This is a genomic window from Lapidilactobacillus concavus DSM 17758 (assembly GCF_001435835.1).
GTDB classification, from domain to species: Bacteria; Bacillota; Bacilli; order Lactobacillales; family Lactobacillaceae; genus Lapidilactobacillus; species Lapidilactobacillus concavus.
Genome location: NZ_AZFX01000010.1, coordinates 1 through 57632 on the forward strand (window position 1 = coordinate 1; position 57632 = coordinate 57632).

52 protein-coding genes, 1 tRNA gene and 1 riboswitch are annotated in these 57632 nt (G+C 43.6%); of the genes, 3 read left to right on the plus strand and 50 right to left on the minus strand.

The features are described 5' to 3' along the window. Positions 1–91: 91 nt before the first annotated feature. The 32 genes from FC15_RS01740 to FC15_RS01890 all read right to left on the minus strand — a co-directional run bounded on the left by FC15_RS01740 (position 92) and on the right by FC15_RS01890 (position 30401). Entirely contained in the window at positions 92–547 is a 456-nt protein-coding gene (locus FC15_RS01740) for a Fur family transcriptional regulator (RefSeq protein ID WP_235803305.1), read from the minus strand. Positions 548–552: 5 nt separating this feature from the next. Next, positions 553–2730, minus strand: a complete 2178-nt coding sequence (locus FC15_RS01745; protein WP_057823340.1) for an LTA synthase family protein — start codon at positions 2728–2730, stop codon at positions 553–555. A gap of 118 nt (positions 2731–2848) precedes the next feature. Next, positions 2849–3871, minus strand: a complete 1023-nt coding sequence (locus FC15_RS01750) for a lysylphosphatidylglycerol synthase transmembrane domain-containing protein (RefSeq protein ID WP_057823342.1) — start codon at positions 3869–3871, stop codon at positions 2849–2851. 15 nt (positions 3872–3886) lie between these two features. Continuing rightward, positions 3887–4906, minus strand: a complete 1020-nt coding sequence (locus tag FC15_RS01755) for a glycosyltransferase family 4 protein (protein ID WP_057823344.1) — start codon at positions 4904–4906, stop codon at positions 3887–3889. Continuing rightward, positions 4903–6108, minus strand: a complete 1206-nt coding sequence (locus FC15_RS01760; protein ID WP_057823346.1) for a glycosyltransferase family 4 protein — start codon at positions 6106–6108, stop codon at positions 4903–4905. Before FC15_RS01760 ends, FC15_RS01755 begins: the two co-directional genes overlap by 4 nt. Positions 6109–6681: 573 nt before the next feature. Beyond that, positions 6682–7173: an S-ribosylhomocysteine lyase gene (locus FC15_RS01765; protein WP_057823348.1), complete on the minus strand. Its 492-nt coding sequence runs from the start codon at positions 7171–7173 to the stop codon at positions 6682–6684. Positions 7174–7227: 54 nt separating this feature from the next. Continuing rightward, entirely contained in the window at positions 7228–8667 is a 1440-nt protein-coding gene (gene sufB / locus FC15_RS01770; protein ID WP_057823351.1) for a Fe-S cluster assembly protein SufB, read from the minus strand. Beyond that, entirely contained in the window at positions 8660–9106 is a 447-nt protein-coding gene (gene sufU, locus FC15_RS01775; RefSeq protein WP_057823353.1) for a Fe-S cluster assembly sulfur transfer protein SufU, read from the minus strand. Before sufU ends, sufB begins: the two co-directional genes overlap by 8 nt. Further along, positions 9103–10329: an aminotransferase class V-fold PLP-dependent enzyme gene (locus tag FC15_RS01780; protein ID WP_057823356.1), complete on the minus strand. Its 1227-nt coding sequence runs from the start codon at positions 10327–10329 to the stop codon at positions 9103–9105. The genes sufU and FC15_RS01780 overlap by 4 nt, the downstream gene beginning before the upstream one ends. After that, positions 10298–11608, minus strand: a complete 1311-nt coding sequence (gene sufD / locus FC15_RS01785) for a Fe-S cluster assembly protein SufD (RefSeq protein ID WP_057823465.1) — start codon at positions 11606–11608, stop codon at positions 10298–10300. Before sufD ends, FC15_RS01780 begins: the two co-directional genes overlap by 32 nt. An 11-nt stretch (positions 11609–11619) precedes the next feature. After that, positions 11620–12408, minus strand: a complete 789-nt coding sequence (sufC, locus tag FC15_RS01790; RefSeq protein WP_057823358.1) for a Fe-S cluster assembly ATPase SufC — start codon at positions 12406–12408, stop codon at positions 11620–11622. A gap of 158 nt (positions 12409–12566) precedes the next feature. After that, positions 12567–13772: an FtsW/RodA/SpoVE family cell cycle protein gene (locus FC15_RS01795; RefSeq protein WP_057823360.1), complete on the minus strand. Its 1206-nt coding sequence runs from the start codon at positions 13770–13772 to the stop codon at positions 12567–12569. A 70-nt stretch (positions 13773–13842) separates the two neighbouring features. After that, positions 13843–14061, minus strand: coding sequence for a DUF2969 family protein (locus FC15_RS01800; protein WP_057823362.1), 219 nt, complete (start codon positions 14059–14061; stop codon positions 13843–13845). A 3-nt stretch (positions 14062–14064) separates the two neighbouring features. Further along, positions 14065–14367: a membrane protein insertion efficiency factor YidD gene (yidD, locus tag FC15_RS01805; protein ID WP_057823365.1), complete on the minus strand. Its 303-nt coding sequence runs from the start codon at positions 14365–14367 to the stop codon at positions 14065–14067. Between the two features lie 9 nt (positions 14368–14376). Beyond that, positions 14377–14562, minus strand: coding sequence for a DNA-directed RNA polymerase subunit beta (locus FC15_RS08955; RefSeq protein ID WP_083479046.1), 186 nt, complete (start codon positions 14560–14562; stop codon positions 14377–14379). A 14-nt stretch (positions 14563–14576) separates the two neighbouring features. Further along, positions 14577–15566 carry a rod shape-determining protein gene (gene mreB / locus FC15_RS01810; protein WP_057823366.1) on the minus strand — a complete coding sequence of 330 codons (990 nt, stop codon included), beginning with the start codon at positions 15564–15566 and terminating at the stop codon, positions 14577–14579. A gap of 76 nt (positions 15567–15642) precedes the next feature. Further along, positions 15643–16950: a UDP-N-acetylglucosamine 1-carboxyvinyltransferase gene (gene murA / locus FC15_RS01815; protein WP_057823369.1), complete on the minus strand. Its 1308-nt coding sequence runs from the start codon at positions 16948–16950 to the stop codon at positions 15643–15645. A gap of 9 nt (positions 16951–16959) precedes the next feature. After that, on the minus strand, positions 16960–17190 hold the full coding sequence (locus FC15_RS01820; RefSeq protein ID WP_057823370.1) for a DUF1146 family protein: 231 nt from the start codon (positions 17188–17190) through the stop codon (positions 16960–16962). Between the two features lie 326 nt (positions 17191–17516). Further along, the gene (locus tag FC15_RS01825) at positions 17517–17954 is read right to left on the minus strand and encodes a F0F1 ATP synthase subunit epsilon (RefSeq protein ID WP_057823372.1); all 438 of its coding nucleotides are present in this window, start codon (positions 17952–17954) and stop codon (positions 17517–17519) included. A 13-nt stretch (positions 17955–17967) separates the two neighbouring features. Beyond that, complete coding sequence (atpD, locus tag FC15_RS01830) at positions 17968–19383, minus strand: F0F1 ATP synthase subunit beta (RefSeq protein ID WP_057823374.1); 1416 nt, start codon at positions 19381–19383, stop codon at positions 17968–17970. Positions 19384–19414: 31 nt separating this feature from the next. Beyond that, on the minus strand, positions 19415–20347 hold the full coding sequence (locus tag FC15_RS01835) for a F0F1 ATP synthase subunit gamma (RefSeq protein ID WP_057823376.1): 933 nt from the start codon (positions 20345–20347) through the stop codon (positions 19415–19417). Positions 20348–20405: 58 nt separating this feature from the next. Continuing rightward, a complete protein-coding gene (atpA, locus tag FC15_RS01840; protein WP_057823381.1) occupies positions 20406–21914 on the minus strand; it encodes a F0F1 ATP synthase subunit alpha in 1509 nt (502 codons plus the stop codon). A 17-nt stretch (positions 21915–21931) separates the two neighbouring features. Continuing rightward, a complete protein-coding gene (gene atpH, locus FC15_RS01845) occupies positions 21932–22486 on the minus strand; it encodes an ATP synthase F1 subunit delta (protein WP_057823383.1) in 555 nt (184 codons plus the stop codon). After that, the gene (gene atpF / locus FC15_RS01850; protein WP_371861350.1) at positions 22473–22994 is read right to left on the minus strand and encodes a F0F1 ATP synthase subunit B; all 522 of its coding nucleotides are present in this window, start codon (positions 22992–22994) and stop codon (positions 22473–22475) included. The genes atpH and atpF overlap by 14 nt, the downstream gene beginning before the upstream one ends. 50 nt (positions 22995–23044) lie before the next feature. Next, positions 23045–23260, minus strand: coding sequence for a F0F1 ATP synthase subunit C (atpE, locus tag FC15_RS01855; protein WP_057823387.1), 216 nt, complete (start codon positions 23258–23260; stop codon positions 23045–23047). Between the two features lie 22 nt (positions 23261–23282). After that, on the minus strand, positions 23283–23996 hold the full coding sequence (gene atpB / locus FC15_RS01860; protein WP_057823389.1) for a F0F1 ATP synthase subunit A: 714 nt from the start codon (positions 23994–23996) through the stop codon (positions 23283–23285). A gap of 411 nt (positions 23997–24407) precedes the next feature. Then, entirely contained in the window at positions 24408–25037 is a 630-nt protein-coding gene (upp, locus tag FC15_RS01865) for a uracil phosphoribosyltransferase (protein ID WP_057823391.1), read from the minus strand. Between the two features lie 68 nt (positions 25038–25105). Beyond that, positions 25106–26344 carry a serine hydroxymethyltransferase gene (gene glyA, locus FC15_RS01870; protein WP_057823393.1) on the minus strand — a complete coding sequence of 413 codons (1239 nt, stop codon included), beginning with the start codon at positions 26342–26344 and terminating at the stop codon, positions 25106–25108. A 426-nt stretch (positions 26345–26770) separates the two neighbouring features. Continuing rightward, positions 26771–27796 (minus strand): L-threonylcarbamoyladenylate synthase, encoded by a 1026-nt coding sequence (locus tag FC15_RS01875; RefSeq protein ID WP_057823470.1) that lies wholly within the window; start codon positions 27794–27796, stop codon positions 26771–26773. 58 nt (positions 27797–27854) lie between these two features. Next, positions 27855–28724, minus strand: coding sequence for a peptide chain release factor N(5)-glutamine methyltransferase (prmC, locus tag FC15_RS01880; protein ID WP_057823395.1), 870 nt, complete (start codon positions 28722–28724; stop codon positions 27855–27857). Then, positions 28705–29799, minus strand: coding sequence for a peptide chain release factor 1 (gene prfA / locus FC15_RS01885; protein WP_057823397.1), 1095 nt, complete (start codon positions 29797–29799; stop codon positions 28705–28707). The genes prmC and prfA overlap by 20 nt, the downstream gene beginning before the upstream one ends. Beyond that, entirely contained in the window at positions 29799–30401 is a 603-nt protein-coding gene (locus tag FC15_RS01890) for a thymidine kinase (protein ID WP_057823399.1), read from the minus strand. The genes prfA and FC15_RS01890 overlap by 1 nt, the downstream gene beginning before the upstream one ends. Before the next feature lie 279 nt (positions 30402–30680). Between FC15_RS01890 and FC15_RS01895 the strand changes: the two genes are divergently transcribed. Then, positions 30681–32033 carry a Mur ligase family protein gene (locus FC15_RS01895; protein WP_057823400.1) on the plus strand — a complete coding sequence of 451 codons (1353 nt, stop codon included), beginning with the start codon at positions 30681–30683 and terminating at the stop codon, positions 32031–32033. Between the two features lie 282 nt (positions 32034–32315). On the opposite strand, the gene FC15_RS01900 is transcribed toward FC15_RS01895, so the two are convergent. The 17 genes from FC15_RS01900 to liaX form a co-directional block, all read right to left on the minus strand. Continuing rightward, entirely contained in the window at positions 32316–33323 is a 1008-nt protein-coding gene (locus FC15_RS01900; RefSeq protein ID WP_057823401.1) for a serine hydrolase domain-containing protein, read from the minus strand. A 185-nt stretch (positions 33324–33508) separates the two neighbouring features. Then, positions 33509–34249, minus strand: a complete 741-nt coding sequence (locus tag FC15_RS01905) for a hypothetical protein (RefSeq protein WP_057823402.1) — start codon at positions 34247–34249, stop codon at positions 33509–33511. A 19-nt stretch (positions 34250–34268) separates the two neighbouring features. Then, the gene (locus FC15_RS01910) at positions 34269–36155 is read right to left on the minus strand and encodes an ABC transporter ATP-binding protein (protein ID WP_057823403.1); all 1887 of its coding nucleotides are present in this window, start codon (positions 36153–36155) and stop codon (positions 34269–34271) included. Then, complete coding sequence (locus FC15_RS01915) at positions 36148–37884, minus strand: ABC transporter ATP-binding protein (RefSeq protein WP_057823405.1); 1737 nt, start codon at positions 37882–37884, stop codon at positions 36148–36150. The genes FC15_RS01910 and FC15_RS01915 overlap by 8 nt, the downstream gene beginning before the upstream one ends. Then, positions 37877–38542 (minus strand): TetR/AcrR family transcriptional regulator, encoded by a 666-nt coding sequence (locus tag FC15_RS01920; RefSeq protein WP_057823406.1) that lies wholly within the window; start codon positions 38540–38542, stop codon positions 37877–37879. Before FC15_RS01920 ends, FC15_RS01915 begins: the two co-directional genes overlap by 8 nt. A gap of 189 nt (positions 38543–38731) precedes the next feature. Continuing rightward, positions 38732–41380, minus strand: coding sequence for a magnesium-translocating P-type ATPase (mgtA, locus tag FC15_RS01925; RefSeq protein WP_057823407.1), 2649 nt, complete (start codon positions 41378–41380; stop codon positions 38732–38734). Between the two features lie 372 nt (positions 41381–41752). After that, positions 41753–41924, minus strand: a riboswitch (M-box (ykoK) riboswitch). A gap of 338 nt (positions 41925–42262) precedes the next feature. After that, the gene (locus FC15_RS01930) at positions 42263–44548 is read right to left on the minus strand and encodes a glycoside hydrolase family 65 protein (RefSeq protein WP_057823415.1); all 2286 of its coding nucleotides are present in this window, start codon (positions 44546–44548) and stop codon (positions 42263–42265) included. A 177-nt stretch (positions 44549–44725) separates the two neighbouring features. After that, positions 44726–46507: a glycoside hydrolase family 13 protein gene (locus FC15_RS01935; protein ID WP_057823417.1), complete on the minus strand. Its 1782-nt coding sequence runs from the start codon at positions 46505–46507 to the stop codon at positions 44726–44728. A 166-nt stretch (positions 46508–46673) separates the two neighbouring features. Then, entirely contained in the window at positions 46674–47528 is an 855-nt protein-coding gene (locus FC15_RS01940; RefSeq protein WP_057823419.1) for a sugar ABC transporter permease, read from the minus strand. A 5-nt stretch (positions 47529–47533) separates the two neighbouring features. Further along, positions 47534–48883: a carbohydrate ABC transporter permease gene (locus FC15_RS01945; RefSeq protein WP_057823425.1), complete on the minus strand. Its 1350-nt coding sequence runs from the start codon at positions 48881–48883 to the stop codon at positions 47534–47536. Positions 48884–48964: 81 nt separating this feature from the next. Beyond that, a complete protein-coding gene (locus FC15_RS01950) occupies positions 48965–50185 on the minus strand; it encodes an extracellular solute-binding protein (RefSeq protein ID WP_057823436.1) in 1221 nt (406 codons plus the stop codon). 291 nt (positions 50186–50476) lie between these two features. Continuing rightward, positions 50477–52153 carry an alpha-glucosidase gene (locus tag FC15_RS01955; protein WP_057823443.1) on the minus strand — a complete coding sequence of 559 codons (1677 nt, stop codon included), beginning with the start codon at positions 52151–52153 and terminating at the stop codon, positions 50477–50479. Positions 52154–52493: 340 nt separating this feature from the next. Then, on the minus strand, positions 52494–53486 hold the full coding sequence (locus tag FC15_RS01960; protein WP_057823473.1) for a LacI family DNA-binding transcriptional regulator: 993 nt from the start codon (positions 53484–53486) through the stop codon (positions 52494–52496). Between the two features lie 213 nt (positions 53487–53699). After that, entirely contained in the window at positions 53700–54296 is a 597-nt protein-coding gene (locus FC15_RS01965) for a TVP38/TMEM64 family protein (RefSeq protein ID WP_057823446.1), read from the minus strand. Between the two features lie 79 nt (positions 54297–54375). Beyond that, complete coding sequence (locus FC15_RS01970; protein ID WP_057823449.1) at positions 54376–54693, minus strand: hypothetical protein; 318 nt, start codon at positions 54691–54693, stop codon at positions 54376–54378. A gap of 31 nt (positions 54694–54724) precedes the next feature. Beyond that, positions 54725–54982, minus strand: coding sequence for a PspC domain-containing protein (locus FC15_RS01975; RefSeq protein WP_083479047.1), 258 nt, complete (start codon positions 54980–54982; stop codon positions 54725–54727). A gap of 39 nt (positions 54983–55021) precedes the next feature. Beyond that, complete coding sequence (liaX, locus tag FC15_RS01980) at positions 55022–56557, minus strand: daptomycin-sensing surface protein LiaX (protein WP_057823458.1); 1536 nt, start codon at positions 56555–56557, stop codon at positions 55022–55024. Between the two features lie 228 nt (positions 56558–56785). Here liaX and FC15_RS01985 point away from each other — a divergent pair. Both FC15_RS01985 and FC15_RS09095 read left to right on the plus strand, forming a co-directional pair. Beyond that, positions 56786–56857 (plus strand) — tRNA-Arg (locus tag FC15_RS01985). A 286-nt stretch (positions 56858–57143) separates the two neighbouring features. Beyond that, complete coding sequence (locus FC15_RS09095; protein WP_146979147.1) at positions 57144–57233, plus strand: type I toxin-antitoxin system Fst family toxin; 90 nt, start codon at positions 57144–57146, stop codon at positions 57231–57233. A gap of 218 nt (positions 57234–57451) precedes the next feature. Here the strand turns inward: FC15_RS09095 and FC15_RS09305 are convergent. Then, positions 57452–57632, minus strand: a 181-nt coding sequence (locus tag FC15_RS09305) for a hypothetical protein (protein ID WP_235803307.1), incomplete at its 5' end; no start/stop codon positions are given.

Below are 57632 nucleotides of genomic sequence, written 5' to 3' on the forward strand. Positions count from 1 at the left end.
CAACTATCTTACCAACTTGTTTTTCTGTCGTCAACAACTAATTTTAATTTTCAATCGATTAACGCATCAAAAAAGCACATTCTGACATCGACTAAGTCGCGTCAAGATGTGCTTGTCTACGTTGACAATCCGGACAAATACCATAAACTTCAATATTATTTCCAACGGTTTCGTAACCCGTCAAATTAGTGACTAACCGTTCGATTTTTTCGAGATCTGGATAAAAAACATCCACGACTTGGCCGCATTGCTGACAGACCACATGAAAATGCCGAACACTGACGTAATCAAAATGACTCGGTTCATTGCCATACTTCAATTCTTGGATGACTCCAAGCTCTGTGAACAATCGCAAGTTATTATAGACGGTTGCAATACTAATGTCCTCAACCTGCGTCTTGAGTTGATTGTACACTGCCTCCGCAGTTGGATGTGCATGTGAATGGACAAGGATCTTAAGGATTGCATTTCTCTGTGGCGTCATGCGAATATGGTGTTGTTGTAGTAACTCGCGAGCATGCGCATAGCGACCATCAACCATTGCCATCACTCCTATTTGGTATCAGCGGGCTCACTGCTACTTGAACTTTGGCTATGACTTGAGCTTGAGCTACTGCTTGAATGACTACTTGCCTCACTGCTATCACCATCCTCCGTTGACTCTGATTTTAACTCAGGTGCGTCGGTTTTGTACAAATCTAAGCTCGATTTGTTTTTATTTTGGACTAATAGACTTGTTTTTTGCTTTTTTTGCATCTTCTTCAAGTTCTTTAGTGCAGTACTTAATTTATAACTATAATCCTTAGGCACAACCTTTTTGAATCCCTTAGGTGTATAGAAACGTAGCAAATCGCCGTTGATTACACTCCGAGATAAGGAAAGTTCAGTCGCCACATGATTGGTCAACGTCTCAATCGTCTTCTTGGTTGCGGCATCCGGATTTTTAACGACACTACCGTCACTAGTCTTGTATGTCTTTCCAGCATATCTTGTATATTCTGGAGAAATGAAATCACCATTGTAAAAAGCAACTGTCTGATTGCGATTCCCCGCCAATAAATCATTTCCAAATTGAATATAATTCTCGTTATTAATACCTAATAAATTCTCCAAAGTTGGTAAAACATCAATTTCGCCACCATAAGTGTGATTGATTCCGCCTTTGAGACCATCCATGTGAATCATCAACGGTACTCGTTGCCATTGCGCCACGTCAAAATCCGTCGCCTTCTTCTGATCGAGTAATTTTGCGATGGCCGGCTTATGATTACCAGAGATAGCGTAGTGATCACCATAGAAAACTAACAGACTATTTTTGTCCAGACCGGTTGCTTTCAGCCAAGCCATAAATTCACCGATAGCTTGGTCTAGGTAATGGGCAGTCTGCACGTAGCCATCAACTGTTTTGTCGCCAGTTGTGGTCTTAGGAATAGACTGGTTTGCTTTATCCAACAAATAAGGATAGTGGTTCGTCACGGTAATTAACTTAGCATAGAACGGTTGTGGTAATTGCTCGATATACTTCATCGAATCCTTGAGGAAGATCTTATCCTTCAGGCCATAGCCCACATCGAACGATTCACCAGATTGGAAATAACTCTTGCTGAAATAATAGTCGTAACCCCAGGATTTATAAGTGTTGTCACGATTCCAGAAACTAGGAACATCACCATGAAACGCAGCAGTCGTATAACCTTGCTGCTGACTCAAAATTGCTGGTGCAGCTTGCCAAGTGTTAGCTGTACCAGCCGTGACCATCGCGGCACCTTCTGAGAGACCAAACAAAGAGTTTTCGAGCATCAACTCAGCGTCAGCAGTTTTGCCTTGGCCAACCTGATTGTAGAAATTATCAAAACTAAGGGTGTTACTTTCATGGTAAATACGATTCAGATTAGGTGTCACTTCTTGTCCATCAACTTTATAATCAATGACAAATTGCTGTAAGCTTTCCAAGTGAATGATAAAAACGTTCTTTCCTTTAGCGACTCCTGTATAAGTCGGATTGCCCGGAACATGGTTAGCCTTGATATACTTCTCAACAGTCTTCATGTCACTGGCATTTGCATTAGCTCGAACAGCACTGGTCTTCGCAGATTTCACAACGTCATAAACTGCATAAGAATTTAACCCAAGGTACTTCACGATATAATTATTATCAAAAGTTCGTGTTAATAGGCCTGAGCGATCGGCATTTGCAGCGGTTAAATTGAAGCCGAAGAACACAACTGATAAGACAGTCACGAGACCTGCAACGGTTTTCTTCAGTGGCTTAATGTCAATCTTCTGTATACGAAAAACAAGCAATAAGATCAGGACGATCACATCGACAAAGACCAGAAAGTCAGTTGGCTCGATGATGCCCATGACACTCTTGCCCAAGTTATTTGAAACAGATCCAGACCCCTTAATTAACGTGGTCGTCAAAAAATCAGAAAATTCCCGATAATAAAGGATGTTTGCAAATAGCCAAAAAGTCGTCAGGAAATCAATGATCAGCAAGATCACGTATGACTTACGCCCTTTGAAATAAAGTGCAATACCGAAAAGCAAAATTGTCGTTGGTAATGGATTAAGTAGCGCCAGCAAATGCTGCATTCCACCCGAAATACCAAGATTGAATTTCGTTGTATAGGCATAATAGGTCTTGATCCAGAACAAAACGACCGCAAGGAAAAAGAATCCCCAACGGCTATTCCAGAACTTTTTTATGTTTTCAGCGAAGCTTTTCATGTTAATCCTCCGTGTGTGGCTCAAAAATTCAACATCACTCTAGCCATTTTAGCAAAAAGCAGACCACAAGCCTGCTTTTCTTGACAAAACGTAAACAATTCTTTATGGAAAAATCAAATTATTCCGACTTTTTCTGGTGCTTAGGCGCAATTGCCATCGCGATCATCCCAAGAATCATTCCCAAATAAAATGTGATGAAACGCCACAAGAACATCCCCAGAATTAACAAGCTCGCATTCGGAATGAATAAAGAAAAAAGTGTCTTAAAACTATATTCAGCTCCGCCTGCACCACCTGGAACTGGGAAAATTGACGTGATCATCACAATCATCACATGCATGCTAAAAACTGTCAGCAAATTAACGTCCGAAAGATGCAAAGCAAGCAGGACAAAATACGGAATCAAATAATAAGTCAGCAGCTGAACGAGCGTCAACGCTGCCGCCTTAAATACCTTCCGCTTCTCACGTTTCAATTGTAAACTTTCTTGGTGAAAGCTCTCAATTTTAAGCATCGCTAAATCAGAACATTGCTGAATTTTTGGTGTCTTGAATAATTTTGCCAGTAAGTGGAAGAATCCTTTTGTGATAGCCTTAGTCAGACGATAATAGAACATGATCATTAGTAAAGTTCCAATCGTCACCACATGAATGATAAATCCGAATGCAATCAACCATGCCAAGCCGTGAAATTGAACGACCACTTCGTGAAAACCAACCAACATGGTCAAGATAAAATTAATGAGGATCATCAGTTGATAGATGATAAACTTCATCAACAAAACCGAGCTAGCGCGGCCGCCCTCGTAACCGATTTGTAACAGCGCAATGAGTTGTGCCGGCTGACCGCCGGACGAGAATGGCGTGATGGCATTAAAAACAGCCTGAATTGGCGGAATGCGCAATAAATTCCAACGCGGTTGCTTAGGTTCACCTTTTTTCTCGATCAGTGTACGCAAGACTGCAGCCTCCGCCACAAATGAGAGAAACATTAATAAAACGGCAACTAATAACCAATCCCATTGCAAATGCGCCAAACCTTGAACGACTTGGTAAAAATTTGTTTCTCGGCCTTCATGCCAAAAAATCAAACCACCAAGGAGAACCATGAACATTAACGCGACCTTATTTTTTCGATTCATTCTGCCCCTACTATCTCACAACTTCGCTTGTTCTGCATAGAATTTAGACCAAATAGTGGCTAAATGTTCTGGTGAATACTGAACAGCTGCAGAGCGTGCTAAGCTTTGATATTTCTGATAAAATGCTGAGTCTGAGATCAATTGATGCAGGGCTTGATCAAAGCCAGTGAGATCATCCGCACCAACATATTTGTCCGAAATAATTGCTTCGTATAATTCCAAATTCCGTAACAAAACGGGCAAGCCACAACTAAAGGCCTCTAGAACTGACATCGGAAACAACTCATCATATGAAGGTAAAAAGAATAAATCTGCTAGATTCAAATATTCGGCGATCTGTTCACGTTTGACGATTCCTGGAAAAATCAAATTCTTCGGAGGCTGCTCAACAATCTTTTTAAATCGGTCATAACCATCTGTCATCGCTCCAAATGAGAAGCCACCCGCCCAAATAAATTGCACTTCAGGATTTTTCTTTGCTAATGCAACAAAATCATCGACCCCTTTGCGCTGCTGAACCTGTCCGGAGCCAAAGACGATAAATTTATCCTGTGGAAAATGATATTTCTGGCGGAGCACCTGCTTATCCAATTCAGAACGATCCGGAAATTCTTGCGGTGACACAAAGTTAGGAATATAAGTAATTTTAGTTCTTGAAATATCATAAGCTTCGATTTTCGAGATAAAACTAGGATTCACGACGACCAAATGATCCATTCGTTGATAAAACTTAATCATATACCAATAGAAAAGACGCTTCGCAAACTTGGGCATCCGTAGCGATCCCTCGATTGTTTCAGGCAAAAAGTGAACGTAGCCGATTTTTCGACCACGTTTCTTAGAAAAAGTTGATAAGAAAAATTGTGGATCAATGGTGTGATAGTGTGTGATATCCGCCGGTCCATGTTGATTAATGGTCACCTCGAACTGATCACTCAAGCGTTCTCGCAAGAGCCGGATTAATTCCAAGTAGGCACTGCCAACACCCTGTCCCGCAACTTTGTCTGCGGATGAAAACATATTAATGTGGATCATAGTCGTTCGTCACTCCGATCGCTCATACTCAGACGATTGAGATTATTCAATCGATAATTATCCGTGGCATCTTGATAGAAATCTAGCACCGAATCGCCGAAGTGATCAGCAGAGATTTCGATGAGTTTACGCTCACGTGGCTTCGGATCCGAAAAAGCGTGAGGATGTTGCAAATAATTGATCACCTGTGCCTGCATCTCGTTCAAGTCTCTGAATGTGGTCCCAATATCAGGATCATCGAAAATGTGATCGGTATACTCACCACTTCGCACGGTACACTTGAGCCCCGCTGCTATCGCTTCGATGTAAGTCAAGCCTTGTGTTTCGGTGTCACTGGAAGAAACAAACAAATTGGCTAATTGATAATAGGGCGAAATTTGATCGTGTTTAACTTCACCTACAAATTTAACGGCATCTTTAACGCCTAGAGATTGCGCCAGTGCTTCCAACTCTTCGCGCTCTGGCCCATCACCAACGATCATGAACTGTAAGCCAGGGACCGCTTTAACCAACGCTGGGAAAACTGACAAAACTTGATCGATTCGTTTTTCGCTGGCTAACCGACTCAAGGTCATCATCACCGGTGTTTCTAAGGTGTAGCCTAATTCTGAGCGCAATTGAACCACTCGTTCTGGCTCAGGACGATCATACATTTTTAAATCAATTCCGGTTGGGATCACGCGAATAGGAATTTTGACGCCATAACGACGTAGTGTTTCAGTGACACGCTGACTTGGCGCGACGACGCCATCCATATGGCTCACAAAAGTACGCACAAATTGTTTGACGTGATATGGTTTAAGTAAATGACCATTCAAGACGTAGTGCAAATAATCTTCATACATCGTGTGATAAGTGTGCACACAAGGAATCTTGAGGTTCTTCGCAACAAACTTACCGATCCACCCCATCGAGAACTCCGTCTGTGTATGTACGAGATCTAAATCCAACTCTTTAGCAACTTCTAAGGCGTGAAATAAGCCTCGAACAGCAACTCGCCGATCGGTGAAAGAAATAAATGGCACGCTGCCAAAACGAAAAATATTCGGCTCAACCTCTTCTTTATCAACTCCAGGGTCGGTCGTCGTAAAAATATAGACGTGATGTCCCTTACGTTCTAGATCATCTTTAAGCGTGCGGATCGATGTTGCAACCCCACTGACTTGAGGAAAATAGGTATCTGTAAATATGCCAATATTCAAGCCTCTTCCTCCTTTTCCATTCATACTCTTGCAAACTAATATCAACGTTCAATTTTCATCAGTTCACTAATATGATTTATTATTCAGCCCGTTACGATTCATTTTCAAACCCGTTGATTGCAAGCTGATCGACCGTGGTGAGCCATCACTTGCCAGATTGAAAACATGCTTGGTTTTCTTTGCTTCTTTTCATTACTAAATTATAGGGTTAATCCCTATTCTTTGCAATTGACAGCTCTAATTCTAACAATAATGTTAGCAAGCAAACACCAACCAAAGACCGAAATCGCAGGCGAATTAGAATGAGTTGGTTAAACCTAACTCATCTGCTTTACCTTGGCATCAAGGCGTTTGTCATCTTTTTTTATGGTGGCGGACGACTGATCTCGTGTTCAGCCCGGTTGACAACCTATTAATGAGCTTTATCTTTTCGTCAAAAGCGACTATAATTAGAGTTCCTTGGCAGGGGCATCATCAATGGCGCGATTCAAATCATGAAACGTTCGCCATTGAAAAAAGGCTAACAATTTCGCAACTAAATGCGGCGTTGTTAGTCTTTTTTGATTGATCCGATTAAATCACCTGACGAACAAATGGATCCGTGCTAATGCCCTGCTTCAAAATCAGTTTTGACCATTCCTGTGCGGACCAGAGACTATGCCCTTTGTAATTACCACAACTCTTGATCGTTGTTCCCGGAACATCATCCCAAGTAATCTCATGGGCAATTGTTTCTAGACTTCTTTTTAACGCCTGTGCAACCTGTGTCACCGTTGGCGTGCCCAAAATCATCAAGTGAAAACCAGTTTGGCAGCCAAACGGACTGCAATCAAGTACTCGAACTTGTGCAGTTTCATCATTTAAACGATCGCGCAGTAATCCAGCTAATAAATGTTCAATTGTGTGCAGACCTGCCATATCGATTGTTGCTGTATTTGGCTGCACCAAGCGCAAATCAAAATTACTAATATGATCGCCGTGATAACCTTCCTCAACCGTAATCAATCGAACGTAAGGAGCTTTAACTGCCGTATGATCTAATTCAAAACTTTCAATTTTTGCCATGATAATTCCAACTTTCCACGCTATTTTTTAATTTGTGGTCAATAGCCGACGTCATCAACCGACGCCGCCTTCCATTTCGTATCCAATCAATCGATTCAATTCAACGGCATATTCCATTGGTAATTCCTTAGTAAACGGCTCAACAAATCCCATGATAATCATCTCGGTTGCTTTCGCCTCGGAAATACCCCGACTCATCAAATAATAAAGTTGCTCTTCAGAAATTTTAGAAACTTTTGCCTCATGTTCCATCGCAACATTACCATTCAAAATTTCGTTGAAAGGCACCGTATCCGAAGTCGATTCTTCATCCATCAGAATGGTGTCGCATTCGACATGCGCGAACGACCCATCGCTGTTTCGTTCAAAGCGAACCGTGCCTCGATAATTGACCGCACCGCCATCTTTAGAAATCGACTTGGAAACAATTGAGCTCGAGGTATTCGGTGCGGCATGGATCATTCGGGCCCCGTTATCTTGGATGACGCCCTCGCCCGCAACTGCGATTGAAAGCATCGTGCCCCGCGCACCTTGGCCATCTAAATAAACACTCGGGTATTTCATCGTCGTCTTTGAACCAAGATTGCCATCAACCCACTCCATCGTTGCATTCTCGAGTGCCTGCGCACGTTTAGTTTCCAAACTATAAACGTTCTTCGACCAATTTTGAATTGTTGTATAACGGCAATAGGCATTTGGCTTCACAAAAACCTCGACAACTGCCGCATGCAAACTATCTGAAGAGTAATTTGGTGCTGTGCATCCCTCGACGTAATTGACGCTGGCATCCTCATCGACAATAATCAACGTTCGTTCGAACTGACCGGAATTTTCAGCATTGATTCGGAAATATGATTGGATGGGAATATCGGTTTTCACACCCTTAGGCACATAGATAAAAGTTCCACCAGACCAAACCGCGCAATTCAACGCGGCGAATTTATTATCATTCATATGCACAAGCGTTCCAAAATATTGTTTAAACAGTTCAGGATATTCCTTCAATGCAGTATCTGTATCGATAAAGATAATGCCGAGCTTTTCAAACTCCTCACGCATATTGTGGTAAACCACTTCAGATTCATATTGAGCAGAAGACCCCGCCAAATATTTGCGCTCCGCCTGAGGCACACCCAAACGATCAAAAGTCGTTTTGATTTTTTCCGGTACGTCTTCCCAATCGCGATATTGACGATCGGTTGCTTTTTGATAATACAACATATGATCAAGGTCTAGATCTGATAAGTCCGGCCCAAAATCCGGCATCGGTAGCCGTAAATAAGTGCGGTAAGCCTTTAAGCGATAATCCAGCATCCACTGAGGTTCATGTTTGGCTGCAGAAATCTCACGCACTGTTTCTTCAGTTAGACCGCGGCCAGTCGAATAAACCGGCTGAACATCATCGCTGAAACCATAATCATAGTCGCCAAGATCTGGAACCGTCGACTGTAACTCTTCATTATTTTTTGTATTCTTTGTTTTTGCGTCACTCATGCTGCTGTGCCTCCCCGAGCGCTTGTTCTAAAGCTTTCCATGCCAACGTCGCGCACTTGATCCGTGCAGGAAATTTGACGACAGTCGCCAGAATAGCAGCGTCGCCTAATTCGTCAGCGCCTTCAACTTCCGGATCATTCATCAACATTTCTAGAAAGGTTGCAATTTCTGCCCGGACTTGCGCAATCGGTTGACCCTTCACGAGATCAGTCATCATGCTGGCAGATGCCTGTGAAATTGAGCAGCCATCGCCGTTAAACGCAATATCCGCCACGCGGTCATTTTTGAGCTCAACTGAGAGCTCGATCACATCGCCACAAGTTGGGTTGTTGAGATTCACCGTTTGATTGGCAGTTGCCAATTGACCACGATGATGTGGATGTTGTGCATGATCAAGAATTAACTGCCGATAGAGATCGCTTAAATGACCTAAATTCATACTTGAAAAAACTCCTTTGCTGCTCTGACTGCTGCTGCCAAACGTTTCACATCCGACAATTGATTATAGAGCCCAAAACTCGCTCGCGTGGTTGCACTAACTCCCAACGTCTGCATCAACGGTTGTGCACAGTGATGACCAGCACGAACCGCAACACCTTGAGTATCCAGAACTGTCGCGAGATCATGTGGATGAACACCTTTCAAATTAAACGTGACCAAGGCTGAACGATGCGGTCCCATTTCTGGGCCGTAAATTTCAACACCGGGAATCTCTTTCAATAATTGGTAAGCGGCTGCGGTGACACGTCGTTCTTGAGTTTCAATTGTTGACCAGCCAATTTTTTGAATATAAGTCAACGCTGCACCCAAGCCAATGACTTGAGCAATTGGCATCGTTCCGGCTTCGAATTTCTCAGGTGCAGCTTTGAAATCTGTAATCTCTCGTTGGACGAGATTAATCATTTCGCCGCCAAATTCAACAGGATTCATTTTTTTTAGCCATTCACGTTTGCCATAGAGAACGCCAACACCTGTTGGACCGTAGACTTTATGACCTGAAAATGCGTAGAAATCACAATCAAGTGAGGTCATGTCTACAGGAAAATGACCGACAGCCTGTGCCCCATCAACAACGACATAGGCACCAACTTCGTGTGCAAGTTGTGTCATCAATTGGACCGGATTAATCGTTCCCAGAACATTAGAAACATGTGTGAACGCCACGATCTTAGTTTTTTTAGATAGAAGTTGTCGATATTGTGCCAAGTCCAATTCACCATCAGCAGTCAACTCAACATACCGCAAATTAGCACCCGTCTGTAACGCAACTTGTTGCCAAGGCACGAGATTGCTATGATGTTCCATCACCGTAATGATGATGTCATCACCCGGCTGCAATACTTGTGCACCGAAACCCAATGCAATCCAATTCAAACTGGTGGTTGTACCCCGTGTAAAGACAATCTCATCGCGGTCAGCATGAATAAAATCGGCCACTTGCTGCCGTACCTGCTCATATTGTTCAGTCGCACGTTCAGCGAGTGTGTATACACCGCGATGAATGTTTGCATTATCAAATTCATAGTAATGCGTCAACGCATCGATCACTGAACGAGGTTTCTGGGTCGTCGCAGCATTATCTAAATAAGTCAGTGGTTGACCATTAATTTGTTGTGACAAAATTGGAAAATCATTTCGTGCGGTCGCGATGTCTTTGACCATCAATAAGCTTCCTTTCAATCGTTCCCGTCAGCTTTTGTCGTGCCGTGGCTAATGGAATTTCTGCAAGCACAGAGCCGATAAAACCGCGAATGACTAATCGTTCAGCGACATCCTTGGATAGTCCGCGACTCATCAGATAATACATCTGACTGACATCGACACGCCCCACTGAAGCCGCATGACCTGCACGGACGTCATTTTCATCGATCAATAAGATTGGGTTCGCGTCACCACGAGCCGTTTTCGACAACATCAGCACCCGATTCTCTTGTTGGGCATCCGAATCGCGAGCGCCTTTAACGATATGACCCACGCCATTAAATATCAGCGTCGCATCCGATAAAATCACGCCATGTTGTAAAATGTTGCCTTCGGTATGGCGGCCATAGTTAGTCACACATGTCGTGATGGCTTGTGTTTGTGACCCCGAGGAAATTGCAACTACCTTAAACTCTGTGTGACTGCTATCCCCTTTTAAATCGACATTGAAGTCGTCCAAGACATCACCATCGTTCATGAGCCCTAACGCCCAATCTAAACGCGCATGCGTGCTGAGATACGCTCGTCGTGCCAAATAAGCAACACCCTTTGTCTCATCGATAGCCGTGAAGTGAACCTGTGCACCCGCCTCTAAAATCAATTCTTCAACAATATTGGCAGCTGCAATCGATGCAACCGATTCATGACGTGATTCCAAAATCGTCAATCGACTATTTTCCCCGGCGATTAATAAGACGTGTTGCACGCGCTTAACCGTCTCATCTGGATCTTGTGAGAATGACCACGTTAGCGGCTCCTTTAACTGAACCCCGGCTGGTACATAAACAAATATACCGCAATTCACTGCGGCGGCGTGATAGGCAGCTAATCGATGGGCATCCGCTGCTAATGCTTTCGTCATATAGTCACGAGCAAACCACTCTGGAAATTGTTGTTGCGCGTCAAAGAAATCCAGCGCGATGACGCCTGCTGTTAACGCTTCTTGATTTAATTTAACTTGTGCAGATTGAATCCCCCGCTGTGTGATCATTGCGTTCGCTGGCAGATCAATCGACATGCTTTTCGACTGTGTGTTTGAAGATGCTGACACGTCAGCTGGCATCGGTTGACCTTTTAATAAACCCCAGTTTCGATAATTGATCTTTTGGAATTTCGGCAATACTAATTCAGGATATTGTTGAAAAGCTATTAATCGTTTTTGTTGCATCGCTGACGTCTCGTGGTGTTGGTTGCTGAATTCGATTAAGTTTTGTTCTGAAGTAAACCGTTTGCTATTCACCTGCACCACCTCTAATTCTCATCAGTCAAGGGCACGTCAAGACCTAATTCATCACGCAAACCTGCATAACCCTCGGCTTCGAGCTTAGTGGCTAAACTTGCTGAGCCAGACTTGACTACGCGGCCACCCATCATCACGTGAACCACATCCGGCGTAATGTAATCCAGTAAACGTTCATAGTGTGTAATAATCAGCGCACCGAATTGAGCACCCCGCATTGAATTGACACCTTTTGCCACAACCTTCATCGCATCAATATCCAATCCGGAATCAATCTCATCAAGGATTGCAAAAGTTGGTTTGATCATCAAAAGTTGCAAAATTTCATTACGTTTTTTTTCGCCACCAGAGAATCCCTGATTTAGATAACGTTCTGCCATCTTTGGCGTCATGTCTAACAATTCTAGATTCTGATCGAGTTCCTGGATAAATTGACGAACGGGAATTGGCTGATCTTCTGGCCGCCTTGCGTTGATTGCCGAACGCATAAATTCTGCATTCGTGACACCCATGATCTCAGCAGGATACTGCATCCCCAAAAAGAGACCAGCACGCGCGCGTTCATCAACTGGCTTCCCTAGCAAACTTTCGCCATCGAGCAAAATATCGCCTTCAGTGACGGTATAACGCGGATTTCCCATAATCGTTTCTGAGAGTGTCGATTTACCTGTACCGTTTGGACCCATGATTGCGTGGATCTCACCAGTGTTCATAGAAAGGTCGACGCCCTTCAGAATTTCTTTGTGTTCACTATCGTCATCCACACGAACATGCAGATTTTTAATCGTTAAGTTTGCCATTTTTTGCCTCACAATTTACTTACTTTATATCAAACATTCTATGCTAGTCGAAAATCAATTGCAATCTGCAGTTCATTTCATCCACAAACACCGTGCCACAAAAAAAGCCACGATAATTATCGTGACGACTCGGCGATCAATGAATCGCGTGACTTTATTTAAAATTTCTTATCTCTAGCACTGCTAAACATATAACTCTTGTAATGATACCTCATCGACATAATGAGACCAATCCCAATCATGTTTCCGAGTAAGGCAGAGCCACCTTGCGAAATGAACGGTAGTGGAATCCCGGTCAATGGCAACAATCCAATACTCATCCCAATATTCTCAAAGACATGGAACAAGATCATCATGATGACGCCGGTTGAAACATAAGCATAGAATTCGTTCTTAGTATCAAAAGTCACTTTGATCATTTGAGAAATCAATAAGAAGTAGAGCAAGATCAAGGCACAACTACCTAAAAAGCCGAAGTTTTCACCAATCACGGAGAAAATCATATCGGATTCACGTACCGGTACATAGACTCTTGAAACGTTGAATCCACGACCCGTCATTCGTCCAGAACCGATGGCCTTCATACTCTGCCATAGTTGATAGCCACTATTACTCGTATCCTGAGAAGGATTCAACCAGTTGTTGATTCGTTGGAATTGGTAAGCTTTAAACCCAGCCATTCCAAGAATATTTCTACCCCAATCGGTGGTAACTAGTAAAATGCCGGCAACACCAACGACTGCGACGAATGCAATTGCGGGCGTCAATATTTTCCAATTAACGCCAGACACCAACACGACACCTGCGAAAATTGCTAAGAAAACCAACATTGTCCCAAAATCATTTTGCAACTTCAACAAGACAGCAACCGGAATTGTCCAAACCAACATTTCACCGATGAGAATGAAATCATTGCGAACACTATGAACGGTATACTTCGCGTTATGCTGCGTCACAACGCGTCCCAAGGCAAGAATAAATGCCGGTTTCATCACTTCAGACGGTTGAAAGGTGAAGCTATGAAATTTAAACCAACTTTTCGCGCCAGTATAGCCTGCCGAACGACGATCGTATAAAAATAACACTGCAACTAGCAAGACTATTCCGGCAGCGTAGGCATACGGTGCGATTTTCCATAGCTGTTCCGCGTCAAATTGCATCAAGATGACAACGGCAATCGTTCCAATGACGTACCAAGCGACTTGCATGATGACCGCGCGAATGGGACTTGCGGAACTCGTGTCGTGCGTTGTTGCAACATAAACGGCCATCAGGCTGAATAATGCCAACATCATGATTGAAAAAAGAATCCCATAATCAATTCGATCTGTTTTTTTCTCTTCAGAATGTTTCTGTTCTGGCATGACTAACCTACCTTTTGTTTCGTTGAGTAATTAATAACAGATCGCAACGAGATCTACTCAACGACTTGAATTAGTGTTGATGGAGATTATATTGCATCAATAAATCTTGCGTTGCTTCTGAAAGCGTCTTATGACGTGTTGGTTTAGTTTCCGTGCCATAGTAGCTTAAGAAACGCTTGTTTTCTTCAATAATTGAACCGATTGTCTTACCTTTCACTGTCTGTAATTGCCAGTGTTGATCATCTTGGTCCACCAATTCAACTTGAATTGGATCAATTTGCTTAGCCATGAATTACTCCTTATCTTTATGCTTTGGGTGAAACTTTGCCGCGATAATTTCGTCTTCAGCATCTTCAGGATGTGGATTACGAAATATGGTGAACTTATCGGGAACCTGGTCGACACCACCACGCACAAAGGGATTACACCGTATGATGCGTGCGGCACCCATAATGATCCCCTTGAATGCGCCATGCTTCTGAACTGCCTGTAACGCATAATTCGAACAGGTGGGATAGTAGCGACAATGTGGCCGGGTCAATACCGAAATATATTTCTGATAACCCCTAATCAACCCGATTAATATTTGCTTCATTTGTGCTCCTTAACGCAGGAAATCCAGGATATGGTCCCAAGTCTTCGGCGAAAATACCGTAAATGGATCACCTTTACCTGAGATGCCATAACCAATCAAGGCACCAATTAAAACCGCTAATAGAACAGCAACAATCAACCAACCAATTTTCTTAAATGCTGATGCGGCGTATACTTTGTCCATCTTAAATCTCATTTAAACGCCTCTCATCAATATTGCTGATGGTTCACAATGTTTTCGAGTAACATGCCCGTCCCTAACGCTACCGAATCCAATGGCTGCTCTGCAAGCACTACCGGTACCTTCAACTGATCAGAGAACAAGCGATCAATTCCACGTAACATGGCACCACCACCCGTCAACATTACACCGCGGTCAATAATATCTGCAGATAATTCAGGTGGGGTTTTCTCAAGAACGCCCTTTGCAGCATCAACAATACTCATTAAGGTACTGTGAAGCGCCTGTTCAACTTCGACGGCATTAATGATGACTTCATGTGGTAAACCATCACCCAAGTAGCGGCCACGAACCTCAATCTCGTCGTTAACGTCTGGTTCGTACGCGGCGCCAATTTGAATCTTGATTGTCTCAGCAGTCCGCTCACCAATCAATAGATTGTGCTTCTGTTTAACAAAGTTCACAATTGCGGCATCCATTTTGTCACCGGCGAGGCGCAATGATTGACTGGTCACGACTTCACCCATGGATAAGACGGCAACATCACTAGTCCCGCCACCAATATCAATCACCATATTGCCTTGGGGTTTGAAAATATCCATTCCTGCACCAACTGCAGCAACTTTGGGCTCCAATTCCAAATAAACATGGCGACCACCAGCCGACTGAGCGGCTTGAATAATTGCCTTTTGTTCAACCGAAGTGACATTAGTAGGGCAACAAATTAAAATGTTAGGTTTTGACATAAACGACTTCACATTCAACTTTTTAATAAAGTAAGTGAGCATCGCCTCGGTAATGTCAAAATCAGCGATGACGCCATCTTTCAAAGGCCGAATTGCCCGAATGTTTCCAGGTGTGCGTCCCACCATCTTGTAAGCATCTGACCCAACCGCTACAACACTCCCCGTTGTCGTATCAATTGCAACAACAGAAGGCTCATTTAAAACAATTCCCTTGCCTCGCACGTTGATCAATACATTGGCTGTACCCAAATCAATTCCAATATCCATAGCCATCATTGTTTCCTCTCAATTCTCACTGTTAATTATTTGGTTAATCTAATTTATGATTCTCGAGCAAAGTTGCTCATGTTTAGTTCGAGATCACATTTAGGATCGGCTGCTCAGTACCATCCGCAGCAACTTGACTGCGACGAATGTTAGCGCCTAGTAGACTTAACTTTTCGTGTAATAAATGATACCCTCGATCTAAGTATTGCAGCTGACTGACACGCGTTTCCCCGTCGGCAACTAACCCCGCTAAAATCAACGCGGCCGCAGCACGTAAATCTGTCGCTTCAACGGCAGCACCGCGTAACTGCGCGCGGCCATGCAAGAGCGCGGTATTTCCTTCGATCTCAACTTGTGCATTCATGCGTCGTAATTCATCAACATACATGAACCGATTCTCGAAGACGGTCTCGTTCATCATGCTCGTCCCGTCTGCTAACAATTGTGCAACCGTCATCTGTGGTTGCATATCCGTTGGAAATCCGGGATGAGGCAGTGTCTTCACATTGACCGGAATTAACTTTTCTGGGCCAATGACGCGGATGCCCGCATCATGTTCTTCAATCTTGACACCCATTTCGGTTAATTTCGAAATTAATGGTCGATTGTGAGCCGCAATGGCATCTTTGATCAAGACATTGCCCTGCGTAATTGCTGCAGCCACCATAAATGTTCCAGCCTCAATTCGATCTTGAACCACTTGATGATCAACACCGTGCAATTCGGGCACACCAACAATCTTGATTGTCTCAGTCCCAGCGCCATAAATACGTGCGCCCATCTCGCTCAAGAACATCGCTAAATCGACAATCTCTGGCTCACGAGCTGCGTTGTCAATATAGGTGGTTCCTTCAGCTAAAGTTGCGGCCATCATGATATTTTCTGTTGCACCAACACTGGGAAAGTCTAAATAAATTGGCGCACCAATCAACTTACATGCTTCAGCCTCGATGAACCCACCATTTTGAACAATACGCGCGCCTAACTGCCTCATCCCTTTTAAATGCAAATCAATTGGTCGGGATCCAATTGCACAGCCGCCAGGCATCGCCACTTTTGCGTGCCCGAGTCTAGCCAACAATGGGCCCAGAACCACAATTGAAGCTCGCATTTTAGAGACAAGCTCAAACGACGCCTCGGGTGATAGCGAATGCTGTGCGTCAATTGATATTTTAGCGCGCTGATGATCAAATTTAGTCCGCACATGTAACGCCTCAAGGACAGACTGCATCGTCAAGACATCCGCTAAGATCGGCACATTTTCAATTTGGTTAACACCTTTTGACGCGAGAATTGCGGCTGCCATGATCGGTAAAACGGCATTCTTGGCGCCATCGATCTCAACCGCGCCACTCAACCGATGCCCACCATTAATAATGATTTCTTCCATTGCGACCCCTTAATATCCGAATAAGACGTTTTGTAGATTCATAATCACAGATAGCAAAAATGAACTGACGGTGTATCCGAGTGCAATCGCCAAAAATAGCTTCAAAATGCGACTCTTGGCTTCTTGCCGCTCACGAAAAAAGACATCGAAGCGAACGACAGTCAAGGCCTGATAGGATAAATAAACAAAGAACAGATGACTAATAATCGTAAAAAGTGCTTGTAAATTCACTGAATTCATGGCGATCCCTCCGAGCGTATTCTTGTTTTAGTTTATCATAACTCCCACTCTTTTGGCGGCTTGAAAGTCTATTTAGGAAAAAAATAATGAATAACGCTTTCCAAAAGATTCAAATTTGAACTCATGGGTTGAAATTTACAAATATTTCTAATCAGTCAGTCGTAACGATTCATCGAAAACACCTCAGCACGCGATCAGTTGACTCTTCATTAACACAGAAAAAGCTTAACCCCTGTATAACACAGAGATTAAGCTTGATCAATGAAGTCGGCTCAATCTGTTGATAAATCTGGATCAACACGTTCTTCATTTTAGATTTTCTATGATTATCTTCGATGCTTAGAAACATTGATTCGGTTAATGGCACGGTTCAAAGCAATCTGTGCACGGTTAACTTCGTCAATATCATGTTCGGCTTCGGCAGCCTTAATCTTCTCTTCAGCACGTTGGCGCGCACGTTCTGCACGAGTTAAATCGATATTGCGTGCACGTTCTGCACTATCTGCGACGATAGAAGCCACATTGTTGTTGACTTCCAAGAAGCCACCGTTGACCGCAATCGCATCTTCGTGATCTGGATCATCCGTTCGTTTGACACGAACTTCACCAATCTTCAAGGGTGCAATGATCGGCTCATGATTGGCCATGATACCCAAATCGCCATCAATTGCACACACAACAACTAAGTTAGCATGGTGATCATAGACAACACCATCCGGCGTCACGATATTAACGGTTATTACTTTTTTGGTATTTTCCGCCATCGCTCATGCCTCCTTACTTGCTTTGATGATGGTATCCCATTTTTTCGGCCTTAGCAACAACATCCTCAATCTTACCGACACCACGGAAAGCATCTTCAGGCATGTCATCATATTCACCATCTAAGATCGCTTTGAATCCAGAAACAGTATCCTTAACTGGGACATACGAACCTGGTTGACCAGTGAAGGCCTCAGCAACAAAGAAGTTTTGTGATAAGAAAAATTGAATCTTACGAGCACGTGCAACCAGCACCTTTTCGTCGTCAGACAATTCATCCATACCTAAGATCGAAATAATATCTTGCAATTCACGATAACGTTGCAAAACATGCTGTACTTCAGTTGCAACTTGATAATGTTCTTCACCAACAACTTCAGGATCAAGCGCGCTTGAAGAGGATTCAAGAGGATCCACGGCTGGATAAATACCCTGTTCAACAAGCCGACGTTCCAAGTTTGTTGTCGCATCCAAATGGGCAAAAGTAGTTGCAGGGGCAGGGTCCGTGTAGTCATCGGCAGGCACATAGATTGCCTGAATCGAGGTGACTGAACCTTTCTTCGTTGAAGTGATTCGCTCTTGTAACTGACCCATTTCAGTTGCCAACGTTGGCTGGTAACCAACAGCTGAAGGCATCCGACCCAATAAGGCAGAAACTTCTGAACCCGCCTGTGTGAATCGGAAAATATTATCGATGAAGAGTAAAACGTCTTGCCCCTCAACATCACGGAAGTATTCCGCAATTGTTAGTCCAGTCAAAGCAACACGCATACGTGCTCCAGGTGGCTCATTCATCTGACCAAAGACCATGGCCGTCTTGTCCAAGACTCCTGACCCCTTCATTTCGAAGTAAAGGTCATTACCTTCACGAGTTCTTTCACCAACACCCGTAAAGACTGAAATACCGCCATGCTCTTCAGCAATATTATGGATTAATTCTTGGATCAACACGGTTTTACCAACGCCGGCTCCACCGAATAATCCGACTTTACCACCACGAACGTATGGGGCAAGTAAATCAATGACTTTGATCCCAGTTTCAAGGATCTCTGAACTTGTACTTAAATCTTGGAATTTAGGCGCTGGCTTGTGAATGCCGTCGCGTCTGAAATCTGCAGGAAACTTAGGGCCATCATCGATGGTTTCACCTAAGACGTTAAACACACGACCCAACGTCTCTTTACCAACTGGTACAGAGATTGGACCACCTGTGTCTTCAACTTCGGTTCCACGTTGCAAACCATCCGTTGATTCCATGGCGATCGTGCGCATAATGCCATCGCCGAGTTCAAGGGCAACTTCCAAAATAACCGTTGATTTATCGGGCTTTGTCACTTTTAATGCAGCGTTAATGTCTGGCAGTCCTTCGTCAAGTGGAAACTCAACGTCAACAACCGGTCCAATAACTTGAACAATATGACCAACACTCATGCGTCTTAATTCCTCCCATCTTTATCATTTATTATTCTAGCGCAGCAGCGCCGCCAACAATTTCAGTAATTTCAGTTGTGATCTGTGCTTGACGCGCACGATTAAGTTGCGTCGACAAATCTTTGATCATGTTATTTGCATTATCAGTTGCACTCTTCATCGCCGTCATTGACGAAGCATGTTCGGCAGTCTTAGCATCCATAATCGAACCGAAAATCAAGCTTTCAGCATACTGTGGCAAAATGGCATTCAATGCCGCATCCACAGAAGGATCTGCAAGATATTCGGTTGTTTCGGAGTTTTGAACATGATCTGTATCTAGATCGGTGATTGGCAACATTTTTTCTGCACGAAACGCAGATGATAACGAATTAACGTGATGATTATAGCAGACATAGAGTTCGTCAAAGACGCCGTCATCAAACATGGTGACCATCGTTTTAACAATTTCACGAACCTCGTCAAATGTCGGCATATCGCTGACACCCCGATATTCATAGGCAAGCTGAATGTCACGGGCCTTAAAAAACTCAGCGCCCATACCACCAATTGCCATGACGGCATAATCATCAGGACTTTCATGATCATTCAAAATATCCATCACTGAACGTAAAACATTGCTGTTATAGCCACCGACTAACCCACGATCACTCGTGATCACAAGATAACCGGTTTTCTTAACTGGGCGCTCAACGAGTAAGTTGTTCAATGAAAGAATATCTTCCTCAGTCGTCCCTGTTTTACTCTTAGCATGTTGACGCATTGCTGCAAGTTCTAGAACTTTGTTAGCGGCAAGATGGGTGACAATCTCACGGATTTTTTGAGCATAAACTTGATAGTTCTGAGACTTATCCTCAAGTTTGAGCAGCTTTGCGCCGGAAACCATTTGCATGGCACTTGTGATCTGTCCAGTCTTCTTGGTTGATGCGATCCGTCGTTTAATATCAATTGTAGACTCAGCCAATTCTCACCACTCCTTGCTAACTTTTATAGTCACTCAATAGATAATGATTAGATAATGATTACTTATTTGCGACAAAACCATCGCCAAATGCTTTAACAGCAGCACTTAGATCTTTATCATCTGGCAAATCACCCGTTGTCTTGATGTGTTCCAACAAGTCAGCGTGACTGCTTTCAAAGTAATCAAACAATTCGCTCTGATAACGTTGAATATCATCCACTGGCACACTGTCCAAATAACCACGCGTCAAAGCGTACAGAATAATAACTTGCTTCTCAACAGGCAATGGTTGGTGTAATGGTTGCTTCAGAACTTCAACCGTACGACGTCCACGATTCAGTTTAGCCTGAGTCGCTTCGTCAAGGTCAGAGCCGAACTGGGAAAATGATTCCAATTCACGGTAAGAGGCAAGATCCACACGTAAGGTACCGGCAACTTTCTTCATTGCTTTGATCTGTGCGGCGCCACCAACACGAGAAACAGAACCACCGGCATCCATGGCAGGACGTGTTCCTGAATAGAACAAGTCGCTCTCCAAGAAAATCTGTCCATCGGTAATTGAGATCACGTTAGTAGGAATATATGCGGCATTATCTCCGGCTTGAGTTTCGATAATTGGTAAGGCAGTCATAGAACCGCCACCCAATTCATCACTCAACTTGGCAGAACGTTCAAGTAAACGTGAGTGCAAGTAGAAAATATCACCGGGATAAGCTTCACGACCAGGCGGACGACGAAGCAGTAAGGATATTTCACGATAAGAGGCAGCTTGTTTACTCAAATCATCAAAGATGATCAAGACATGCTTGCCACGATACATGAATTCCTCACCCATCGCAGATCCGGCATAAGGCGCAATGTAAAGCATTGGTGCTGGTTCACTAGGACCAGCTTCAACGATAATTGTGTAATCTAACGCACCGAATCGACGAAGCGTTTCGACTTGGGTTCTAACCGTTGACTCTTTCTGACCAATAGCAACATAAATACAGATTGTATCCTGTCCCTTTTGGTTCAAAATTGTATCAATTGCAATCGAAGTCTTACCTGTCTTACGGTCACCAATGATCAACTCACGCTGACCACGACCGATTGGCACTAACGCGTCAATTGCCTTCAGCCCTGTTTGTAAAGGTTGAGAAACTGATTGACGTTGCATAACGCCAGGTGCAGGAGATTCCATTGGACGGGTGTTTGTTGTCTTGATAGGTCCTTTACCATCGACGGGTTGACCTAATGGGTTGACCACTCGACCAATCATAGCTTCGCCAACAGGCACTTCCATAATTCGACCAGTACGTTTAACCGTATCGCCTTCGCGAATATCGTCAAACTTACCTAGAACAATAATACCCACATCATTAGTTTCCAAGTTTTGTGCCACGCCGTACGAACCATTTGAAAATTCAAGCAATTCACTCGACATGACGTTATCAAGACCATGAGCACGGGCAATACCGTCACCAACGTAAGTCACGGTCCCAACTTCCTCAACCTTGAGCTGATCTTGATAATTTGCTAATTGTTGTTTAATTAATGCACTAATTTCTTCAGCTTTGATGCTCAACCGATTCACCTCGCTTTTTAATTATTTAATGGCTGAGCTAATAACTCACGAACTCGATTCAGTTTTGTCTGCACACTACCATCGATTCGACGATCTTGTGCTTGCAAAATCATGCCCCCAATGATCGACTGATCGACCACATTGGTCACAACAACGCTGTTCCCAGAGAAGCGCTGCAAATAAGCATCGCCCACACGCTTGATTTGATCGTCATCCATTGGTACAGCGGTTGTGGCGGTGATTAAAACACGTCCGTTCACACTATCGTAACGACGTTCAAATTCATCAATGATAAACTCGATATCGTTCATGCGATGATAATCAAAAACAAGCTGCAGAAAATGTTGAAGCGTCTCTGAAAAAGACTGTTTCAAAGTCGCCAAAATCTTCTGCTTATCGGGAAGACTTAAACGTGAATCGGATAAAATATTACCCAAATCAGGATCGTCAGCAAAAACTTGACGTAACGCCAACAATTCTTTGTAGATTTCAGACGCATCTTGCGTTTCAGTGGCATATTCAAAAAGAGCCTTTGCGTAGCGTTTGCCAACTGTATATTTATCTAGTTTCATCAGCGCTCGTCAACCCCTTAATATAGGCATCGATCAAGTCCTTTTGATCTGAAACACTTAATTCTTTGCCAATTAACTTTTCAGCAATATCTACAGAAATCTGGGCAACATCTTGACGTGCGCTATTCAATGCTTCAGTACGAGCCCGTTGTGCATCGGCGCGTGCCTTAGCTTTGACACTGTCGGCATCGCTTTGAGCGGCATCTAAGATTTCTTGACGTCGTTTATCGCCATTAACTTTTGCTGTGTTCACGATCTGAATTGCTTCAGACTTAGAATTTTTCAATTCTGCTTGACGTTGTGCTGCCATCTTCTCAGCTTGCGCACGTGAAGTTGCCGCGCCATCTAAATCTTCGTTGATCTTATTGGCACGATCATTCATCATCTTCGTCACTGGGCCCCAAGCGAAGTGCTTGACGAGCAGGAGCAAGAGAATGAAGACGACAAGTAGAAATAGCGAATCGCCTAAGCTCGCAAAATCAATTGCAGCAATGACTGATCCATTCATCATGAATAACGCTCCCTTCTTCTAAGATTTGAAACCAAACGTTTGCAGTCTTAGACAAAGAGAATCAAGAAAGCAACAACGACAGCCAAGATAGGAACGGCTTCAATTAAACCAACACCAACGAACATTGTACTTCTCAAAGTACCAGCGATTTCTGGTTGGCGTGCCATACTTTCGACCGTCTTAGAAATAACTTTGGCATTACCATAAGAAGTAGCTAGTGCTGCAAGTCCGGCAGCAATTGCTGCGGCGATATATTTACTCATTGATAAATCCTCCTAAATTTTTTTACTCTTCACGTTCTAATTTACGTGAAAAATAGACACACGATAGAATTGAAAATACGTAGGCCTGAATGGCTCCAATGAATACGGAGAAGCCTTGCCAGATCATGGTCATTGGTGCGGCAACAACCACACTAACAATGCCCATGCTGTTTGCCACCATGACCAGTAAACCGATCAGAACTTCACCGGCATAAATGTTACCGTAAAGTCGAAGTGACAACGTCAAAAAGTTGGTAAACTCTTCGATCAAGTTAACTGGCAATAAGAAGCTGACCGGGCTCACATAATTGTGTAAATAGCCCTTCAGTCCAAACTTTTGTACAGAAAAATAATGTGACATCAACAGAGTCACCATGGCTAACGGCATCGTTACCATTGGATCGGCGGTTGGTGATTTCGTGAAAGTGTACCCATTGATCTTGACTTGGAAGAATAATCCAATCACATTCGCAAACAAGATAAATGTGAACAACACGAAAATATAGAAATAAAAGGGCTTGCCCTCTTCACCAGGCATGATCGATTTCACAATACCATTCGTAAAATCAATCAAATACTCTAAAACATTCTGACCCTTGCCCGGCTTCATGGTTAACTTTCGTGAAAGAAAGAATGTAAACACAAAAACCAATAAAGCCGTCAATAAAATTGAAAGGCAATTGGCAACATTGAACCGTAGACCAATGAATGTTAGGTATTGATACTTGCTCTCCAAAGCGCGCCTCCTTCCCAAAACAATTCGAACATTCCGAGCCGACACAACGAGGCTAATCCTTGATAAGTGTTGAGAAAAAACGCCGACCAAAAATTAACCAGACCTTAATACCAAACCCGAAATTGTGTCTCAGTCAACAGACCTAGTTACGAAAACACAAAGTCCATAGTATCACCATTAAATGTAAAATTCAAAGAAAAGTTCAAAGAAAAGTTTTGAAAACTTGAAAAAATTGATTTGAATCTAAATGACACTCGTGGACCTTGAACGACCGAAAAATCGACTTTTTTTCAATCCTATATTGCTGATTGGCAGTTTGCCTCATTCAACGGCCACCTGAATGCCACCTCATGCAACTGAATCACTGTTACAGTTGCACCCGCAGATAAGTGCTTCTAGGGTAGCTGGTAGCTACTTGGTACCGAATAAACGATCGCCGGCATCGCCCAGACCTGGGAAAATGTAGCCATTATCGGTAAGCTTCTCATCAAGAGATGCAGCGTAAATATCAACATCTGGATGAGCTTCTTGCACGGCTTTGACACCCTCTGGTGCAGCAACAAGAACGACGAGACGCATGTTCTTGGCCCCACGCTTCTTGAGTGCATCAATGGCCATGTTTGCAGAACCACCAGTGGCTAACATTGGATCAACAATGAATAAATCACGTTGATCAATATCTGGTGGCATCTTAACAAAATATTCGTGCGGCTCTAAGGTTTGCTCGTCACGATACATGCCAATGTGACCAACTTTAGCAGCAGGGATCAGTTGCAAGACACCATCAACCATGCCTAAACCTGCACGCAAAATTGGTACAACAGCTAATTTCTTACCCGATAACTGTTTCTGAACCGTCTTGCCCATTGGCGTCTCGATTTCAACATCGACTAAGGGTAAGTCACGAGTTATTTCATAGACCATTAATTCGGCGATTTCATTCGCAACCTCACGAAAAACCTTCGTTCCTGTTGCCTTATCTCGAATAATTGTCAACTTGTGCTGAATCAAGGGGTGATTCAAAACGGTAAATTTCCCCATGCTTTTGCCACCTTTCATTTTTTAAATCATATCAATGATAAGCTAGTTTTCAGTAAATTGCTAGAAAATCATGACCAATTTGTCGGAAAACTTTCGGCAAAAGTTGTAATCTGGTGATGGAGTTCCTGAACCTTAGTTTCATCATCACGCGATTTGATGACATCAATGATGAATTGTGCAACTTTTTGGCAATCTGCTTCCTTCATACCCCGGGTGGTAATCGCGGGTGTACCGATTCGAACACCACTGGCTTTGAACGGTCCGTTTTTCTCAAAAGGAATCGTGTTCTTATTCAACGTGATCTGCACGTGATCCATTAATTCTTGAACATCACGGCCATACAAGCCGGTCTTGGTGACGTCTAGCATGAACAAATGGTTGTCGGTTCCGCCAGAAACAATTCGGAACGTAGGATCCGCGTTGAAAACCGCAGCCATCGCCTTGGCGTTCTTAACGACCTGTTGTGAATAAGAGATAAACTCTGGTTGTAAGTCCTCGCCGAACGCAATCGCTTTTGCGGCAATCACGTGTTCCAGTGGTCCACCCTGTGTGCCTGGAAATACCGCAGAATCCAATGCTTTCGCATATTTCTCCTTGGCTAAAATCAACCCACCACGCGGTCCACGCAATGTTTTATGCGTCGTCGACGTGACCACATCACAATATGGAACCGGACTCGGATGAACACCTGCCGCAACTAAGCCAGCAATGTGTGCCATATCCACCATCAACATCGCGCCGACTTGGTCGGCGATTTCGCGGAACTTCTTGAAGTCAATGATTCGACTATAGGCGGATGCTCCAGCGACGATCAACTTAGGTTGAACTTCTTGCGCGATTTTTGCGATCGCATCGTAGTCCAACTGTTCCGTCTCTGGATCTACCCCATAGCTGTGAAACTGGTAAGTCTGACCACTGAAATTAACGGGCGACCCATGCGTGAGGTGACCTCCGGCAGTCAAATCCATCCCCAAAACGGTGTCCCCGGGTTTCAACAACGCTCGGTAAACGGCCTCGTTAGCTTGTGAACCAGAATGTGGCTGCACATTGGCATACTCGGCTCCGAACAGCTGCTTAGCCCGATCAATCGCTAGCGTTTCAACTTGGTCGATGTACTCACAACCGCCATAAAAGCGACGACCGGGATAACCTTCCGCATACTTGTTCGTCAAAACACTGCCTTGTGCACGACGAACGGCTTCAGAAACCACATTCTCTGAGGCAATTAATTCAATGTTCTGGCGCTGGCGTTGCTCTTCGCGATGAATTGCTTGCCAAACCGCCTGATCTTTCTCAATAAATGTCATTGACAGACCTCCTTTTGCCCCATTATACCGGTAATCTTGTTCATTCGAAAGTAAAACCGACTAACTTCTTGTGACTAATTAATCGGGAACTCTTTTTCTTAAGATAGACAGGTCAATACGAAGTTATTTGCGACAGATTGGGCCTTATTTCACTTAACTATTTTCCATTATTTTTAACCGCATTTCACAATCATTCGATTTTGCTGGCGACTATGGCCTAAAAATCTAGTGCCGCACTCATTGAGCCGTATCCAAGTCACCCATCAATAAAAAAGCGCCAGCGACAGTGATTCATCGAAGGCACTTGATCAAAAAAACGTATTGGATGAGAACAACTCATTTCCGACACAGTTTTTTTGAAATTTTCATTTTGACTTTTTCAAAAACAAGCAACTTTCATCTAGGCATTGAATAAAAAGTTAATGTCTAAAATACGGTAGCCTCATAAAATTGACCACCCGCAGACTTCTTCAGACGGTTCATATAGGCAATCCCCAACCCTTTTTCAGGGACACCAGCGGCTAAAATCAGGTCAATCCCAGGCTGATCATCAAACCAACGTAAGCCTGCAAAAAGCTGATGACTCGCACTCTGAATATCCGCACCAAGTGAATACGTTGTCACCAAGTCGCTAGTAACCAGCATTTGTAGTTGTTCATCAAAGGCCAACACACCGAATGGCTTGCGATAGTGTTGCCGAGTCTTTGCAACTGCCTCAGCAAAGTTCTTCGTCGGTTCAACAATCAAGACTTGGGCAGCGGGAGCATAATGTTTGTACTTCATCCCGGGTGCCTTTGGCGTTTCTTTGGCACCGACATGATGCTGTGCTGTATCAACGGTTCCCAGCAATGGGGCCAAATCATCAGCGTCATAGTAACCCGGACGTAAAATAGCAGCTGGTGCCACGCTTAGATCGATGATGGTCGATTCCAAACCAACTTGTGTCTGCCCATCATCCAAGATCCCGGCAATTTTACCTCTGAGATCATGATAGACATGTTGCGCCTTCGTTGGACTTGGTTTACCAGAAGTATTGGCAGACGGCCCAACAATCGGTGTCCCCGTTTCCTTGATCAGCTCGAGTGTCGCATCGTTCTTCGGCATTCGAAACGCTGCTGTACTCAGGCCACCAGTGACAACGGACGAGAGCGTATTCGGCTGTAATGGTAAGATGATCGTTAAAGGTCCAGGCCAAAAAGTTGCCATTAATTTCTCAGCTAATTCACTTTTGACTGCATATTTCCAAACCATTTCTGGTGAACAGACGGTCACAATCAAAGGATTGTCGCTCGGACGGCCTTTTGCAACGTAAACTTGGCGAACAGCTGCTTCGTTATCGACAATTGCACCGAGTCCATAGACCGTTTCAGTTGGGAACGACACCAAATGGCCGGCTCTCAACTCCGCAGCTGCCTCTGGAATATCCTGTTTCGTATAAATTTTTGTTTCCATCATCAATTCGCCTCTGAAGTTTCCTCTCAAAATTTTAAAGCTAATTCCGTTCAATGATTCATTTTTTAGGTGTTAATGGCGCTATGTCAACGCACACCATCCGTGGCCAATTGGCAAGATCGCGACGAATCTCAACACCGGCCCCCGGTAGTGCCCGCTTGAAAATAGCCTCAATCTCGGGTGCCTGTTGATAGCCAAATTCCATGAACAAGCGACCAGCAGGTTTCAAGTAAGATTGCACGCTTGTGGCAATCCGCTGATAAAGGGCCAGACCATTATGATCGGCAAAAAGCGCCGTCGCCGGCTCAAAATGACGAACAGAATAATCCATGACTGCTTCTTCTTGGTGTGAAATATAAGGTGGATTCGAGACGATCACGTCAAATGGTGCCGTTTGTTCAGGCAATGCTGCCCAAAGATCCCCTTCAGCAAAACTGACATCCAAATTCAAATTCATGGCATTTTGGCGGGCAACAGTTAAAGCTTGCATACTGATATCCGTCGCCAACACCTGGCTATTGGCAAAGTGTTGCTTTAGTGCCAAGGCGATTGCACCGCTCCCCGTACCGATATCCAGAATTCTTAGTGATGCATCTGGAAGATAGCCCTCTTCGATCCAAGCGACTAATTCTTCGGTTTCTGGTCGCGGAATCAAGGTTGCAGGATTCACTTTTAGCTTCATCCCTGCGAACCAGGCTTCACCTAAAAGATATTGCGCAGGCAGTCCGGTCGCCAACTGCGATACATCCTGTTGGAACTGTTGCCAAACGGCTACTGGCATTGCTGTACGTTCATTCAGCAGCAGGTCGGTTTTGCGCCAATTCAGTCGTTCCATCAAGACATACTCAGCTGACTCTGGATCCAGATCACGCTCTTTTAACAACAAAAAAGCCCATTGCAGGGCCTGATTATAGTTGGTTGGCGTCATCGGAAATTTGCTCCAACTTCTTGGTCTGATCTGAAACAATCAAGGCATCGATCACTTCGCCTAACTCACCATTCATGATGCGATCAAGTTTGTTCAATGTTAAACCGATGCGGTGATCCGTCACTCGGTTCTGAGGATAATTATAAGTTCGAATTCGCTCCGAACGATCACCCGTTCCGACGGCTGACTTCCGATTGGCATCATACTCGCTCTGATTCTGACTTTCGTAATAGTCGTAGACACGTGACCGTAAAATTTGCATCGCCTTTTCACGGTTTTGCTGTTGCGAACGCTGATCCTGCATCGCAACCACAATACCTGAAGGTAAGTGAGTCATACGAACCGCTGAAGACGTCTTGTTGATATGCTGACCACCGGCACCTGATGAACGGTAAACGTCGACTCGAATATCCTTAGGATCAATGTCGATATCGACTGAGTCATATTCGGGCATAACGGCAACAGTTGCGGTCGACGTATGAACCCGTCCCTGCGATTCCGTTGTGGGAATACGTTGAACACGATGTGCCCCGTTTTCATATTTTAACTTCGAATAGACATTGTCACCCGTAATCATGACGGCAACTTCTTTAAATCCACCGACTTCAGTACGGTTCTCATCGACAATTTCGAATTGCCACCCTTGACGCTCAGCGTAATGATGGTACATGTCTAATAAGTCGCCAGCAAAAAGTGAAGCCTCATCACCGCCCGCTGCTCCACGGATTTCCATAATAATATTCTTATCATCATTAGGATCCTTAGGCAACATTAAAACTTTAATTTCTTCTTCAAGTTGATCACGCTCGGTGCTCAACTCTGACATGTCTTCTTTGGCCAGATCCGTTAATTCTTTATCATCGCTCTCACGAATAATTTGATCGTTGTCGCTGATACCTTGAATCACTTCGCGATAATGTTTGTATTTATTGACGATCTCCGCCATGCCTGCTGCTTCCTTGGAAACCTCCAAGTAACGTTTGGTATTACCGATAACTTCTGGATCGGCCATCATTTCGGTTAATTCATCATAACGGTCGATCAAACCATCTAGCTGTGCTAAAATTTTGTCCATTATTGACCTTCTTCCACATGATTCTCGACTTGATCCAGCAACGGATGATTATAATGTACACGACAAACGGGATAATACGACTCATTACCACCCATTTGTACTTGTTTGCCTTCATAGACTGGATGACCTTCATGAATTCGCAAATTCATCGTTGCTTTTTTATGACAGAACCAACAGATGGTTTTGATTTCTTCAATTTTATCTGCATAGAGCAACAAATAGTGCGAACCCTCGAATAATTCATTACGAAAATCATTCTTTAATCCAAAAGTCATCACTGGAATATCCAGCTCATCAACGATCCGGGCAGCTTCAAGAATATGATGTTTCTCTAAGAACTGTGCCTCATCGATCAATACACAGGCTGCTTGAGGATTGATTGCCTGAACGCGTTCAAAAATATTCGTCTCTGAGAAAATCGGTTCCGCAGCACGTTTCAGCCCAATTCGACTCGACACATATCCAACGCCATCACGCGAATCGACGCCACTCGTCATTAAGATCACGGGTTTATTTTCTTCTTCATAATTATGTGCAACCTTAAGAATATCGATTGTCTTACCCGAATTCATTGCGCCATAGCGAAAGAATAATTGCGCCATTTCTATTCCGCCTCCAGATTTTGATTACCGCTTTTTAGTATAACCGAAAAACCGGGGCTTGCCTAGAATTAATCATTGAAAAGTCGCTACGAAGATCTCTCACAAACGGTGATCTTACATCGATGGCGCCAGTATTCTGAACCATTCAAAATTTTATCCATTCGTAGGATTCATAGAACTTCTTGCAATTCGTTTTAGTTTATCATCGACTAAAGTGCTCGCGTTTAAAGTATGGTAAAATGGACCAGTACTGATTCTGAAATGATCGAGGTTATAACTATGTCAATAAAGGCGGCCTTTGCAAGTTTTCTCGGAAAGAGCAGCTATTGGTTCTTGCACAACTTCCGTAGCGGCGGTAGCTCTTATCCTGGTAAACTCGCCACAAGAATTGATCCCGAAATTCTGAGACACCTAGCCGAAAATTACGACGTGATCATCGTCACTGGCACCAATGGGAAAACGATGACCACCTCTCTCCTGACTAAAATTCTGAAAGAACAATATCCAGATGTGTTAACAAATCCCAGTGGATCCAATATGTTACAGGGAATTGTGACCTCCTTCTTGGCAGCGGGTCCTAAGCCGAAGGGGCGTAAAGGTTTGGCCGTTCTAGAAGTTGATGAGGCAAACGTCGAACCCGTTTGCCGCCAATTAACACCGACAGCCTTCCTACTAACGAATATTTTCCGTGATCAGATGGATCGTTATGGCGAGATCTATACCACTTATCAAAAAATCGTCGATGGGATCAAACTGGCACCCCAAGCCACGATTATTGCCAATGGTGACGCACCGATTTTTAATTCTAAGCAATTACCTAATCCGATCATCTATTACGGTTTTGCGGATAGTGATAAACCCGATGCTGATTTAAGAGCTAGTTTCAATTCTGACGGTGTTCTTTGTCCTGTTTGCAACCATATCTTGCACTATCACAGCATTACGTATGCAAATTTGGGCGACTACTTCTGTCCTAACTGCAGCTTCTCCCGTCCAGAACTAACCGATGCTGTCACCGCTGTTCAGGAACTACGACCGACGTTTTCTAATTTTATTATCAATAAACAAGCATTTACGATTCATGTGGGTGGTGTCTACAACATCTACAACGCGTTAGCTGCCTACACGACTGCAAAATTCCTCAAAATCGCGCCTGAATCGATTGCGGCTGCCTTCAATTATGATGAACAAGTTTTCGGTCGACAAGAAGTCATCAAGTTAAATGGCAAGCACGCAACCATTATTCTCGTCAAAAATCCGGTTGGCTTGAATCAAGTCTTCGACCTCATTAAAACAGATCCACATCCCTACTCGCTTGGTTTCTTATTGAATGCCCATGCCGCTGATGGTAAAGATACCAGTTGGATCTGGGATGGCGAATTTGAACAATTGCCTTTCCAAGATATTCCGAAAATTATACTTGGTGGCGAACGTCTGAAGGACATTCAGCTTCGCTTCAAAGTTGCTGGTGCAAACGCAGACAGCATCGTTGCTACTCAAGATTTAACTGACTTCATCACGCAAGCGGGTGAAGTTCCGGATGAACATATTTATATTTTGACGACTTACACGGCAATGTTGGCTTTGCGGAAACAACTTGCAAATCAAGGCATTATCCCCGCAGGATTTTAGCAGTCAAAAAAGTACGCAATCATCAGATTCTCGTTTTGAGACGAGATCATGAAGATTGCGTACTTTTTTGTGGTGAGAATGACACTAATTGGTTAACTAGACTGGAATAAACAAGAAACGATTCTTGCCAAACGAGTTCTTGTCACCAGTACAGACGGGATTAGCCCCTAAAACTAAACCAATCCAATTGAAAAATGCATTTAATTTATAAAAGCTCTTTTTTGCCAACTAAACGTCGAATTATCGAACTATTTAGGAATTAACTTCAGCTTCTAAATCTATCTAGTTACTTGGTAATTCTGCCATGAACTGATCCACGATTAAGTGACGTCGGTCGAGAAAAACAGGATTCTCTTCGACGGGATGAATTCGATTCGTCAATACAATCAAACCTTGCTGCAATTGCTGATCCAAAACGATAAAGGTGCCAGTATAGCCACTGTGAAAAAGCAAAGGGTGTTGATCAGTCGGCGCAAATCGCAGCGCCCATCCCAACGAACGTTGCAAGTGATGACGCGTATGATCAGCGTACAATTGTGCTATAAACGACCGTGAGATCAGCTCAGGCAAGTCCGGTCGCTGGCCAAGGTACCACTGACTAAACTGAACTAAATCAGCTAGAGTTGCAAACAAACCCGCTGAACCACAATGACGACCCAGTGTATGCGCCTTGGGATCATGAACCACTCCTTGCAAAAGCTGGCCATCTTTACGATTAGTCGGCACACAATTGGCCGGATCAGGTGTGAAAGTCGCGCCTGCCAGTTTCAGTGGCTGCAATACCCGCTCAGTAATCACCTGTTGAACTGATTTTCCACAAACTTGTTCGATCACCCAACCCAGATATAAAAAGCCAACATCCGTATAAATCATCTCATGTTCAAAAGTAGCTGTGACCGGTAGTTTGAGCAACGCAGCTTTCAAGTCAGCCGCCGAAAGTCGATCACGATTGGGAATATAGCCAGCAATTCCCGATGTATGGGTCAAAAGATGCCACAGCTGTACCCGCTCATCTTGAAATGCGGGTAAATATTTCTGGACGGGATCTTCAAGCTGCACCTTCCCTTGCGCAATCAATTGAAAAATCACTGTGGTCGTCCCCACAATTTTGGTCAAGCTCGCGAGATCATACTGCGATCCAGCATGTAGCTGAAGGCGTTTCGGCACCAGTTCTCGCCATCCAAACACATCAGTCAAGACACGAGAGTGATCGATCAGCGCATAACTGACACCTGGAACGATCTGATCAGTGACTAAATCTGCCAATAATTGTCGTGTTTTTGTATACATCTGCTCACCTCATAGCTTCAGATTAGCATTTTTTAAATTAAAATCCAGTCTCACTTCGGCACAACTTCTTCATCTCGGACCTCATCATCGTAAAATCAGAGACACCAAAAATACCTCCGGACCGATCTCAAATGATCAGTTCGAAGGCACCTATCGTCAGGCTTAAGCTCAGCCTAAATAAAATCTTATTTCTTCACGAGGTACATATACAACGCTTTGTCAGAGAAACTTGTTTCGAACGTCACACCCTTATTCTTGATATTTTCGACTATCGTTTGGCCGTTCTCTGCATCCTTAGCTAGTTTCTGATAGTCTTTGAGTACCTTCTGGCCATCAGCACCAACTGCGGTCGAGAGTGCAATCAATCTCATGGCGAAATCTTTCATCTTCGTCTTTGATTTCATGTCTTTGACAGGAAAAATATAGGCAATACTCATCACTTTTTGATTTTGAATATTTGCACGAATTTTGACACCATCGACTGAGTAAAGATCGACCAGGCCATCCTTTTGCATCATAGGTAGTGCGGTTGCCACCAGCTTCATCTGTTTATTGATCATGTTGTAAGCCATCGCAAATTGTGGATAGGCAACTAAAGCCTTGCTCTTCTTGACGGTCACCTGTTTTGTGACTGTTTGACCGGACTTCTTAGCCTGGACCGCCACTTTTTGCGCGTCGGTCGAACTTGGCACTTGAATCACAAAAGTACCATCATTGTTAACGGCAGACTGACGAGTCGCACCATCGATTTGATAGGTCACTTTTGCTTGCGTGCTGACGGTCCCCTTGACGACGGCAACCAAACCATTCGCGCCATAACTCGTCTTCGTAGGCTTCAAACTCGGGCTGCTACTCTGACAGCCAGCCAATGCAACAGTTGCACCTAAGACGACCGCGAGACTGGCAATCATTTTTTTAATCTTCATTGAAAAATTCCCTCCAGTCTTAAATAGCAACATTACCAGAAAATTGTGAATTGTACAGATCAGCATAGAACCCATTCTGTGCCATTAAGTCATCGTGATTGCCGGTTTCAACGATTGAGCCATGATTCATCACTAAGATATTATCAGCATCGCGAATAGTTGACAAACGGTGTGCAACAACGAAACTCGTCCGGCCCTTCAATAAGCGATTCATGGCGTGCTGAATTTGTAACTCGGTTCGTGTATCAACAGAAGAAGTTGCCTCATCCAAAATCAAAATTTCGGGATCTGCAACAAATGCGCGCGCAATTGTCAATAATTGACGTTGACCCTGGGAAATATTGGAAGCTTCTTCGTTCAAGATTGTGTCGTACCCATCTGGTAATTGACGAACGAATTCATCCACATGGGCTGCCTTGGCTGCCGCGATAATTTCATCATGAGAAGCATCTTCGCGACCATATTTCAAGTTGTCGTAGATTGTACCCGTAAACAACCAAGTATCCTGTAACACCATCGCGAAATGACGACGAAGATCTTCGCGAGCAATATTACGTGTGTCTTGACCTTTCAAGCGGATCGAGCCAGCACTAATATCATAGAAACGCTCGAGTAAGTTAATGATCGTGGTTTTACCCGCACCGGTAGGACCGACAATGGCGATCATTTGACCAGGCTTCACGTTTAAGTTGTAATCAGTCATCAGCAATTCCTTGCCTTGATAACCGAACTGAACGTGTTCCATTGTCAGAACGTCATCGGTTGCTTGATCAGCAATCTCAACGTGTGTGTCTTCCATATCGGGTTCATCGAACACTTCGAAGATACGTTCGGCTGAAGCAACGGTTGCCTGAATCGTATTCGCTAAGTTAGCCAATTGCGAGATTGGCTGTGAGAATTGTTGCGTGTATTGCAAGAAGGCCTGCACATCACCTAAAGTCATATTCCCATTCGCCACTTTGATGCCACCAAGAACAGCAACGAACACATAACCCAAGTTGTTAACAAAAGTCATCAGCGGCATAATCAGTCCAGAAATCATCTGAGCCTTCCACGCAGCCGTGTAGAGCTTCTTATTCTCAGCTGCAAATTCATCGATGGCTGCCTGTTCATGGTTAAAACTCTTATTGACGATTTGGCCGGCATAATTTTCTTCAACTTGGTCGTTCAATAGACCCAAGCTCTTCTGTTGTGCCGCAAAAAATTTCTGAGAACGTGGAGCGACGACGCCAACAACAATCAAACTCAACGGGATTGTTGCTAAGGGTAATAGCGTCAGCTGCCAGCTGATCGTAAGCATCATCCACAATGTTCCCACGAACATGACGGTACTGGTGATCAATTGCGTCAAGCTTTGTTGTAGGGTGCCGGCAATGTTATCCATATCATTAATGGCACGTGACATAATATCCCCATTGGAATGGGTGTCATAATAATTGATTGGTAACCGTTGCATCTTTTCTTTCATTTGTTTCCGTAAGCGATAAACTGTATCCTGTGAAACTCGAGTCATCACGAACTGCATCACGAAGTTCAATAATGCCGAGGCCAGATACATGATAATCACAGTAATAATAATCTCTTGAATCTTATCAAAGTTAATTGGGAATTGCTTCTGAGCGATTCCGGCCTTCTGTGCAGCCTGACCACGCATGACACCCTTAAATAACTCTGTCGTTGCTTGACCGAGAATCTTTGGTGTCCGCACTTGAAGAATCTGTGACGTGATGGCAAAAATCATCACGATAATCAAGGCAATCCAATATTTAGACATGTAGCCAAACAGGCGTTTCGTGGTGCCCCAGAAATTTTTAGGTTTATCTCCTGGCATCGCCATGCCACGGCCAGGGCCGTGACCACCACCCATTGGACGTGATGGATGATTAGAACTCTTTTGATCACTCATGCATTTCGCCCCCCTGTTTGATTTGCGATTCAACAATTTCACGATAGGTTTCATTGTTGGCTTTCAATTCGCTATGCGTACCAATACCAACCATCTTACCTTCATCGAGCACGATAATTTGATCGGCATCCGCAACCGTCGAAACTCGTTGACCGACAATCACAACGACTGCTTTTTGAATACTTTCATCTTCACGTAACGCACGACGTAAATTAGAATCCGTTTTAAAGTCCAGTGCCGAGAATGAATCATCGAAGACATAGACGGATGCTTTCTTAACTAATGCCCGTGCAATTGCCAGACGTTGCTTCTGCCCACCTGAGAAGTTATTCCCACCTTGCTCAACAAAAGTATCAAGGCCTTCTGCTTCTTTAACAAAGTCAGTGGACTGAGCAATTTCAAGTGCATGCCATAATTCTTCATCCGTTGCTTCCGGATTCCCGTAACGCAAGTTGTCACGCAAACTACCCTTGAACAGGACGGCTTTTTGTGGGACCAAGGCGATTTCTGATTGCAACTGCTGCTGGTCGACGTCTCGAACATCGAGACCATTGATGCGAACTGCACCAGTTTCAACATCATAGAAACGTGGAATCAAGTTGATCAAGGTTGACTTACCTGAACCCGTACCACCAATAATGGCCAAAGTCTGACCCTTGGTGACGTGTGCGTCAACACCAGTTAAAGCTAGATGTTCAGCCCCGTGATAACGGAAGACCACCTGATCGAAATCCAAACTTGTTTCGGGTTCATCCGCGAAGGTTTTTGGTTGTTCAGCAGGAGTCAAGGTTGATTTTAAATTCAAGACTTCGTGAATACGTGCTGCAGAAGCTTGACCACGAGGAATGAAAACGAAAACCATCGATAACATCATGAAACTCATCAGGATCTGCATGGCATAAGTCATGAAGGCAATCATGTTACCAACCGCCATGGCTTGGTTAGCAATTAAATGCCCACCATTCCAGATGATTGCGATGTTTGTGCCACTCATGATTAATGTCATTAGTGGAAACATCACCGCCATGATAGAGAAAACTTTCCGTGCATTTCGCGTGTAGTCTTTATTTGCTTCATCAAAGCGGTTCTGTTCAAAAGCATCACGAACGAATGCACGAATTACCCGCACACCGGTCAATCCTTCACGAAAGACCAGGTTCAAGTTATCAGTTTTTGTCTGCATTGCCTTGAATAGAGGGACTGCGAAATACATCACGACACCGACGAACACAACCATGATTGGAATGACAACGACGAAAATACTTGTCAATTGCGCATCCTTTTGGTAAGCCATGAAGCTTGCGCCGACCAACATGATTGGTGCCATGATCATCATTCTCAGCGCCATCATGGCCACGTTTTGAATCTGAACAACGTCGTTTGTCGTTCGCGTAATCAATGAAGACGTGCCGACTTGATCGAATTCATCGTTCGACATGTATAAGACTTTTTCATAGATATCTTGGCGCAACCTTTGGCCTAGTCCTTGTGATGTCTTGGCGGCGAGATAAACATTGCCAAATGAGAAAATCACAGACAAGACGGAGACCGCAAGCATTTTTAGTCCAGCACTCCAAATATAATTCGTGTCGCCTTTAGCAACACCATAGTTAACCAAATCAGAAGTTAAATTTGGTAAGTACAAACTTGTAAACACTTGGCCAGTCATAAACGCAATGGCAAAAAAAACAGCCCAGCCTGAAACGCGCTTCTTAGCAAGTTTAATCATTTAATTCCCTCCCAGTTGTTTCTTTTAAGACGCCGTACTCGAACCAATTCAACAATTCATCGAAAGTTCGTTGCGATTGGATCAGCTGACCCTCATGCATTTCTTCGTGATGTCGAATGAAATAGCGTGCCATCGACTGCCCCATAAAACCAAGCAGCATATGCAGCAATAAATCAAAACGATCATCTTCAATACGCAAACGCGTGAGATCTGTACGCTTCTTTATTTCTTGTTGCCAAGCAGACCAATCTTGATGATGGTGTCGTGGCACTTCACGTTTGAGTAAATGTTGATAGCCACGATAGTCCATTTCCATAAAGATATTCTGTAACAGGCGATGATCAACACCTTGACTCAAATAATCAATCACATCTGCGTAAGTCGCACGAATTGCCGCAAACAGATCTCCCTGCTGCTCAGTGAGATGATCAAGTAAGTCATTCTTGAAAAGATCGCGATAGCTTTGTAGGACATAAAAATAAATATCTTCTTTATCCTTAAAGTATTGATAGAAACTACCCCGCGGAATCTCAGCCAATTGAATAATGTCTGTAATCGTGACTTCTGTATAGGAAGCATCCGAAAAAGCCTGACGTGCAGCAGCCATAATTTTCTTCTGCTTTTCGAGTGGCAAACTTAAGAACGTTTGACTTGGCATCCATGAACCTCCTTTTTCTTAATCTTTTCATTCAATGTAGACGATTGACACTTCGCATCCGCATTAATTCAACAAACAGCGTGTCAAAAAAATTGTAAACAAAAAATGACGCTCTGTCATATGACAAAGTGTCATTATAAACGTCATTTTTAAAACAATCAACTTATCGTTATCGTCGGCATCGATTTTTTAAAGTAATTCAGTGAACTTCTTAAGATACCACTTTTTAGCAAATGTGACCACAACTAAGTAGGCAATCACAGTTAGCATTAGCCATGGCCAATAACTTCCTGGCAGGCTCACCAAGCCAATGTCGTGCCCAAATGCCGTGATAGGCAGCAGTGATCCGACGCCAATTTCCAACACAGACGCAAGCAACATGGCTTTAGACGCCGTACTCTGAATGAACGGCACTTTTGGCGTCCGCAAAGCGTGTAAGACGAGTGTTTGGGTCCACAAGGATTCAACAAACCAACCTGCATGAAAAATGGCGACGAAAAGAACTTGTTGTTGCGGTGTTAGCGTGTGATAACTGCCACCAAGCAATCCAGGACAAACCACAAAATACATCAATAAATAAGTGCTGATATCAAAAATCGAGCTAGTGGGGCCAAACCAAATCATAAATTTACCGATTGAATTGGTCGTCCACTTTTTTGGTGCTTGTAAATATTCTGAGTCCATCCGATCCCAGGGAATCGACAAACAAGCAAAATCGTAAATTAAATTCAAGAGTAATAATTGAACGGGTAACATTGGTAAGAATGGTAGAAAAATACTCGCGCAGAGCACGGATAACATATTACCAAAATTAGAGCTGGTGGTGGCCTTAATGTATTTCATGATGTTCCCAAACGTCTCGCGACCAACCAACAATCCCGTTGCCAAAATAGCTAAGTCTTTGTGCAACAAGATCACGTCAGCGGAGTCTTTAGCAACGTCAACGGCTGTATCGACCGAAATACCCACATCAGCTGTTTTCATAGCGGGCGCATCGTTGATACCATCGCCCATAAATCCAACCGTATGACCGTTCTCCTTCAACAATGCCATGATCTGTTTCTTCTGTTGTGGATTCAGCTGTACGAAGACTTGATTGCGTTCGACGGCAACCGCCATCTGAGTTTCATCCAGCGAATTCAACTGCTCGCCCGTAATCAGCTCAGAATGTTCAAGACCAACTTTCTGACACATCGCACGCGTGACCAACTCATTATCACCGGTTAAGACCTTCACCTCGACCTGATAATTTTTGAGCTCTTGCAAGGCCTCCCTGGCACTCGCCTTCGGTGGATCCAGAAAAGCCAGATAGCCTATTAGCGTCATTTGAGTCTCATCCACCACCGTAAAAGGCGTTGGTGCATCTACAAAAGTTTTGATTGCCACCGCGATGACTCGCAACCCTTGTTGATTTAAATGAGCGACTTGTGTTAATAGTTTAGCTCGATTTTCATTGGTCAGAGGGGCCACCTGTTTACCAAACATGACTGAATCGGTGACCTGTAGAATCTCATCAACCGCACCTTTTGTAATCAGCTGGACATTCCCATCCTGATGACGAACTGCCACACTCATTCGCCGCCGTTGAAAATCAAACGGAATTTCGTCAACCTTTTCTGTGGCCTCTAACTGTGAAAATTGATTCTCAGACAAGTGTTGTTTAGTGGCATCGATAATGGCCAAATCAAGCATGTTTTTCAGCCCTGTCTGATGTGCGCTGTTCAGGTAGGCGAGACGCAACACGCCGTCGTCCACCTCACCCTCACAATTCAAATGTGAGGACAAGACAATCTGATCTTCCGTTAACGTGCCGGTTTTATCAGTGCAGAGCACATCGATTGCGCCAAAGTTCTGAATGGCGTTCAGATGCTTGATAATCGTTCCTTTCTTAGACATTCGGTTGGCACCACGAACCAAATTGGTCGTCACGATCATCGGCAACATTTCCGGAGTCAATCCAACGGCCACCGATAATCCAAACATGAGTGCCTGCAACCAGTCACCTTTAGTGAAGCCGTTGATGATAATTACGGTCGGTGCCATCAATGCCATGAACCGAATCAACAACATTGAGGTTTGCTGGACTCCCGTTTCAAAGTTAGTCGGCGTCGGTTGAGCACCAAGATCCTTGACCACCCCGCCAAAAACGGTTCGATCGCCTGTTGAAATAACAATTGCTTCTGCAGTTCCGCTGACCACATCACTGCCCATGAAAACTAAATTTTGATAACTAGTTTCCGATGCCGCCTCAGTGATTTCCACATCGGCACGTTTCTCAACAGGATAGCTTTCACCAGTTAGCGCCGCCTGTGAAACAGACAAATCTTTACTGCTCAACAATCTCAAATCTGCTGAAATCATTGCTCCAGCAGATAACTCGATCAGATTGCCGCAAACCACCTCGTCCGGCGATAACTCAAGAATTTGACCTGCTCGTTTCACTGCCACCGTTGAATTGACCATCGATTCTAATTGATATGCGGCTTGATCTGAACGTACCGTTTGTATCAACGACATCGTGCCGCTGATGAAGACTAAGACTAGAATGATCAAGACACCGAGCAAGTTGCGATCTTGTGGCGCCGCATTAAGATAATCGGTGAAAAAAGAAATGACGGCTAGGGCAATCAATACCAATGTAAATGGCGTCAGATAAGCCCTAACTGCTTCGACAATTAAAGGTGTCTTTTTTTGATAAGTTAATTTATTGGTCCCATATCTTGCGCGCAACCCGGCAATTTGATTATCGGTTAAACCGGTTATTGCCGTGTCAAATTTCGACAACACCTGATCTGCGGTTGCGCGTGCATATGAATCATAATCTATTTTTTTAATCATGTTTTCCCCTCTCCATTTATCAGACATAGAGGAAACTCACACGATCTCGGTGTGAACCAATGATGATTGCCACACCGCACCGTGAAATCTCCTCGGGCGATGATCATCATCCATCTTGGTTCAACTCCTTGTTTTGTAAAATTTGTTTGAAACGGTCAAACGTTATAATGAAACGCGCGATATTTTTACCAACTCACTCAGCTCCCTTAATTCAATGGTGGTTGTCAATGAAGTATCAATTCAATACGATTATCGGGTGGTGATCTAGCACACAACCTCGCAATTGGTGATGAGTCCCGAATGAAAAAACGAGTTCCTCTCAACAAGACGCCAAAACTCAGCGAAAGGTTAAAAGAACTCGTCAAAAAAGCTCAATTGATCTAGTCGTTGGGCTTTAGCACTGTACAACGTAGGAACCAGTTGATTCCAGCTACTTTATGGAAAGCCTTGTATTCGACAATCCCTGTTCTACCCATTGGTGTCTCTCGACTTTTCTGGGCAGTAGCCTATGTTTGTAAAGGAGCCTCACCTAACAAATCATATTTACTTGATACTATGGGTTAAATCTAAAAAAGGAAGACAAGAAAGTCAAGCAATAAGAGTGTGGAACAAGGCGGTTAGCTTCTGAGCATTAACAAGAATTTCTGAATGATTCGTGCAGCGAATCGTTTGGAAATTGTGGTTAAGCGCAGGAAGCTGCCTTGTGTAACGCGTTTAGAGTGTGGAAGCCCACGGGTTGAATTTGAGGATTAACATGATTAAGACCCGAATCTGCTTTTAGATTCGAGTCTTAATGGTGTTAACCGGAAAATTCAGTGAGCTGCAACACGTTTCAGAGTGTGGAACAAGGCGGTTAGCTTCTTGGCGTGAACAACAGAACTCTTAAACCGTTGCGACCTTCCCCGCCTGTAATTCAACAGCTTCTCCGTTCACCTTAACCGTTAAATCATCGCCCGCAAGAAGACTAAACTCACTTTGATCGTGACGAACTTTGACCGAGAGTAAGCGGCCACGGAAGTTAATTTTAAACGCGTAACCTTGCCATTTTTTCGGACAGAACAACTTGAATGCTAACTGACCATTCTGATGACGCATTCCAGCAAATCCTTGGACAATGGCTAACCAGCCACCACTCATGGATGTGATGTGCAAACCATCATCTGAATCGTTGTTGTAGTTATCCAAGTCAAGACGCGCGGTGCGTTCATAAAAGTCGACAGCCTTCTCCTCTTCCCCAATTTCTGCAGCCAAGATGCTATGGATGCAAGCGGAGAGTGAAGATTCGTGGACGGTTAGTGGCTCGTAAAAATCAAAGTTACGTTTCTTTTGCTCGAGCGTGAATTGATCATTCAAGAAGTAAATGCCTTGCAAAACATCGGCTTGCTTGATGAATGGTGATCGAAGAATCTTATCCCATGACCAATGTTGATTGATGGGTCGTTCTTTAGGATCAATGCTCGAAGCTGGCCGTAAATCTTTATCTAGAAAATCATCTTGCTGCAAGAAGATACCCAATTTTTTATCTTCTGGGAAGTACATCCGCTCAATAATATCTTGCCAGTGTGCTTTTTCATCATCAGTGACTGCAAGATCCTGCGCTTTTTCTGTGGAAACTTGTTGAAGGATCTCAAGCGTGTATTTCAAAACCCAAACGGCCATCTGATTGGTATACCAGTTGTTGTTGACGTTATTCTCGTATTCATTGGGGCCAGTCACCCCATGGATCATATATTTCTGAGCGTGTTGTGAAAAGTGAACGCGATCTGCCCAGAATCGTGCAATACCAACGAGGACTTCAATACCATGATTCAAGACATAGCTCATATCACCGGTGTAATCTGTGTAGTCATAAATTGCGTGAGCGATTGCCGAATTACGATGAATTTCTTCAAAGGTAATTTCCCATTCATTATGACACTCGATGCCATCAAAAGTAACCATTGGGTATAAGGCCCCTTTAAGGCCTTGCTGACGAGCATTGTGGAAGGCACCGGGTAATTGACGGTAGCGATATTCTAGAAGCTGACGATTGACCTCAGGCTTCGTGACAGCAAGGTACATCGGCACGATGTAGGCTTCTGTATCCCAATAAGTGGCACCACCATATTTTTCACCTGTGAATCCTTTCGGTCCAACATTCAAACGCGAATCTTCGCCATAATAGGTCATAAATAATTGTAGGATATTAAACCGGATGCCTTGTTGGGCAGCGGGGTCGCCATCGATCTGAACATCTGATTGTGCCCAGCGTTGTTGCCAGATTTGATTATGAGCTTGCAGATGGTCCTCAAACGATAACTTTTTAGATTCATCCAAAATTTGAGTCGCATCCGCAATCTGTTGCGCTTCCGCGACATCGCGACTCGTCACCACGGCAACTTGCTTGTCCAAGCTGATACTTTGATTGGCAGCCAGATCAACTGTAATTTTTTCAGCAACGGCTTGATCAGTCAAGACAGCTTCGCGTTGTATCTCAACTGACGACGCCACGATATTCTGCATCTCTTCTGTGACTGTAAATCTCGGCGTGCCGAAGGGATTCGACTTCGTTTCAACCGTCAGACTGTAACGATTGTCAGATTGCGCCGAATGAGCCTTGAGTTCCCAGAAATTCTCCTCATAATTAGCATCTTCATTATGAACATCGCTACTAATTGAGGGTTGGAAAACCAGCTTAGCTTGTCCAGATAAAACCGTCGCCTTGACTGAAATCAGACCGAGTTGCTGGGTCACGTTGCTCATGAAGCGAGCAAATTCAAACTTAATCTGAACGTCTTGTGCAAATTCACCAACGAATGATCGCCGAAGAACACCATTATGCATATCTAATGAAAGTTGAAAGTCCGAGTAGCCAATCCGTGCTAGATCGACATCTTCGCCGTTAACACTAATCGGGATACTTAAAAAATCTGGTGAGTTAATCGCTTTGCCGAAATACTTTGGATAACCGTTTTTCCACCAGCCAACCCGCGTCTTATCTGGAAACCAAACGCCGGCAAGATATAATCCCTTCAAAGTATCGCCACTGTAATGTTCTTCAAAGTTGCCACGCATACCCATGTACCCATTGCCGATGGACGTCATGCTTTCCTGTAAACGTTTGTCAGCAATTGCTAACTCATTTGTTTTGATCACCCACGGATCAATTTGAAATAATCGTTTTGTCATGATACTACTCCTCTTGTTGCTGAATAAATTGATCATTGCATTAAAGTGTCTGAACTAAAGGCTGATTCAAGGTAGCTTTGTTGATATCGTCATGATCACAACATTCGATCGTTTAAATAACGTCCGGATATTATCGATGCCAGACGCGTTTCAACCAGCCATTTTCATCCGCCACAATTACTTCATGGTGATGACAAAACCTTTCGGCCCGAGAATGCCTTTATCAAAGTTCTGACAAAGTTGTGTGCGACCTGATACCGACATTGAGTGTGGCTGTGCGTCTAAATTAAACGTCGCGGTTAGCTGCCGGCCGCCTTGTGCTCTGGTGAAGATAACCAACTGTTGCGCATCATCAACTAAATTCCAAGTGAATTCACCTTGCGTTAACAAATCGGCATGATCTAAACGGAGTTGAATCAGCTGTTGATAAAATTTGAAAAGTGCATGGTCCTGAGTCGACTCATCCCAATTCATTGGTTTACGACAATCTGGATCATTACCGCCATCTAATCCAATTTCATCCCCATAATAGATGCAGGGTTCTCCTTCTTGTAAGAAGGTAAAGGCTAATACCTGCCGCATTAACGTCTTATCGTGGTCACAGACTGTCAACAAGCGTGCCGTATCATGTGAATCCAACGTGTTAAGCATCACCTCGTTGACCTGTCGTTGATAAAGTGTCCGCTGATAATTCAAGCCATCCACCATTCGCGTCGGCGTCAACGTGTGATTAACGATGCCGTTGATCAACGTTTCGGTATACGCATAATTCATGACTGCGGAAAATTGGTCGCCGGTGAGCCAAGGCTGTGAGCTATGCCACACTTCGCCAAGGATATAAAAATCACTTTTTAATTGATGACAAGTTTCCGCAAAACTCCGCCAAAATGCATGATCCACCTCATTGGCAACATCCAGTCGCCAAGCATCGATATCGAACTCCTTGATCCAATAAGCCGCAACATCCAATAGATACTGCTTCACTTCGGGATTAGCAGTATTCAGCTTCGGCATATGTGGTGTGAAGGCGAATGTGTCGAAAGTCAACGCCTTTGCACTCTCGAAGTTGTCCGTTTCTTGATAGGTCACTGGGAAACGCTTGATGTGAAACCAATTTGCAAAACGGGACTGTTCACCATTAGCGACAACATCTTGCCATTGAACAGAACGATCACCAATGTGGTTGAACACGGCATCCAACATCACCTTGATCCCCCGTTGATGCGCAGCTTCAACAAGCTGTCGGAATAATTCTTTGTTGCCAAAATCAGGATCAATTTCTAAATAATCGATGGTGTCATATTTATGATTGGAATAGGCCTTGAAAATTGGGCAGAAATAAATTCCATTGATTCCCAATTCCTGTAAGTAGTCTAAATGATCGAGAACACCTTGCAGATCCCCACCATAATAATCCGTCCGATTAGGGCTCAAATCACTGCGCCATGGCTTAACTCCCACTTGATCATTTGTGGGGTCGCCATTTGCGAAGCGCTCAGGAAAAATTTGATACCAAACCGTCTGTCGCACCCAATCCGGTTCTTTGAAGCGATCAATCTCATGTAGATAAGGTAACCGGAATGGATTACCATTCGTGCCGATTGCGTCAACCGCAAACGGAAAGACACCACGATCGCCATACAAAACTTCTTGACCATCGACACCGATGATTTGAAAATCATACTGCGCGCGTTTATACGGCACTTGTACAGCAGCTTCCCAGTAATCGAAATCTTCTGTCGAGGCTATTTTGTGCATTGCCGTCGTCTGGTAATCCCAATGAGAACTCCCGGAATTATTGGTAAGATCATCCGTCGTGCTTGCATAAGGATCCCCGAAGAAGCAATTAACCGATGCAACATCATCACGCTTCGTCCGCAAACGTAGACGAAGATCATTGGCTTGGTAAAGATACGCAAATTCACTTTCTGGGCGGTGATAGATTGCTGCTGTTTCCATGAATGAAATTCCTCTCTTTAAATAAATTAATATGGGAATACGTTGAGCAGATCATGCGTGGTGTTTTTTGACTCAATTAGTCAAAATGGCATCACCGAATCGAAAAAACGACCTCTTAATAAAATAGAAACCATTCATGAACTGCGAGTGGTTTCTATTCTTAAAACTAACCCTTGTCTGCACCAGCGGTGATCCCGTTCACATAATAACGTTGCAAAACGATGAATAGAATGGTGATTGGGACGGCAATAATGACACATCCAGCAACGAAGGCAGTGAAATACTGACTGCTGAGGCCCTTCGTGTTAGACATCATATTGTAGAGGCCATAAGCCACTGTCTTATTCTTAGGACTATCCGTCGAAAGAATAATACTTGGGAAGATAAAATCAGTCCATGGCCCCATAAACGCGGTTAGCGACGTATAAATAATCATCGGTCGATCCATTGGCAAAATAATATGCGTAAAGATCTGCCACTTGGTTGCTCCATCCAATTCGGCTGCCTCATCGAGTGACTTTGGCACGGTATCCAGGAACCCTTTCATCACGTAGAACCCAAGTCCAGCACCACCAATATAGACCAAAGTTAAGCCAGCCAAGTTTGTCATACCAATTGCCTTTAGCATGTAGTACAGGGCGATCATCGACATGAAGCCTGGGAACATACCCAATACGAGTGCGAACTGCAAGAATGGTTTACGCAGTTTGAAACGTAGACGTGATAAGGAATAAGACATCACCGTCGTTGTAAACGTATTGACAACCGCACAAATCACGGCAATAACGAACGTATTTAGGACCCAAGAGCCGAATGGATATAACTTGTTATTGAAGATTTTCGCATAGTTACTGAGTGTCCATTGTTTGGGAATGAATGTTGAGACGAACCCTGATAAGTTAACTGAGAAACTCGTCATGATGATCCAAGCGATTGGAAAGATCCAAACGATGACTAATGCAATCAGCAGAAGATATCTTAACGATAAAGAAAGCCGTTGTTGACGTTTATATGAATGCATAGAATTTAGCCCTCCTTAAACGCATTTGTACGACGATAGGCCAGCAGTGAGAAGACGGCTGAAATGATGAAGATGAAAATACCTAACGCAGCTGCGATATTATAATTAGGTACCGATTGCATCGTCAATTTGTACAACCAGGTGACCAGTAAATCTGTAGAACCCGCTTGATAAAACTTGGAGTTCAATGGTCCACCACCCGTTAACAAGAAAATCACGTTAAAGTTATTGATGTTACCAATAAACTGTTGAATCAAAGCAGGTGTCATCACAAATAGAATCTGTGGGAATGTAATCTTGTTGAAGACTTGGAAGGCATTGGCCCCATCGATTCGCGCTGCCTCGATCTGATCTTGGGGCAAATTCTGAATAATGGCGGTGACAATCAACATAGTCACTGGAATCCCGATCCACATGTTGGTCACAATGACGGTCAATTTAGCCAAGTTGGCGTTCTGCAAGAATTGAATTGGTTCTGTGATCCAGTGCATACGTTGTAACCAGCTGTTGACTGGGCCGGCATTATCCCAGAACATCGACATCATTAGTAATGAAACGAATTGGGGAACGGCGAAGACAATAACGAACAACGTTCTGAACACGCCTCTAAACTTAATGCCTTTAGATTCAATCAAGAGCCCCAACAAGACACCGAAGACGAATGTTGTTGCAGTTGCGGCAACAGCCCAGACCAAGGTCCAACCTAGAACAGGGAAGAATGTGCCGGCCATGCTACCTGTCAAGATCTCACCGAATGCTTGAAAACCCGTCCAAGAAAACCCAATGGGATGATATTGGTTAAAGTTCGTGAAGGCCATGGTGATCATATAGATTGTTGGCGTCACGGTGAAGGCAAGAATACCAGCCAATGGTAAGAACATCAAGAGTTGATGCAGCCGCGTATCCAACAAGGATGCGAGGTCCTCTTTTGTCGTTGGAATATGCTTGCCATCACGATTCAATGCATAGAGATGACGCGTCGACTTCAAGCTGGCATAGTAAAGAACTAATAGCAAGGCGATTAAGATGATTGAAATCACCCCAAAGAGCAAGATAACCATCGAAGAATCCGGTTGTTTAGTGACATAAATACCCTGGTTCTTATCAAATACTCGAGTCAACTTTTTGATTTTGCCTAAACTGCCTAATAAACTGATGGCACTAATGCCATTGTAGAAAAACCAGACTAAGAAAATAACTTCACTCAATAGAAAGACAAGGCCCTTGAGCCATTGTTTATTCTTTAGCTGACTGATTCCCATGATGATGAAGCTAAGTTTCGTAGCCCAATCTCCTTCTTGCCAAGTTTCTTTAAACGTGGCCTCAGGAGCGGTGTGTGCTTTCTTTTTAAACATACGTTTACGGTCCTTTTCCTAATCTAATCTTAAGACAAAGAGGTCAGGCTCAGCCCAACCTCCCCACAGATCATAACAACATTACTTAGAGCTACCAGAAATTCCTTTTTCAAACGATGCAAGTTGTGTCTTGTATTGTGAAGCTGGTGTTTTACCTTTATAGGCATTGTCGATCAGTGGTGCGGCTAAATTCCAGAACGACGCCATCTGGTCCATCTTTGGCATTACAGTACTGCGATTTGCTTGTTTGATCACCGCTTTAGCCACTGGATCAGCTTTAATTGCCTTATTCTTTTGTGCTTTCTTAGAAACAGGAATGGCATTTGTGCCTTTATAAAGCGCAACCTGAGACTTATGGTTCGATAGATATTGGGCTAAGGTTGCCGCAGCTAATTGATGCTTCGATTTTGCATTAACGGCTAAAGTACCGACACCGGCGAATGCCTTCATTTGTTTCTCTTTACCTGAGCCGAAATCGATCTTAGGAAGAATTGAAACACCAAAGTCATCACCTAACATCTTCTTAACGCTTTTACCATCCCAAGGTCCATCAAGAATTGCGGATGTCTTGCCTGCTTCTAAATCACTCAACAGTGCTGCACCTGACTGACGAACGCCCTTGTTGGACTTTTGAGCAGCCAACCAAGTCATGACCTGAACACCTTTAGCATTGTTAACCTTAGTTCCCTTTAGTTTTTCACCATTCTTGCCATAAAGGTAAGTCCCATTTGATAAGAAGGCTGGATACCAGTTATAGGCGTTAGTAAAGTCAGTCCCGATCACACCTGTTGCCGTTAGACTCTTCCATGTTTTGACTTGAGTTGCATTTAATTTTGACTTGTTATAGTAAATGATGTTTGCTTGCTCATCTTGTGGATAAGCTAAATATTGACCCTTCCAAGTCACAGCTTTCCCTGCCAACTTCACATCATTCTTCTTCACCCATTTCTTTGCGGATGGCGATAAGGGATTGATGTAGCCTGCAGAGAACATTGCGCCTAATTGGTCGTTAGGTGCTTTGAAGACATCAGCAGCCTTGGATGGATCTTTAGCCAAATCGGTTTTTGCAGAAGCAGAACCCGATGGACTGGTTGAAACCTTAACTTTAACTTTTGGATACTTCTTCTCGAATTTCTTAACTAATTTCTTGTATGATGGCACATTGTTTGTATCCACCCATAATGTAATGTTACCTTTTGGCTTAGCCTTCGCAGCTGAAACGCTCTGGCTATCAATAGAGGCGACTGTCGCTAATGCTAAAACTGAAGCACCCGCAACCACGATCTTCTTCCATGACTTCATTTCTTTGGTTCCTCCTAGAATTAAAATATGATTTCGCTTACAAGGGACATTATTACAGCCTCTAGTTTTTTAATCAAGGCAAATACCGATGTTACCGATAACAGAAAAAGTGTCATCACTTAACCTTGACCCAGATCAGCGTGCGGCGTCATGACTAAATCGTCTGCTATCCTCGTCTCAAAATCGATTCGATAGTTCGTAGGCTCATGCATTTTTTCAGTAAAAAGTGAGTGAAATCTGATTAGATTTCACTCACTCCTGCCGTGACATTTTCAATTGTTCTTGCTAAATCTAAAGGGTTTGACTGATCAATACCACACTCGACCACGCGCCCAAGTTTAATTCGCGCTTGTCAAGTTGCCACTGACCACACGCCAATGCCACTTCGCTGTTGAATATCTCTGGAAGTTGGACAAGTTGTTCATTGCGAGAAAGATTTGTGACGACGATGGCCATTTGGTGGTCAAATTCGCGCTGATACATAATGACCGCTCTCGGTGCATTCAACAATCGAAAATGACCAATCGTGAATAACGAGCTTTGTTTTAACTGCAGTAATTGACGATAATAATTGAGCACACTGTCTTGATTGTTCTCTTGATCAGCGACGTTCGTCTGCTTTTGCGTCGTACGAAGCCATGGCTGATGTGCAGAGAAGCCTTGATTAAGACTGTCATCCCATGGCATCGCTTGTCTAGCCGCCGTTTTTTTCGTCTCTGAGAGTCGTTTCAACACAGCCGTCTTTTGCTCGGGCGCGACACGTTGACTGAGTTCGGTGACGGATTGATCTTGAAAAGCTGCGAAACTAGGTAACTCTGCGCTCTTAAGGCCCAGTTCTTCGCCATAATAAATAATCGGGATCCCTTTTTGTAGATAAAGCATCGTGGCTAATGTCTTGATACTCTCACTTGCATATTGTTCATCACCATAAACAGTTGCCATCCGCGGCAGATCATGATTACTAAAATAAAGTGTGGGTTGCGTCGTCTGCGCCAAAGTCGTCTGCCATTCCACAATAGAAATTGGCAACTGATCCACATCTAACCTCTCTCGCGCTGGTAGGTCGACAGACAACGACTCGTCCGATTCCGGGCGTACCGTTTTTGGCAAGTTTCGAAAACTGACAATCGCGTCGCACAGAGCATCGCCATCCATTTCACGTGTGTACAATGCCGCAAGGTTAGGACCTGCAGAGGCACCCTCACCAAGTATGAATAAATCCGGATTGATCTTGCGTAACTCGTGGATGAATTCCTGTAAATAAGTCACGACATTCGGCAGATTCGCAAACATTGGCTCAGCGACCACTGGGTCATTCGAAGTCGTTGGATAATCTTGCGTCAATGGCCCTTTAGCGATATGAATGAACGCGTCTAAGCGCAAACCATCGATGCCCTTTTCTACCCAGAATTTAGCGACATCAATCATTGCTACGCGAACTTCTGGATTCTTCCAATTTAGATCAGGCATATGTTTATCAAATAAGTGAAAATAATAAGATCCGTGCTCTTGAGGATGCTCTTCCCACACTGAACCACCGAAGAAGGAGCCCCAGTTATTAGGTGGTAACCCGTTTTCGGTTTTCTCCCAAATATAGTAATCGCGAAATAAGCTCTTCGGGTTTTTCAAGGCATCTTGAAACCAAGGATGTTGATCAGACGTGTGGTTCAAAACGAAATCCATCAGAATGTGAAGACCCAGTTGGTGCGCCTTCTGAATCAATTCCGTCATCGTTGCCATATCGCCAAACTTGGGATCGATCGTATAATAATTGGAAACATCGTAGCCATTATCGACCTGTGGTGATGTTAACACCGGGTTCAGCCAAATCGTATTCGCGCCAAGCGATTTGATATAGTCCAGGCGCTGAATCAAACCACGTAAGTCACCAATACCATCATGGTCACTGTCTTGAAAACTCCGTGGGTAGACCTGATAGACAATGGCCTGATCATACCACTCTGTCATAATATTTCATCCCTTCATGTTCACGTTCCTCGCAAAACTAAACTTGCCAGTTAAAGCAATCGATTAGTTTGCCTCATGGTCTATCTTAGAAAAACGGTTACAGAACAGCAAGAGGTATTGGCGATGTTATCGGTAACAAGTTCATTCCTGCTGCATTTACCCTCACCACGCCCTTGCACAACGCAAAAAAATACCCATCGAGATCAGTGATTGTAGTGACCCCCAAATGTTAGACCAAAAATCTAACTTCTGGAGGTCGGTACAGATCTCAATGAGACATTTTTTCGGTTGGAAGCTAAAATTGTGCCTCTACTGACACCCTTCTCAACTTAATCCTCAGCTAATTTAGATGATAGTTGCGTGTTGTCTGTCTTCTGATCAGCTCTGGCGAAAAAACAACTTCAATTCGGTTCGTCCGGTTGGGATGGTGATCTTCGTCCAATGGTAGCGCCCAAGTGATCTTCTTCAAGAGTAATTCGGCGATTTTGCTTCCCATTTCCATAACCGGTTGCTTGACAGTCGTCAGCTTAGGCTCGGAAATCTGATCAAGAAAAACACCGTCGAAGCCCGTGATCCCAAACTCCTCTGGAATCTGTCCATTCATATGTTGAATGCCACGCTCAACACCAATCGCTAGACGATCACTGGAGCAAATAAAACAAGTATTCTTCTCAAAAGATTGCCAATGTTCCTGGATATAATTCTGAGATTGTGAGGAATGATTGCTAAAACGGACGATTTGCGGTTCACGTCCGGCTTTTTGCATCGTATCCATATAACCACGCTCACGTGAATATTCAAATGACTCCTTCAGATCGATTCCAAAGAAGATAATATGTTCGTAACCGTCGTTAATGGCAGCACTGGTCGCCAAAAAAGTCCCATATTTATTATCCGAATCCACAAAGTCATATTGATGCCGATTTTCGCCAAAGAGAATCGTTGGCCGGTTCAATTCATTGATCCATTCAAAGTCATCTCGTCGTGCACCAGTGATGATATAACCATCACAGTCACCAATGCCGGCATTTTTCTGAGTCACGACTTGCAGCGCATACTGATGACTATTGAGGAATTGGGCAACACCCATCAACAACGTCGCGTAATAGGGTTCAACCGTATCGACTTTCTCAAGAATGATCAGTTTAATAATACGAGTGGTATTTGCGGCTAAGGCTTTGGCCGCAAAATTTGGTTGATAATTCAGCTCCTTCATTGCTTTAAAGACGAGCTGCTTCAATTCATCTGTCACTTGTTCAGGATGATTGATCACACGCGAGGCCGTCATTTTAGACACGTTAGCCAGCTTGGCCACATCATTCAATGTTACGATTAAGCCCACCCTCTCTTACTCGAAACGATCAACAGTTACAAAAATCACACATCGAGCTTCAATCCTTTATCTAGTTCAATTATATAAGTTACCCAGAAGTTTAACAAGCGAGATCCAATTAGAAAACGACGACGCCTGAATCGACAAACACGACGACCGGACAAAAAAGGTCAATACTGAATCGGTTTTCGATTCAATATTGACCATAACTGATTATTTAAACCATTGAAGCAACCATTGACTGCCATACAACAGAATGAAGCTATAGGCGGCAATCGTAAATGGTTTTAAAAAGATGATAATCGCACTAAACTTCTGCCAAGACATCTTCGTTAAACCAGCCATCAACACTAACACGTCATCTGGTGCAACCGGAAAGAAAATCGCAGCGGCGAAAAACCAATCAAAAGCCTTTTGATTTTTCGTTCGATCAATGTAGCGGTTATAAACTTTTTTAGGAATCACGTGTAAGATAAAGCTTTTACCATAATAGCGTGCCAAGAAAAAGTTGATAAACGAACCAGTGACGATGCCAATGTAATTATAGACGAATCCCCACAGTGGCCCGAAGAGAACCACGCCGACCGCGGTACTGATTCCACCAGGAATAATTGGGATCACGACTTGCACGATTTGGATCACAATGAAAATGAGTGGCCCCAGTAGCTGAAGATGTGCCACATAACTTTGCATTGCCGTTTGACTGCTGAACAATCCCATCTGCCACCAATAAATCGTCAGGCTAATGATTGCAAGCAATGAAACTAGTGAAGAAATATTAATCAATTTTCGACTTGCCTGCGTGCTCAAATCCTGATCCTCCTATTCGTGGCGTAAATCTTTCTCGATGAGAGGTATTGCTAAGTTTCGACTAACGAAACCGTTCAGCTTAGAAATCACTCCACTCATCTTGGTCATCCTGATCACTCATTCGTTGGTGATCTTTCACGTCCTCTTCTTTGACATCATAGATTTCCTTACGGGCATGTTGCGAATATGATGATGTGGGACGATATGTCGAATGAGTCGTCCAATCATGATCATGACGATCCGAACGACGAGTGAAAAAATTGACCAACAACGCAATCAGAATCACGGGCAACAAAAACTTTAATAATCCAAAGACGAGCCCAATCGCGCCAACTACCAATGCAAAAAGAATGAGTAGCAACATTGGAATGAATAATAAGAATACAATAAACGGCAATTCAAACACCTCTTAATCTTCAACAATCTAATTAGAAATTGCTCCAGTTATCATCATGATGCGAGCTAGAATCACCCGTCACATCTTGACGTTGATGATCTGACGCCGGACGTTCTGGCATAACGATCCATAAGATGACATATGCCCAGAAGCCTGTAGAAGCCAGTAAGATAAGTAATGCAAAGGCAATTCTCACTAAAGTAGCATCAATACCAAAATATTCGGCAAGCCCACCTGCAACCCCAGCAATTTTTCGATCTGTTCTTGAGCGGTATAGTCTTTTTTCCATATTCTTCTCCTCCAAAATTGTTCCACTTAGTTAACCTAATTATTGATTATCTTTCAAATAGATGATGCCAGAAGTACTACTTAAATTCAAATCGGCACCTTCTGTCTCGCCACGCTTAAAGTTAAGGCGTTTGCCAGTTGTCGTCTTCTCATCCGTGATTTCGAGATGGGACATCCGCGTCCGAACCGTTCCTAAACGTGTCTTAGCGACGCCGTGAAGATCTAGATTCTCTTGAACAGCCACTTTCACAGTGCCATGAACAGATGACACGTCTAAGCGATGTAAATCGTCGTTGTGCAAAGTCACCTTGACGTTCCCGTTGACCGTTGAAAGGTCGCCGGCACGCACCTTCGCGTTAACTGTCACATTACCATTGACTGTACTGAATAATGCCTCACGTAACTGGCTCTCATCCAAGTTGACCGAACCATTCACGCCCTCAAATTCAATCATCGTTGCGTCAATTCGGTTCAGATTTGCCTCGCCGTTAGTCGTCTTCAAGTAAACATCTTTACCCGTGAAATCTTTTATCTCAATATCACCATTGAGCAGATTCAAGGTCACGTGATCGTAGGTGCGCTTAGGCAAGAATATTTGTAGATCAGCTTGAACACGTTTGTTCGGCACCTGGAAGATGAACCGGTCTTCTGTCACTTCGATATGGCTACGTTTGAGGAATGAGCTCAATTGATCTGCTTCATCCATTTTACCGTAGAGTTTGATATTGGCTGCAACTTTGATATCATCTTGATCCCAACTACTGATCTTAACTGCACCATTCGCATTCTTAATATCCAGAATAGTTGCCGTTGCATCCTCGTAAATGAAGTCATGCTTGAAACTTGAAGAGACAATTCCCGGTACCCTGATTGTCACGTCGTTCCAATCGATATTGTCGACGACATTCTTCACGGTATTCCGAACAAAGCCGCCAATTGACGTGCCAAGGTCAGAAACCTTCTCACCTAAGTCATTAAACGTTGATGCCGTTTGATCGCGGATTTCATCAAAATGAATGCTTTCTTTGATACGATCACGCGTCAACTTACCAATTTCCTTGTTCAAATCGCTGATCTTTTGGGTCAATTCGCTTTCAGCTAACTCCAAGTTCTCGACGGTTTGTTGCAATTCAACGACACGCCCTTTTGCTTCAGTGCGCTCTTGAACCTTCTCATCAGTTAAACTATCGAGATCTTCCATCGCGTCGATTACCGTGATATGTTCCTGGTCACGATCAATTTGACGTTGAACAGCGGCAATCTTTGTTTGAGTCTCTGCGAGCTGATCGTTAGACGCAGCCAATTCCGTCTTTAACTCACTCAGGCGTTGCTCAAATTTATCAAGTGCCTCATCTTCTGCGTCATCAAGATTCTGATCATCATCGAAATCCTCATCGTCATCATCTGAGTCGTGATCAGCTTGTTCATTGTTTGAGTATGTTTGGGTCGTACGATTCATCGTTGCTTCAGTTGAAGCTTCTTTCTTCTTCGCCAAATTCTCTAGTAGGACCAAACCTTCTTCAGAAGTAATGATGCCTTTTTTGACGAGTTCTAAAATTCGTTCGCGTTCATTCATGTTATTAACCTCCATTGGTTTTCACATCTGTTAATTACAAGACTTATTATGAACGGTTCGAAGCAATACGTCATAGGCCTTAGGGTGGATTTTACCCTCAGACTATGGTGAGAACCTAACTCAAACTCATGACGTTTCCTTTTTTTAAATCTAAAACTCATCAAAGCGCCACGAAGTCAATTTTACCCTTGCTATTTTGGCAAAATTTCGCTAAACTATTAATGTTATGGGCCCTTAGTGTAATGGATCGCACGTAAGATTCCGGTTCTTGAAATCTGGGTTCGACTCCCAGGGGGCCCATTATTAATTGATTAACATTTCCGATAGTAGACGGGTTTAACCCCCTGATGCTATCGGTTTTTTATTTTTCTGAAATACTATTTTATACCATAGAATAAGAACATATGGTAATCAATATGGTAATCAGTGCCAGCATAAATTAATACAGCTCTAGGCGAGGCGTGCATGTCAATATCTGAGTTAATTGGGTAGTGTCTTTTTTATTTGTTATTAAGTTAGTTTACATAAGCAACTCTTAGCATGATATACTTTTGATTGGCAACTTGCCCCGATTGGGGGTGTTACCTTGAAAGATGTATTCTCTTTGGTTATCGCGCCAATTATTGTTGGTCTAGTACTTAAACTAGTCGATTATTGGTTGAATAATCGCCGATAACTAAGCAGGTTGCTTCAGCCCACACGCTTGTAGTCGCATCAAGCGAAAAAAATAGCCATTCCCGTCGCATGGGAGTGGCTATTGTGTTACCTTAAAAGATTTTCTCTTTATCGCATACATATTATAACACGGGTTAAAATTAACTTCAAAATATCTAACACTATCGACCTTTTTAATTTCTAATTAAGATTGCTATGAGTATATTGTTTCCTTTTTACTTAATCTAACTCCGCTAAATCATCATCAATTTTTTGATGACGCTCGTTAAAGGTATTAATATAATTAGTATAGTTACCAGTTGGTGAAGCAACGAAATCAACCAATTTACTAGTATGCTTATATAACTTGAGAGCGTAAAATATCTTGTGTAAATGCATAAAAGATTTCTGAATTGTATAG

Excerpts from the sequence above, each read along its gene's own strand:
- FC15_RS01905 (WP_057823402.1), bottom strand. The coding sequence starts at position 34,249 with ATGAAGATTAAAAAAATGATTGCCAGTCTCGCGGTCGTCTTAGGTGCA.
- sufB (WP_057823351.1), bottom strand. The coding sequence starts at position 8,667 with ATGAGTGACGCAAAAACAAAGAATACAAAAAATAATGAAGAGTTACAG.
- FC15_RS01745 (WP_057823340.1), bottom strand. The coding sequence starts at position 2,730 with ATGAAAAGCTTCGCTGAAAACATAAAAAAGTTCTGGAATAGCCGTTGG.
- FC15_RS01820 (WP_057823370.1), bottom strand. The coding sequence starts at position 17,190 with ATGAATTCAGTGAATTTACAAGCACTTTTTACGATTATTAGTCATCTG.
- FC15_RS01895 (WP_057823400.1), top strand. The coding sequence starts at position 30,681 with ATGTCAATAAAGGCGGCCTTTGCAAGTTTTCTCGGAAAGAGCAGCTAT.
- FC15_RS08955 (WP_083479046.1), bottom strand. The coding sequence starts at position 14,562 with ATGAGATTTAAGATGGACAAAGTATACGCCGCATCAGCATTTAAGAAA.
- yidD (WP_057823365.1), bottom strand. The coding sequence starts at position 14,367 with ATGAAGCAAATATTAATCGGGTTGATTAGGGGTTATCAGAAATATATT.
- upp (WP_057823391.1), bottom strand. The coding sequence starts at position 25,037 with ATGGGGAAATTTACCGTTTTGAATCACCCCTTGATTCAGCACAAGTTG.
- liaX (WP_057823458.1), bottom strand. The coding sequence starts at position 56,557 with ATGAATGAACGCGAACGAATTTTAGAACTCGTCAAAAAAGGCATCATT.
- FC15_RS01740 (WP_235803305.1), bottom strand. The coding sequence starts at position 547 with ATGGCAATGGTTGATGGTCGCTATGCGCATGCTCGCGAGTTACTACAA.
- atpF (WP_371861350.1), bottom strand. The coding sequence starts at position 22,994 with ATGAATGGATCAGTCATTGCTGCAATTGATTTTGCGAGCTTAGGCGAT.
- FC15_RS01795 (WP_057823360.1), bottom strand. The coding sequence starts at position 13,772 with ATGCCAGAACAGAAACATTCTGAAGAGAAAAAAACAGATCGAATTGAT.
- FC15_RS01940 (WP_057823419.1), bottom strand. The coding sequence starts at position 47,528 with ATGCATTCATATAAACGTCAACAACGGCTTTCTTTATCGTTAAGATAT.
- FC15_RS01935 (WP_057823417.1), bottom strand. The coding sequence starts at position 46,507 with ATGGAAACAGCAGCAATCTATCACCGCCCAGAAAGTGAATTTGCGTAT.
- mreB (WP_057823366.1), bottom strand. The coding sequence starts at position 15,566 with ATGGCTATGGATATTGGAATTGATTTGGGTACAGCCAATGTATTGATC.
- murA (WP_057823369.1), bottom strand. The coding sequence starts at position 16,950 with ATGGAAGAAATCATTATTAATGGTGGGCATCGGTTGAGTGGCGCGGTT.
- prmC (WP_057823395.1), bottom strand. The coding sequence starts at position 28,724 with ATGACGCCAACCAACTATAATCAGGCCCTGCAATGGGCTTTTTTGTTG.
- FC15_RS01750 (WP_057823342.1), bottom strand. The coding sequence starts at position 3,871 with ATGAATCGAAAAAATAAGGTCGCGTTAATGTTCATGGTTCTCCTTGGT.
- FC15_RS01950 (WP_057823436.1), bottom strand. The coding sequence starts at position 50,185 with ATGAAGTCATGGAAGAAGATCGTGGTTGCGGGTGCTTCAGTTTTAGCA.
- prfA (WP_057823397.1), bottom strand. The coding sequence starts at position 29,799 with ATGGACAAAATTTTAGCACAGCTAGATGGTTTGATCGACCGTTATGAT.
- FC15_RS01765 (WP_057823348.1), bottom strand. The coding sequence starts at position 7,173 with ATGGCAAAAATTGAAAGTTTTGAATTAGATCATACGGCAGTTAAAGCT.
- FC15_RS01920 (WP_057823406.1), bottom strand. The coding sequence starts at position 38,542 with ATGCCAAGTCAAACGTTCTTAAGTTTGCCACTCGAAAAGCAGAAGAAA.
- glyA (WP_057823393.1), bottom strand. The coding sequence starts at position 26,344 with ATGACATTTATTGAGAAAGATCAGGCGGTTTGGCAAGCAATTCATCGC.
- sufC (WP_057823358.1), bottom strand. The coding sequence starts at position 12,408 with ATGGCAAACTTAACGATTAAAAATCTGCATGTTCGTGTGGATGACGAT.
- atpD (WP_057823374.1), bottom strand. The coding sequence starts at position 19,383 with ATGAGTGTTGGTCATATTGTTCAAGTTATTGGACCGGTTGTTGACGTT.
- FC15_RS01910 (WP_057823403.1), bottom strand. The coding sequence starts at position 36,155 with ATGAGTGATCAAAAGAGTTCTAATCATCCATCACGTCCAATGGGTGGT.
- FC15_RS01875 (WP_057823470.1), bottom strand. The coding sequence starts at position 27,796 with ATGGAAACAAAAATTTATACGAAACAGGATATTCCAGAGGCAGCTGCG.
- FC15_RS01800 (WP_057823362.1), bottom strand. The coding sequence starts at position 14,061 with ATGGCTAAGCAAATTGATCCAATTCAAGTTGAATTGGTGGACCAAGAT.
- FC15_RS01955 (WP_057823443.1), bottom strand. The coding sequence starts at position 52,153 with ATGACAGAGTGGTATGATCAGGCCATTGTCTATCAGGTCTACCCACGG.
- FC15_RS01915 (WP_057823405.1), bottom strand. The coding sequence starts at position 37,884 with ATGATTAAACTTGCTAAGAAGCGCGTTTCAGGCTGGGCTGTTTTTTTT.
- FC15_RS01900 (WP_057823401.1), bottom strand. The coding sequence starts at position 33,323 with ATGTATACAAAAACACGACAATTATTGGCAGATTTAGTCACTGATCAG.
- atpH (WP_057823383.1), bottom strand. The coding sequence starts at position 22,486 with ATGAAACTAGATAAATATACAGTTGGCAAACGCTACGCAAAGGCTCTT.
- FC15_RS01945 (WP_057823425.1), bottom strand. The coding sequence starts at position 48,883 with ATGTTTAAAAAGAAAGCACACACCGCTCCTGAGGCCACGTTTAAAGAA.
- FC15_RS01975 (WP_083479047.1), bottom strand. The coding sequence starts at position 54,982 with ATGGAAAAAAGACTATACCGCTCAAGAACAGATCGAAAAATTGCTGGG.
- mgtA (WP_057823407.1), bottom strand. The coding sequence starts at position 41,380 with ATGATTAAAAAAATAGATTATGATTCATATGCACGCGCAACCGCAGAT.
- FC15_RS01755 (WP_057823344.1), bottom strand. The coding sequence starts at position 4,906 with ATGATCCACATTAATATGTTTTCATCCGCAGACAAAGTTGCGGGACAG.
- FC15_RS01825 (WP_057823372.1), bottom strand. The coding sequence starts at position 17,954 with ATGGCGGAAAATACCAAAAAAGTAATAACCGTTAATATCGTGACGCCG.
- atpE (WP_057823387.1), bottom strand. The coding sequence starts at position 23,260 with ATGAGTAAATATATCGCCGCAGCAATTGCTGCCGGACTTGCAGCACTA.
- sufU (WP_057823353.1), bottom strand. The coding sequence starts at position 9,106 with ATGAATTTAGGTCATTTAAGCGATCTCTATCGGCAGTTAATTCTTGAT.
- FC15_RS01780 (WP_057823356.1), bottom strand. The coding sequence starts at position 10,329 with ATGGTCAAAGACATCGCGACCGCACGAAATGATTTTCCAATTTTGTCA.
- FC15_RS01930 (WP_057823415.1), bottom strand. The coding sequence starts at position 44,548 with ATGACAAAACGATTATTTCAAATTGATCCGTGGGTGATCAAAACAAAT.
- FC15_RS01890 (WP_057823399.1), bottom strand. The coding sequence starts at position 30,401 with ATGGCGCAATTATTCTTTCGCTATGGCGCAATGAATTCGGGTAAGACA.